Source organism: Streptomyces sp. G-G2, assembly GCF_030063135.1.
Taxonomy (GTDB): domain Bacteria; phylum Actinomycetota; class Actinomycetes; order Streptomycetales; family Streptomycetaceae; genus Streptomyces.
In genome coordinates this window covers 1-55983 of sequence record NZ_JASISO010000019.1, presented here as the reverse complement: position 1 = coordinate 55983, position 55983 = coordinate 1, and the positions used below count along the sequence as shown (strand labels likewise).

The 55983-nt window shown below is 71.4% G+C and carries 49 protein-coding genes and 1 pseudogene; 20 read left to right on the top strand and 30 right to left on the bottom strand.

The window, feature by feature from the left end:
* Positions 1–571 precede the first annotated feature (571 nt).
* Together QMF80_RS17005 and QMF80_RS17000 are read left to right on the top strand one after the other, a co-directional pair.
* Positions 572–910, top strand: a complete 339-nt coding sequence (locus QMF80_RS17005; RefSeq protein WP_283454091.1) for a MerR family transcriptional regulator — start codon at positions 572–574, stop codon at positions 908–910.
* Between the two features lie 751 nt (positions 911–1661).
* Complete coding sequence (locus QMF80_RS17000) at positions 1662–2564, top strand: helix-turn-helix domain-containing protein (protein WP_283454089.1); 903 nt, start codon at positions 1662–1664, stop codon at positions 2562–2564.
* A 371-nt stretch (positions 2565–2935) separates the two neighbouring features.
* Here the strand turns inward: QMF80_RS17000 and QMF80_RS16995 are convergent, their stop codons facing one another.
* A complete protein-coding gene (locus tag QMF80_RS16995; RefSeq protein ID WP_283454087.1) occupies positions 2936–4165 on the bottom strand; it encodes an ice-binding family protein in 1230 nt (409 codons plus the stop codon).
* Positions 4166–4848: 683 nt separating this feature from the next.
* Between QMF80_RS16995 and QMF80_RS16990 the strand changes: the two genes are divergently transcribed.
* Entirely contained in the window at positions 4849–5652 is an 804-nt protein-coding gene (locus QMF80_RS16990; protein ID WP_283454084.1) for an alpha/beta fold hydrolase, read from the top strand.
* A gap of 334 nt (positions 5653–5986) precedes the next feature.
* Here the strand turns inward: QMF80_RS16990 and QMF80_RS16985 are convergent, their stop codons facing one another.
* The 6 genes from QMF80_RS16985 to QMF80_RS16960 all read right to left on the bottom strand — a co-directional run bounded on the left by QMF80_RS16985 (position 5987) and on the right by QMF80_RS16960 (position 11666).
* Positions 5987–6475, bottom strand: coding sequence for a hypothetical protein (locus QMF80_RS16985; protein ID WP_283454082.1), 489 nt, complete (start codon positions 6473–6475; stop codon positions 5987–5989).
* A gap of 5 nt (positions 6476–6480) precedes the next feature.
* Positions 6481–7620, bottom strand: a complete 1140-nt coding sequence (locus QMF80_RS16980) for a hypothetical protein (RefSeq protein WP_283454081.1) — start codon at positions 7618–7620, stop codon at positions 6481–6483.
* On the bottom strand, positions 7620–8180 hold the full coding sequence (locus tag QMF80_RS16975; protein ID WP_283454079.1) for a WXG100 family type VII secretion target: 561 nt from the start codon (positions 8178–8180) through the stop codon (positions 7620–7622). The genes QMF80_RS16980 and QMF80_RS16975 overlap by 1 nt, the downstream gene beginning before the upstream one ends.
* Before the next feature lie 213 nt (positions 8181–8393).
* Positions 8394–9566, bottom strand: a complete 1173-nt coding sequence (locus QMF80_RS16970; RefSeq protein ID WP_283454077.1) for an HTTM domain-containing protein — start codon at positions 9564–9566, stop codon at positions 8394–8396.
* Positions 9556–10395, bottom strand: a complete 840-nt coding sequence (locus QMF80_RS16965; RefSeq protein WP_349372214.1) for a DUF5819 family protein — start codon at positions 10393–10395, stop codon at positions 9556–9558. The genes QMF80_RS16970 and QMF80_RS16965 overlap by 11 nt, the downstream gene beginning before the upstream one ends.
* A gap of 77 nt (positions 10396–10472) precedes the next feature.
* Complete coding sequence (locus QMF80_RS16960) at positions 10473–11666, bottom strand: ice-binding family protein (RefSeq protein ID WP_283454073.1); 1194 nt, start codon at positions 11664–11666, stop codon at positions 10473–10475.
* Positions 11667–12072: 406 nt separating this feature from the next.
* On the opposite strand from QMF80_RS16960, the gene QMF80_RS16955 reads away from it, so the two are divergent.
* Positions 12073–13044 (top strand): helix-turn-helix domain-containing protein, encoded by a 972-nt coding sequence (locus tag QMF80_RS16955; RefSeq protein WP_283454071.1) that lies wholly within the window; start codon positions 12073–12075, stop codon positions 13042–13044.
* An 83-nt stretch (positions 13045–13127) separates the two neighbouring features.
* Here QMF80_RS16955 and QMF80_RS16950 read toward each other — a convergent pair whose 3' ends face one another.
* On the bottom strand, positions 13128–13649 hold the full coding sequence (locus tag QMF80_RS16950; RefSeq protein WP_283454246.1) for a DUF5994 family protein: 522 nt from the start codon (positions 13647–13649) through the stop codon (positions 13128–13130).
* A 458-nt stretch (positions 13650–14107) separates the two neighbouring features.
* Here QMF80_RS16950 and QMF80_RS16945 point away from each other — a divergent pair, with 458 nt between their 5' ends.
* The 3 genes from QMF80_RS16945 to QMF80_RS16935 all read left to right on the top strand — a co-directional run bounded on the left by QMF80_RS16945 (position 14108) and on the right by QMF80_RS16935 (position 16613).
* A complete protein-coding gene (locus QMF80_RS16945; RefSeq protein WP_283454069.1) occupies positions 14108–14311 on the top strand; it encodes a cold-shock protein in 204 nt (67 codons plus the stop codon).
* Positions 14312–14614: 303 nt separating this feature from the next.
* The gene (locus tag QMF80_RS16940) at positions 14615–16165 is read left to right on the top strand and encodes a DEAD/DEAH box helicase (RefSeq protein WP_283454067.1); all 1551 of its coding nucleotides are present in this window, start codon (positions 14615–14617) and stop codon (positions 16163–16165) included.
* 46 nt (positions 16166–16211) lie between these two features.
* Positions 16212–16613 (top strand): CBS domain-containing protein, encoded by a 402-nt coding sequence (locus tag QMF80_RS16935; protein WP_283454245.1) that lies wholly within the window; start codon positions 16212–16214, stop codon positions 16611–16613.
* Between the two features lie 104 nt (positions 16614–16717).
* Here the strand turns inward: QMF80_RS16935 and QMF80_RS16930 are convergent, their stop codons facing one another.
* Positions 16718–17077, bottom strand: coding sequence for a hypothetical protein (locus QMF80_RS16930; RefSeq protein WP_283454065.1), 360 nt, complete (start codon positions 17075–17077; stop codon positions 16718–16720).
* Between the two features lie 899 nt (positions 17078–17976).
* On the opposite strand from QMF80_RS16930, the gene QMF80_RS16925 reads away from it, so the two are divergent.
* Positions 17977–18315, top strand: coding sequence for a MerR family transcriptional regulator (locus QMF80_RS16925; protein WP_283454063.1), 339 nt, complete (start codon positions 17977–17979; stop codon positions 18313–18315).
* A 143-nt stretch (positions 18316–18458) separates the two neighbouring features.
* On the opposite strand, the gene QMF80_RS16920 is transcribed toward QMF80_RS16925, so the two are convergent.
* A complete protein-coding gene (locus tag QMF80_RS16920) occupies positions 18459–19667 on the bottom strand; it encodes a PP2C family protein-serine/threonine phosphatase (protein WP_283454243.1) in 1209 nt (402 codons plus the stop codon).
* A 571-nt stretch (positions 19668–20238) separates the two neighbouring features.
* Between QMF80_RS16920 and QMF80_RS16915 the strand changes: the two genes are divergently transcribed.
* Positions 20239–20601, top strand: coding sequence for a PRC-barrel domain containing protein (locus tag QMF80_RS16915; protein ID WP_283454061.1), 363 nt, complete (start codon positions 20239–20241; stop codon positions 20599–20601).
* Between the two features lie 11 nt (positions 20602–20612).
* On the opposite strand, the gene trhA is transcribed toward QMF80_RS16915, so the two are convergent.
* The 3 genes from trhA to QMF80_RS16900 form a co-directional block, all read right to left on the bottom strand.
* Entirely contained in the window at positions 20613–21410 is a 798-nt protein-coding gene (gene trhA / locus QMF80_RS16910; RefSeq protein WP_283454059.1) for a PAQR family membrane homeostasis protein TrhA, read from the bottom strand.
* A gap of 52 nt (positions 21411–21462) precedes the next feature.
* Positions 21463–22575: a tryptophan--tRNA ligase gene (trpS, locus tag QMF80_RS16905; RefSeq protein ID WP_283454057.1), complete on the bottom strand. Its 1113-nt coding sequence runs from the start codon at positions 22573–22575 to the stop codon at positions 21463–21465.
* A gap of 277 nt (positions 22576–22852) precedes the next feature.
* Positions 22853–24106 carry a serine hydrolase domain-containing protein gene (locus QMF80_RS16900; protein ID WP_283454055.1) on the bottom strand — a complete coding sequence of 418 codons (1254 nt, stop codon included), beginning with the start codon at positions 24104–24106 and terminating at the stop codon, positions 22853–22855.
* A 302-nt stretch (positions 24107–24408) separates the two neighbouring features.
* Here QMF80_RS16900 and QMF80_RS16895 point away from each other — a divergent pair.
* Positions 24409–25584, top strand: a pseudogene (locus QMF80_RS16895) (AfsR/SARP family transcriptional regulator); the annotation flags it as partial.
* Between the two features lie 72 nt (positions 25585–25656).
* Here the strand turns inward: QMF80_RS16895 and QMF80_RS16890 are convergent.
* From QMF80_RS16890 to QMF80_RS16880, 3 genes are all read right to left on the bottom strand, one after another.
* The gene (locus tag QMF80_RS16890; RefSeq protein ID WP_283454053.1) at positions 25657–26664 is read right to left on the bottom strand and encodes a recombinase family protein; all 1008 of its coding nucleotides are present in this window, start codon (positions 26662–26664) and stop codon (positions 25657–25659) included.
* Between the two features lie 228 nt (positions 26665–26892).
* On the bottom strand, positions 26893–27492 hold the full coding sequence (locus QMF80_RS16885) for a cysteine hydrolase family protein (protein WP_283454051.1): 600 nt from the start codon (positions 27490–27492) through the stop codon (positions 26893–26895).
* Positions 27493–27736: 244 nt separating this feature from the next.
* Positions 27737–28987: an MFS transporter gene (locus QMF80_RS16880; protein WP_283454049.1), complete on the bottom strand. Its 1251-nt coding sequence runs from the start codon at positions 28985–28987 to the stop codon at positions 27737–27739.
* Positions 28988–29125: 138 nt separating this feature from the next.
* Here QMF80_RS16880 and QMF80_RS16875 point away from each other — a divergent pair, with 138 nt between their 5' ends.
* Entirely contained in the window at positions 29126–30058 is a 933-nt protein-coding gene (locus tag QMF80_RS16875; protein WP_283454047.1) for a LysR family transcriptional regulator, read from the top strand.
* Positions 30059–30366: 308 nt separating this feature from the next.
* Positions 30367–30579, top strand: coding sequence for a hypothetical protein (locus QMF80_RS16870; protein ID WP_283454045.1), 213 nt, complete (start codon positions 30367–30369; stop codon positions 30577–30579).
* A 63-nt stretch (positions 30580–30642) separates the two neighbouring features.
* Here the strand turns inward: QMF80_RS16870 and QMF80_RS16865 are convergent, their stop codons facing one another.
* The gene (locus QMF80_RS16865; protein WP_283454043.1) at positions 30643–31680 is read right to left on the bottom strand and encodes a serine hydrolase domain-containing protein; all 1038 of its coding nucleotides are present in this window, start codon (positions 31678–31680) and stop codon (positions 30643–30645) included.
* 343 nt (positions 31681–32023) lie between these two features.
* Between QMF80_RS16865 and QMF80_RS16860 the strand changes: the two genes are divergently transcribed.
* Both QMF80_RS16860 and QMF80_RS16855 read left to right on the top strand, forming a co-directional pair.
* Positions 32024–33556 carry an alkaline phosphatase gene (locus QMF80_RS16860; protein ID WP_283454041.1) on the top strand — a complete coding sequence of 511 codons (1533 nt, stop codon included), beginning with the start codon at positions 32024–32026 and terminating at the stop codon, positions 33554–33556.
* Positions 33557–33624: 68 nt separating this feature from the next.
* Positions 33625–34197: a hypothetical protein gene (locus QMF80_RS16855; RefSeq protein WP_283454039.1), complete on the top strand. Its 573-nt coding sequence runs from the start codon at positions 33625–33627 to the stop codon at positions 34195–34197.
* Here QMF80_RS16855 and QMF80_RS16850 read toward each other — a convergent pair.
* The 5 genes from QMF80_RS16850 to sigK form a co-directional block, all read right to left on the bottom strand.
* Positions 34187–35335, bottom strand: coding sequence for a hypothetical protein (locus tag QMF80_RS16850; protein WP_283454037.1), 1149 nt, complete (start codon positions 35333–35335; stop codon positions 34187–34189). The two genes, QMF80_RS16855 and QMF80_RS16850, sit on opposite strands and share 11 nt — an antisense overlap.
* A 52-nt stretch (positions 35336–35387) precedes the next feature.
* Entirely contained in the window at positions 35388–36917 is a 1530-nt protein-coding gene (locus QMF80_RS16845) for an alpha/beta hydrolase (protein ID WP_283454035.1), read from the bottom strand.
* Positions 36918–37011: 94 nt separating this feature from the next.
* A complete protein-coding gene (locus QMF80_RS16840; RefSeq protein ID WP_283454034.1) occupies positions 37012–37467 on the bottom strand; it encodes a tellurite resistance TerB family protein in 456 nt (151 codons plus the stop codon).
* A 100-nt stretch (positions 37468–37567) separates the two neighbouring features.
* The gene (locus tag QMF80_RS16835) at positions 37568–38335 is read right to left on the bottom strand and encodes an anti-sigma factor (RefSeq protein ID WP_283454032.1); all 768 of its coding nucleotides are present in this window, start codon (positions 38333–38335) and stop codon (positions 37568–37570) included.
* Positions 38332–38934 carry an ECF RNA polymerase sigma factor SigK gene (sigK, locus tag QMF80_RS16830; RefSeq protein ID WP_502962867.1) on the bottom strand — a complete coding sequence of 201 codons (603 nt, stop codon included), beginning with the start codon at positions 38932–38934 and terminating at the stop codon, positions 38332–38334. Before sigK ends, QMF80_RS16835 begins: the two co-directional genes overlap by 4 nt.
* A 308-nt stretch (positions 38935–39242) precedes the next feature.
* On the opposite strand from sigK, the gene QMF80_RS16825 reads away from it, so the two are divergent.
* The 3 genes from QMF80_RS16825 (at position 39243) to QMF80_RS16815 (ending at position 43840) form a co-directional block, all read left to right on the top strand.
* On the top strand, positions 39243–40829 hold the full coding sequence (locus QMF80_RS16825; RefSeq protein WP_283454030.1) for a molybdopterin-dependent oxidoreductase: 1587 nt from the start codon (positions 39243–39245) through the stop codon (positions 40827–40829).
* Between the two features lie 86 nt (positions 40830–40915).
* Positions 40916–41566: a fasciclin domain-containing protein gene (locus QMF80_RS16820; protein ID WP_283454027.1), complete on the top strand. Its 651-nt coding sequence runs from the start codon at positions 40916–40918 to the stop codon at positions 41564–41566.
* Between the two features lie 138 nt (positions 41567–41704).
* Positions 41705–43840, top strand: a complete 2136-nt coding sequence (locus tag QMF80_RS16815; protein ID WP_283454025.1) for a restriction endonuclease — start codon at positions 41705–41707, stop codon at positions 43838–43840.
* A gap of 116 nt (positions 43841–43956) precedes the next feature.
* Here QMF80_RS16815 and kdpC read toward each other — a convergent pair whose 3' ends face one another.
* The 6 genes from kdpC to QMF80_RS16785 are packed head-to-tail and all read right to left on the bottom strand — an operon-like array spanning position 43957 to position 50849.
* Positions 43957–44589 (bottom strand): potassium-transporting ATPase subunit KdpC, encoded by a 633-nt coding sequence (kdpC, locus tag QMF80_RS16810; RefSeq protein WP_283454238.1) that lies wholly within the window; start codon positions 44587–44589, stop codon positions 43957–43959.
* Positions 44590–44594: 5 nt separating this feature from the next.
* A complete protein-coding gene (kdpB, locus tag QMF80_RS16805) occupies positions 44595–46691 on the bottom strand; it encodes a potassium-transporting ATPase subunit KdpB (protein WP_283454023.1) in 2097 nt (698 codons plus the stop codon).
* Positions 46688–48352 carry a potassium-transporting ATPase subunit KdpA gene (gene kdpA, locus QMF80_RS16800; protein WP_283454021.1) on the bottom strand — a complete coding sequence of 555 codons (1665 nt, stop codon included), beginning with the start codon at positions 48350–48352 and terminating at the stop codon, positions 46688–46690. Before kdpA ends, kdpB begins: the two co-directional genes overlap by 4 nt.
* 6 nt (positions 48353–48358) lie before the next feature.
* Positions 48359–48448 carry a K(+)-transporting ATPase subunit F gene (gene kdpF / locus QMF80_RS16795; protein WP_283454019.1) on the bottom strand — a complete coding sequence of 30 codons (90 nt, stop codon included), beginning with the start codon at positions 48446–48448 and terminating at the stop codon, positions 48359–48361.
* Complete coding sequence (locus QMF80_RS16790; protein WP_283454017.1) at positions 48445–48618, bottom strand: hypothetical protein; 174 nt, start codon at positions 48616–48618, stop codon at positions 48445–48447. The genes kdpF and QMF80_RS16790 overlap by 4 nt, the downstream gene beginning before the upstream one ends.
* A 29-nt stretch (positions 48619–48647) precedes the next feature.
* Positions 48648–50849 (bottom strand): SpoIIE family protein phosphatase, encoded by a 2202-nt coding sequence (locus tag QMF80_RS16785; RefSeq protein WP_283454015.1) that lies wholly within the window; start codon positions 50847–50849, stop codon positions 48648–48650.
* A 174-nt stretch (positions 50850–51023) separates the two neighbouring features.
* On the opposite strand from QMF80_RS16785, the gene QMF80_RS16780 reads away from it, so the two are divergent.
* Complete coding sequence (locus tag QMF80_RS16780) at positions 51024–51872, top strand: SigB/SigF/SigG family RNA polymerase sigma factor (RefSeq protein ID WP_283454014.1); 849 nt, start codon at positions 51024–51026, stop codon at positions 51870–51872.
* 88 nt (positions 51873–51960) lie between these two features.
* On the opposite strand, the gene QMF80_RS16775 is transcribed toward QMF80_RS16780, so the two are convergent.
* Positions 51961–52545 (bottom strand): ATP-binding protein, encoded by a 585-nt coding sequence (locus QMF80_RS16775; protein ID WP_283454012.1) that lies wholly within the window; start codon positions 52543–52545, stop codon positions 51961–51963.
* Positions 52538–52945: an STAS domain-containing protein gene (locus tag QMF80_RS16770; RefSeq protein ID WP_283454011.1), complete on the bottom strand. Its 408-nt coding sequence runs from the start codon at positions 52943–52945 to the stop codon at positions 52538–52540. The genes QMF80_RS16775 and QMF80_RS16770 overlap by 8 nt, the downstream gene beginning before the upstream one ends.
* Before the next feature lie 310 nt (positions 52946–53255).
* On the opposite strand from QMF80_RS16770, the gene QMF80_RS16765 reads away from it, so the two are divergent.
* Together QMF80_RS16765 and pucL are read left to right on the top strand one after the other, a co-directional pair.
* Positions 53256–54608 carry an aspartate aminotransferase family protein gene (locus QMF80_RS16765; protein WP_283454009.1) on the top strand — a complete coding sequence of 451 codons (1353 nt, stop codon included), beginning with the start codon at positions 53256–53258 and terminating at the stop codon, positions 54606–54608.
* Positions 54609–54942: 334 nt separating this feature from the next.
* Complete coding sequence (gene pucL, locus QMF80_RS16760; RefSeq protein WP_283454006.1) at positions 54943–55860, top strand: factor-independent urate hydroxylase; 918 nt, start codon at positions 54943–54945, stop codon at positions 55858–55860.
* The last annotated feature ends 123 nt before the right edge of the window (positions 55861–55983 follow it).

Genomic DNA, 55983 nt, shown 5'->3' with positions numbered 1-55983 from the left:
TCGAAGCCAGGGCGGTTGCAGGACGGCGACGGGACTGACGACCGGACCGGGTGGCCCGCGGTGATCAGGGGCCACCACGAGCAGTAACCAGCAGCGGAGTCAGTGAGCAGCACCTTGGTGAAGGCGTCGGCTGCGGGCGCGCGCACCGGGAAGTTCGGCAGTGGGGTTCCAAGCCAGAGCAGACGCACGATGGGCGACGGGGCTGGCTGCCGAAGCGGCGCTAGGTCAGGCCGCGAGCACGACAAGCGGTGCGCAGTAGAACAGTGAGCATCACCAGCATTACGCAGTCCCCCGCTTGGTAAGTAATTGATCACCGAGGGAAGAACGGAGGAGCTTAGCGCCATCAGGATCGCCCGGGTCGGCAGGTAGAAGCCCGGGTACCGCAGGACATCGTTAGTGAGGTGGTCTCCGGTCAAGCAACCGCGATCCCCGCACCCCGATCACGTATGACCCGGGTCTGCGGACACAGAAGGCCGGCGCAGTATCAGGGCCGGCGGATGGTGTAGTAGTTCCTTCGGGGCCCTGGTGCCATAGGCACCAGGGCCCCTCCCGCGTTCCAGAAAGAGGTGCGATGACAGCGGATGATTCGTTCGGCCGTCTCGACGACGACGACTACCCCGCCTACACCATGGGCCGGGCCGCAGCCATGCTCGGAACCACCCAGGGCTTCCTCCGCGCCCTGGGCGAGGCCCGCCTCATCACCCCGCTCCGCTCCGACGGCGGGCACCGCCGCTACTCCCGCTACCAACTGCGCATCGCCGCCCGCGCCCGCGAACTCGTCGACCAGGGCACCCCCATCGAGGCCGCCTGCCGCATCGTCATCCTCGAAGACCAGCTCGAAGAAGCCCAGCGCATCAACACCGAATACCGCCGCACCGCCGAATCATCCGCTCCATCGGCCTCGGCCTGAGGTGATCGCGTCCGTCGGCATCGGCGGGCTCTCGATCTTGAAGCCTTCCCGAGGTGACGGGGGTGGGCAGGCGCCTGGCCTCTTCGGCCTCTCCTCATGCCGCCACCCTTCGGCACCGCAAGCCGGACCCGAATGCCCCCGCGGCTCCCGCCACACCGGCCCAGTGGACAACGTTCGCACCACTGCGGCCTCGTCGTCCTTCTCGCCGCAACTTGGACTCCGGACGGAGTGGTACTCGGGCGCCGAGGCTTCTGCGAGGTCCCTGGCGCGCACGCCCGGAATCCTCCGCGGACTCGGTTGCGCAGCGGGCACCGGGGCATGTGGCTGGGCAGACGCGAACGGGTGGTGCACCGAGGCACCATGCCCGGTCGCCGACGACGAGGACGAGGAGCTGTGAGCGGAGTGTGGATGTACGCGCAGGACAGCGGTCATACGTCCAGGAAATCCCTCACACATTCGACTCTCATATCCTCCGCCATTGCCTCACTGGGCACTTGAAGACCCCGACCGGGAAACCGGCCGGGCCTTCCGCGTTTCTGGTTGCAATGACCGATCCACGCCCTACGCTGCCTCGGGCCGGCGACACCGGATGGACGTGCCGACCTCCCGCGGCGGACAGCCCAGGGCGGCAGCTGCCGTCGCCCCGCTCCGAGATCACCCTGCACGACACGGGGCCAAGGCGGATCCAGCTGCTCGGGCCGTGGCAATCTGCTCGCCAGCGCAAGGTTCTTGAAGTGGAGGTACGCGCCCCGTGGGTGTCACCGTCAATCCCGCCATCAGCAGGCGCCGACTGGGGGCGGAGCTGCGTCGGCTCCGGGAGGTCAGCGGTATGACGACGCAGCAAGTGGCGGCACGCCTGCTGATCTCCCAGCCCAAGATCAGTCTGCTGGAGAACGGCCGCCGCCTCATCAAGCCGCGCGACGTACGAGATCTCTGCGAGCTGTACGGAGTCCGGGATCAGCGACGCGTTGACGATCTGATGCAGATGGCCAGGGAATCGGGTCAGCCGGGCTGGTGGAACGCCTACGGCGACATCCCGCGCGGCGCCTACATCGGCCTGGAGGCCGAAGCGGCCGCGATCCGGTTCTACGAGCCCCTGGTGGTCCCCGACCTGCTGCAGACCCCCGCCTATGCGCAGGCGATCATCGCAGGAACGATCCCTCACGCCACTGCCGAGCAGGCCGCCACCCGCCTCCAGGTGCGGATGCGGCGCCAGGACCGGCTGCGCGCCCCGGGGAACCCGCTGCGCATGTGGGCCGTGCTGGACGAATCGGCGCTGTGGCGCGTGGTGGGCAGCCGCGGGGTCATGCGCGAGCAGCTGGACCATCTGAGCCACCTCAGCGCCCAGCCGCACATCACCGTGCAGGTTCTCCCTCACGATGCGGGTGCGCATCCGGGCATCTCGGGGCAGTTCTCGCTGCTCGAGTTCGCCGACACCACCGACGTGAGCGTGGTGTATCTGGAGAGGTTCACCAGCGACCTCTATCTGGAGAAACGATCCGCCGTGGGACGCTACAGCGACATGTATGCGCGCTTGCGGGCCCAGGCGCTGAGCCCGGACGGTACCCGGCATTTCATCAAGGAAGCCATCAGGGTGTACGCCGACCCAGAATCGTGGCCAGATGCTCGCACGCTGTCCCTGCCGAGCCCGTGAGCGCCACTGAGCCCCCGGACGATGTGTCCAGGGGGTCAGCTGCCGAGCGGCGGACCGGACTGCCTATGGGGCTGATCGAGCGTCAGCCCTTGTCTGCGAAGGGCTAGTCCTGTCGGGTTGCCGCACCGTGCGTGCCGGATCCGCCTCATGGCGAAGAAGGCCGAGTTCGCGACTCATGCCAGCGCGGCTGCAGTGGCGGCCATGATGCTGACCTCGCTGCTCGAGTCGGTCGCGGCGAGGGCCGGCGTCGTTTTCTTCGACTGCAGGCCGGTGGCGGCGCCTACGGGGGTGAAGTTGACGTTCTTGTCGGTGTGCCCGGGACCGACGTGGCCCAGAGCATCGTCGAAGCCGCCTGGCAGGAAGTCGGGCCCCTAGAGTTCGCCCTGGTCGGAGCCGTCGTCGCCGTGGTCGGGCTTGCCGTGATCGTGACCGTGACCGGGCTTGCCGTGGTCATGGTCGTGGTCATGCTCGCCCTCGTCGCCCTCGTCGCCCTCGTCTCCCTCGTCGTCGTGACCGTGGTCGTGACCGTGACCGTGATCGCCCGAGTCGCCCTTTTCACCCTTGTCGCCGCGAGGCCCCTTGGGTCCGGCAGGTCCGGCAGGTCCGGCAGGTCCAGCGGGTCCGGCGGGTCCAGCGGGTCCGGGGGAGCCGACGGGTCCGGGGGAACCGACGGGGCCGGGAGCGCCGACAGGTCCGGGAGCGCCGACAGGTCCGGGGGAACCGACGGGGCCGGGAGCACCGGCAGGTCCGGGAGCGCCGGTCGGGCCAGGGGAGCCGACGGGTCCGGGGGAACCGGCAGGGCCGGGAGCACCGGCAGGGCCGGGGGAGCCCGCAGGGCCGGGGGAGCCGGTCGGGCCAGGGGCACCGGGGCTGCCGTCAGCGCCGGGAGCGCCGGTCGGGCCAGGGGCACCCGTCGGGCCAGGCGAGCCGGTCGGGCCGGTCGGGCCGGTCGGGCCAGGCGAGCCCGTCGGTCCGGGGGGCCCGGGCGGGCCAACGGCGCAGGCCGCCCTCGTGATGGTGTTGGTGTCCAGCGTGACCGCGCCATTGCGCGCCAGGGCGCGGCCTTCGATCACGGCGCCGGTGTTCAGCGTGATGGACGTCAGGGCCAGGATGTTGCCCTTGAACTGGGAGGTCGTGTCGATGGTGGCGGAGCTGCCCACCTGCCAGAACACGTTGCAGGCATTTGCCCCGTTGATGAAAGCCACGACACTCGCCGGAGCCGTGATCAGGGTCGAGGGGATCTGGAAGATGAAGACGGCATTGGGGTTGTTCTGGCCGTCGAGAGTGACTGTTCCGGTGATGTTCAGAGTCGACGAGGCCGTGTACACGCCGGGCGCCAGCGTTTGCCCGCCGATATCGGCCGAAGTGGCGGTGCCGGGTCCCCGGCTTGCCGCGTCGTTGTAGGCGACGACGAGGTCGGACTTCGCCTGAGCGGCGGCGGCGTCGGTGACGTGCTGCGTTCCGTTGACGATGCCGGGCGGGAAGCCGGTTACCGATGCGCCCGGATGGAGCCCCAGATCTCCGTTGATGATGGTGGGGCCCGTGTTGGTGACCGTCGAACCGGCCAGGACCGCGTAATTGGTGGCGGTCCCCAGTCCCACGGGGGCTTCCAGTGCGTAAGCGAGGTTCGGGACGAGGTTTGTCGCCGCCAGGATCGCTGCGGGGAGCAGGACAAGGGCTCCCCGTTTGAACAGATTGCGTCGAGGTCTTTTGTCGGGTGGACCCGACCGGATGCCAGCCAATGCCACAGCAGGACCTTTCTCGTTGCTTCGGGCCTCAGTCCTCCCGGAGGAGGTTCCCGAGCGCCCGCGACGATGACTACGCGGGGCCGCAAGCCCCTACCTGCGCCGATGCGCAGACTCCCTCTGAGCGGGGACTTCGAGAGCGGCTCCCTGCCCGACGTAGTGATACGCCGTCATGCGAGGGCAGTCACGCATATTTCACAGCAATGAGTCACAAATAAGAAAAAATGGTCTATGTGAGTGACGTAACGTCAGGAAGCCGCAGTGCCGCCGACCCGCCCGAATCCGTCGTGTCGTCGGTCAGCCCGACATTCTTGGGCGTTCACCTGCGTTCATCCGGGCGCTCGGGTCGGAAGCCTCGTAGGCGAACCAGCCCACCTGCGCCACGTCGGGCATCGAGGTTGTTGCCTGCTGCGACCTTCCTGATCCGTACGACGTGGAGCTGGACGAACTGATCTGGCCTGGTCTCCCCGTACGCCGTTGGGGCGAAGTCTCAAGTCGACGGGATTCCGGGCCCGGCCCGGAGGGAAGAGCCCAACGTTGTGACAGACCAAGTAGCAGGACAGGTAATTCCGTACGAGGTACAAGGCAGCGGGCCCGAACGGGTCCTCGCACTTCACCACTGGCTCGGTGACAGGTCGAGTTACGGTCATCTGCGGCAGCACCTGGACGGGGGCGCGTTCAGTTACGCGTTCGTGGACTGCCGTGGGTACGGCGAGGCTATGGACACCCCCGGCACTTACACGATGGAGGAGGTCGCGGCGGACGCCCTCGCCGTGGCCGACGACCTCGGCTGGGACACCTTCTCGGTCATCGGTCACTCCATGGGCGGCAAGGCGGCCCAGCGGATGTTGCTGGACGCCCCCTCGCGGATCCGCTCGATCATCGGCATCTCGCCGGTACCCGCATCCGGGTTCCCGCTCGAAGGGGAGATGTGGGAGCTGTTCGCCGGGGCGGTGGAGAAGTCCGGCAACCGCAGGACGATCTTCGACGTCACCACCGGCGGTCGGCACGACGATGCGTGGCTGGACGCCAGAGTGAGCGGCTCGGAACGCTCTTCGCGGGCGGCCCTGCGCTCGTACCTCGAATCCTGGACGCGCGGCCCCGACATCCACGAGCTGGTCAAGGGCAACACGACGCCAGTGCTTGTCGTGGCCGGTGCCAACGACCCGGCGATGGGCCCCGACACCATGCGGTCCACCTGGCTGCAGTGGTATCCGAACGCCGAGCTCCAGGTCTTCGACGACGCCGGTCACTTCGCCCCGGACGAACGTCCGGAGGCCCTGGCGACGGTGGTCGAAAGGTTCCTCGGCCGCCAGGCAGGTCAAGCCGGCCAAGCACTCTGAGCGGCGCCTACCCCCCTACGTGCCAGTCAGGTACGTGCCAGTCAGGGCGGTGAACAGCGGTCGGCAGAGGACGGTCCGGAACCCTCGGAATCACCTTCGCAAGACACATTTCGCGGGTCGCGACCCCAACGAAGCCCACGTGCCGGGTGCTCCCCACGCTTATAGCGCGGGTTCGATTCCCGTCATCCGTTCCACGACGAAGCCCCAGGTCAGCGACCTGGGGCTGTTGTGTTGCCCAGGACTTGTCCGGCCGATCAAGGGTGGCCCAGGAGGTTCCGCAGGGATGCTCTGATGCGGCACGTGCCGGATGACCCTTCCCCCGGCGGGCCCCGCCTCAGTGCAGTTGGAGGCGGAAGTCCGGGCAGGTGTCGGGGTCGTCGTCGGCGTAGACGAAGGTCCGCTTCGCGTCGATGCCGATCGACAGCAGGTCGATCGTGTCAGGAGCGGGCAGATCGGGCTTCGGCGGATCGAAGTGCAGGCGGAGCAGGGCGTGCTGGGAGCCTGCGGAGGGCTGGTCGAGTTCCCAGGTCCCGGTGGTACTGAAGGAGGCGCCCAGCTCCTTGCGGAAGGAGTCGCCGGTAGGCCAGTTCCCGACGGTCAGCGTGCCACCGCTCTCCCCGGGGCGGGTGGTCAGCGTCAATCGGGTGCCCTCGGCGGCGAGTGAGCCCGCGTAGCTGCCTTCCAGGTCGGCGGTACTCGCAGTGGTGGCGGGCGCGGGGACGCAGCGGTCGAGGGTTCCGCTGCCCAGGCCGCAGGCGGTGAGGGACCAGGAGAGGGCTGCCAGGGCCGCCCCGGCCGCCGTGATGCGTATGCGCTGGTTCATGGCGGCTACTTCGTTCCCGCAGGGATGCGCTCGGTCCAGGTGATCGTCTGGCTCACGGTGGAGAAGGTGCCGTCCTCTTTGTTGGTCTTCTTCAGCCAGTCGTAGTAGCCGACGAAATGGAGGAAGGACTCGTTGCTGGTCTTGTTGTCGAGGGTGTACTGGACGACGAGGGAGCCGTCCGGGTCCTGGCCCTTGACGTCGTACTTGAGGGAGTACGAGCCCATGAAGGCTTCGCCCAGGTGGTCCGAATCCCCGGTGACGATCGCCGGTATGTCGGTGCCGAGGAGCTTCTTCAGGGCGCCCACCTTGCCGCCGTCCGAGATGGAGTAGCTGACCTTGCCCTCGCCCTGGCCGTCCGTGTTCCACTGGGCGAGGGTGTCCGCCCGCAGCTGCTCCATGCTCACGCTGGACTTGATGAGCTCGGTCATCTCGTCGCCGTCGTGATAATCCCGGGAGCGGGGGCCCACGCCGGTCACCCAGGCGAGGCCGAGGTCGTACGGGTCGTCCTTCGGTCCGCTGGGATAGAGAGGCTGGCCGCGCATGGCGTGGTCCAGGAGCACGTAGTCCTCCTGGCTGATCTGGTTCGTCGTGTCGATGTTCGAGTGCTGCGGCTTGCCGTTGAACCACGGGCCGAGGCCGATGTCGGACATCAGGCTGAAGGCGAGGTTCTGGTCGGCGGTGATGCCGCGCCGCACGATGTCGTTGATTTCCTTCTGGGCCGCCTCGATGGCCTTCGCGTCGACGGACCCCTTCTCGACCACCGTGCACTGGCCGCCCACGACGGAGGGCGACACCTCACCCTTGCTGTCCACGTGCATGCCCTGTTCGCCGATCCGCGTCACCGCCGCCCGCAGGTCCGTCTTGGCGGACTTCAGCTCGCCGAGGGCATCGTCCAGAACGCCGAGGACGGCCGCCGCGACCTTCGTGGCGTCCTCCAGCTGACGCTGGATGTCATCGATCATCCGCCAGGCGTACGGGGCGGCCGCGCCCTCCCAGTAGCCCTTGTCGCGCAGCGGGGTGAGCATCTCGCCCTGGACCCGCTTGCCCAGGCCGCTGATGCCCGTCTGGCTGGTGCGCCACTGATCGGCCAGCTTCTGCAGCGGGCCGAGGTCGGTGTCCAGGATCTCCCGGTAGAACGAAGCCATTACAGATCCTCGATCAGCGACCGGCGCACGCGGACCCCGCGAAAGGCATCCTCGATCGCGGCGTCGGTCTTGTCGTAGTCCCGGGCCCCGGCCCGCAGGCTCTCGGCGATGTGCGCCAGCCAGCCCGCCACCGTGCCGGCCTGCTGCTCCCACTGCCGGTGCGCGGCCTGGATGGCGTACGCGGACTCCCAGCCCGCCATGGTGGTGCTCGCCGTCCTCGCCGGCGCCTCCAGCGCGGCGGCGGGCTTGGTGAACGCGGTGTGTATCTCGTCCGCGCGGTCCGCCGCCGTGTTGAGGATGGACGGCGCGATCTTGAGGCGCTGGCCCAGCCGCTGGCCGCCGGGCCCGGGTCCGGTGGGACTGACCGGCGGGCGGAGGAACGGCGACTGCGGCTGAGAGAAGGAGGGCCCGGGCTGGAGATCGCGCGGAGTGGTGGGATCGGCGTAGCTGTCGGCGGCCGGCGCCTGGTAGAAGGGCGCAAAGGGACCCAGGTTGCGCTTGCTCAGCTCATCGGGCGTCAGCGGCAGCCGTTCCGGTTCAGGCAGCAGGTCGTCGCTCACTGGATTCCCCCAAGATTGTGCCCATCTCTGCGCAGGTCAGGCTAGCCGTGCCCGCGGACACTACCGCCACGGGGCCGCACGTGGGCGCGGGACTTCCCGGCGAACTCCGGCCACGTACCTTCTTGCCCGCATCGGCGTGACGCGGGCAACGCCATGAGCCCGAGCCCTGACGCCCCACCGCGCCCCCACCATGTCCCCGCCGTGCCGGCACTGTCACGGCACCGGCCGGGAGACCGGCGCCTCGGCCGTGACGCGGGCCGACCGGGTCGCCGCCGGGAGGGTGTTCGGCCGACCGGGATGCTGCGGCGGCACAGGTACGGGCTCCTGGTCAGCCTGCCCCGGGGCCGCCGTGGGCTCCGGCCGCCGTGCCACGCGCCGCCACAACCGTCCCAGGGACCGGTAGAAGCGGTCCGGCAGGAAGACGGCGTCCGCAATGATCATCGCCCCGGAGAACAGCGGCAGTCCCAGGAGTACGGCGATCCCCAGATGCATGCCCAGCAGCACGGTCAGGACGGGGTACTTCAGCCGGCCGAACAGGACGAAGGGGAATGCCACCTGAAGCAGCACCGTCAGGTAGCCGGCGACGGCCATCGGGACCGGGTGGGCGTCGGCCATGAGGGACACGGCCGGCCAGGGGCGGAACAGATCGAGGTTCAGGACGTAGTGCAGGGCCGTCCCATTGCCCCAGGAGCCGCCCTGCACCTTGTACAGCCCGGCGGATCCGTAGAGGAAGCAGACTTGTGCGGCGATGACGAACATGCCGCAGTTGTGCAGCACCGTGGTCAGAGTCCGGCGGACGTGGGAGAAGTGCCGCGTCCGCCGGCCGGCCGGGATGCCGGCCGGCCCTCGGAGCCGTGCCCTGCGCGCGTCCAGGGACCAGTGGCGGCCGCATGCGGTGAACATGAGGTACACCGCCATGAGGAGGGTGACGTTGTCCCCTCCGTCCGTCATGAAGATCGCCCTGGCGTGGAACGAGGCGACCACGACGGCGAACAGTACGGAGACCGCTCTGGTCCGCCAGCCGGCCATGAACAGTCCCGACGTGACGAGAGCTGCCGCGTAACAGATCTCGAAGTACGCGCGGCTGTCGAACAGGGTGAGGACGCTCAGCCAGCCGGTCTGGTCGAACAACTGCCTCGCGAGGTCCGGCGTCCACGGTGCGCCCGGACCCCAGATCTCGTCCCGGTACGGGAACTCGCGCAGGAGGAAGACGAGGTAGAGGAATCCGTACCCGATGCGCAGCACGGCAGCGGCGTAGAGGGACACCGGCCGCTCGGTCAGGACGGCGCAGGACGTCCCGATCCGGTCGAGCCCTGACTGCCGCGCACCGGGGGGTGCCCCTGCGGCCGCGGTGCGATGAGCTGCGGCCGTCTGTTCAGTGCCCATGCGAGGCCACCTTCCACCAGGGCAGATATCGGGTGTCGGCGGGCCGGGGCGCGGCGACGGCCGCGGCCCGGCCGGGGGTGCCCGCCGGGACCGGCGGGCCGATGGGCACGGTGACGACCCGCAACTGGATGGAGTCGAAGGCGCCACCGCGGTGGGCGGCGACGCGATCCGCCGCGATGTTGCGCAGGTACGTCTCCATCATCAGAGCCCGTTCCGTACGCGCCTGGTCGTCGCCGCCGTGCGTCTCGAGGTACGAACTCCACGCCCGCCGCAGCATGTTCTGCGAGGTGTGGCTGGGGAACGGATTGTGCTCGACCGCGGAGCCGTCCGCGCCGGACAGATCGAACCAGTCACTCACCTGCGCGGTGCCGTCCGGGGCGGTCCGCATCGCCCTCGCCGAGATCTGCCGGTTGACGGACTCCGGATCGGGTGCGAAGAGGCGCCAGTTCTGCTCGAACAGCGGGAAGACCCATGCGTTCACCTGCCGGCTGTACTGCTGCGAGACGGCGTTCGGGGGCGCCACATGAAGAAAGACGAGGAGGACGTGGATCAGGGCCGTCGCCACGCACAGGGCCACGACAACCGAGAGTCCTGCCTTCACAAGGACGGCCGGCCGCTCTGAACCGCCCGGCCCCTCGGCGGGTTCCCCACCCCGGCACCGCGGCGCCCCCGAGGCGCCACGCTGGTCCGGTTCCCTCACATCCGCGGACTCGGCCGCGCCCAGGGCGGTCCCACCCGGCGGCCCTTCCGTACCGACTGCACTCACCTGATCTCCCGGGCTCTCACCGATGCCGGGCGGCGGCTCGACTGCCACTCCGCCGCCCGGCATCCCTCCACCTGTCGCGGCTCGGCTGCCGCTTTCAGCGAGCGCCGCACGGCAGCGGCGCCCTCATGTCGCGTCGCCGGCTACGCCGCCTTCTCGTCGGCCTGGCCGTACCCGCCGCCACCGCCCTCGTGGTCCTGGTCGTGCGGAGGCTTCTCGTGGTCATGGTCGTGGTCGTGGTCGTGGTCGCGCGGAGGCTTCTCGTGGTCGTGCGGAGGCTTCGGGGGCTTGGGGTAGCCGGGGATTCCGCCGGTCGCGCCGCCGTTGGCACCACCGGTGGTGCTGCCCGTGGTGCCCGCGATGAGACCACCGGGAAGGCCGCCGGTGACGCCACCCGTCAGGACACCACCCAGCAGGCCGCCCGAGGTACCACCGGTCGTCACCCCGCCGAGCAGGCCGCCCGCGGTACCACCGGTGCCGGTGCCACCGGTCGTGGTGCCACCCGTCCCGGTGCCGCCCGTGGTCGTGCCTGCGACCGCACCACCCGTGACCAGACCGCCCGTCGTCCCACCGGACGTGCCGGTGGCGCAGTTCCCCCGGTTGATCACGTCGTTGATCAGTGACACCTGGCCGTTACGGGCCAGCGTCCGGCCGTCGATGGTCACTGAATCATTGACGGTGATCGAGGTCAGAGCCATGATCGTGCCCACGAACTTGGAGCCGCTGCCGAGGGTGGCCGACGCTCCGATCTGCCAGTACACATTGCACGGCGAAGCGCCGTTGGTGAGAAGCACGCGGCTGGCGGAGGCCGTCGTCAGGGACTCGGGGACCTGGAACACCCACACCGCGTTGGGGTCACCCGCGGCGTCCAGGGTGAGGTCTCCGGTGAGTCCGAGACCGATCGCGGCGTGGTGGACGCCCGGAGACAGCGTGATGTTGGCGATTCCCGCCGAGAGGGCACCGTCCACGACTTGACCGGCAGCCTGGTCGTACGCCGCGACGAGGTCGTCCTTGGCCCCCTGGGCCACGACGTCCGCGCGGTGCTGGACCCCGTTGACCGTCCCCGGTTCCGAGGCCGGCGGGCGGAACCCGGTGATGGCCGACCCGGGATGCACACCGATGTCTCCGGTGACCACCGAGGGGCCGGTGTTGGTGATCGTCGACCCGGCCAGGATCGCGAAGGAGGCCGCGGTACCGAGCGGTACGGGCGTGCCAATGGCATGTGCGGTCGTCGGCGTCACCGCGACCACCGCAGCGGCGACCGCAGCCGCGAGCACCGACGCGATCAAGGCCGGTGTTCTGCGCCATTGAGGCACGTAATAGTTGTTCGGCGTCATCGAGGGGCCAACTCCTGAGTGGTGGCGTATGGGGAATCTCCCGGCGCGCGGAATCCCCGTCTCTTTCGCTGGCATATTACGCAGCAATGGACAACGGGATGTCGATTCATTCGGGTGATTTCGCACATTCGGCCATGCGGGTCGGCAAAAATATTAAGACCGAATAAATGCATCCGGCAGAACTCGTCAACAATGCGGCGACCGCGATCCGCCGCGTCAATTCCTCCATGGCACGACAGTCAGGAGGAGGCGAAACAGCAAGGGGGACATGGGGCGGCAGGCGCCTCCGTCCTGTGGAAGCGTGACGCGAATGGGCTCCCGAAACGGGGCCGGATAGGGGATCGATCCGCCTTGGACCGCGACAATCTGCTGACCAGGGCAACCCTCGAGTGGAGGTAGCAGTTCCGTGACGGCGTACGTCCATCCCACCATCAGAAGACGTCGGCTCGGAGCGGAGCTGCGCCGCCTCCGCGAAGCCAGAGGGGTGAAGATGCAACAGGCGGCCGCGCATCTGCTGGTTTCCCAGCCCAAGATCAGCCTGCTGGAGAACGGTCGCCGCCGCATCAGCCCACGCGATGTCCGTGACCTGTGCGCGCTCTACGAAATCGAGGACCGGCAGACCGTCGACTCGCTGATGGAGATGGCCAGGGAGTCCCGCCAGGAGGGCTGGTGGAACGCCTACGGCGACATCCCCCACGGCGCCTACATCGGCCTGGAGGGCGAAGCCACCTCGATCCGCTCCTACGACCCGCTCGTGATCCCCGGCTTGCTGCAGACCCCCGCCTACGCCCGGGCGCTCATCGCGGCATCCCTCCCGATCCCCACCGCCGAACAGGCGGCCGCACGCCTGCAGGTACGCCTGCGCCGTCAGGACCGGGTCGCGGACACCTCGGACCGCCCGCTGCGCTTGTGGGCCGTGCTCGACGAGTCGGTGCTGTGGCGCACCGTCGACAGCCGCGGGGTCATGCGCGCGCAGCTGGAGCATCTGACGCGGATGAGCACGCACCCTGACATCACCGTGCAACTGCTCCCTCATTCCGCGGGAGCACATCCGGGAATCTCCGGGCAGTTCTCGATGCTGGAGTTCGCCGGCGCCTCCGAGGCCGACGTGGTGTATCTGGAGAATTTCAGCAGCGACCTGTATGTGGAGAAACGTTCCGATGTACAGACCTACGGCGACATGTACGCGCGCCTTCAGGCGCAGGCGCTGAGTCCTGAGAACACCCGGGATTTCCTCATCGAGATCCTCCAGCAGTACCCGAGCACCGGTTTACGACCTGGCGCCCACGCCCCGGATCCGGCGCGATGCGTCGAGGTGATTTCCCTGGAACCCGGGCGACGGACAGGCCGGAAGGACGCCTGCGGACCGGTCTGGTAGCCGGGTCAGGCCACTCCCGCGCGTGCGACCCGCAAGGGCGGCCCCGGAGCGTGTCCACGTGCCGGGGCCGTTGGGATGCGGGGTCAGCGGAGCCGGCGACTCCGCCGCCGTGCCGCTGTCGGCTCGGCCGTTCCGGGATCACCCACGGGGGCCAGGAGGATCTGTGCGGCCTGGGTGATGTTGTCGGCGCGGACCGCCTGGGCCATCGCGGTCCGGGCGGCATCGAGCGTGGTGTCCGGCGGTACCACCAGCAGGGCGAAGTGGTCGTTGTCGCCACGGGTGAGGAGAACGGTGTCGTCGCCCACCGGGTCGGAGTCGAGGTGCACGACGCGGTCGTCGATGAGCAGACGGGTCGGCAGCACGTTCCAGGCCTCGGTGTCGAGGCCGACGCGCGTGATGGGGCCGAGGTACTCGACCAGGACCCGGATCAGGGCGGGCAGTTCGGCCGCGATGTCTTTGGAGCGCGGCCACCACGCCCCGTCGAGCAGCCCTGTCCGGGACTGCGTGGTCTCCAGCCGCAGCACGGCCGTACCCGGTCTCACCGCCTGGTGGATCGCGTCCGGAAGAAGCAGCGGGGCGGGGCGGGGGGTGTCGGAGTCGGTCATCATGGTCCGCCCGTCTCGGGAGTGCGGCCGCAGGTCTCCCCCGGGCCCCACCGATGCGGGTGCGGCCCTTGTCCGGCGCGACGCCGCCGTCGTTTCACGGTACCCCTCGGATCTGCTCGACGCCGCTGACCGGGCGCCGACCTTAATTTCGCAACGCTGCGCTCGGGGTGGATAAATATCTGTCCCGGCGGCCTGAGAGTTTAACGGACCCTGCGGGGAGAGTATTTACCGCAACGCCCAGGGGGATAATATTTAACACACCCGCGCCACTGCGGCGTGCTACTGTCGATCTCGGTTGCAGTTTTGGTACCCAAAAACTTCGAGCGCTTCCGATCGGCCTCCACGCCGCTCTGGGAGCGCTTTATATTTCCGGGTCATTATCCGGGCGGGGCATCATCGCGGCGACACGGTGTCCGCATAGTGCGGACGCTGGTGTACTGCCCCAAAGGAGATCTGACATGGCTGCTGGCACCGTGAAGTGGTTCAACGCGGCAAAGGGTTTCGGCTTCATCGAGCAGGACGGTGGCGGTGACGACGTCTTCGCCCACTTCTCGAACATCGCCGCCCAGGGCTTCCGCGAGCTGCTCGAAGGCCAGAAGGTCACCTTCGACATCGCGCAGGGCCAGAAGGGCCCGACGGCCGAGAACATCGTTCCCGCCTGACGCTGACGCACAGGGTGCAGCTGGGGCCCGCACCCCTCGGGGTGCGGGCCCCAGCTGCACGCGTTGTCCGCGGTGTTTTCACCCGCGGGAAGAAGCTTCAAGGGATGCGGCCACCAGGATCCGCACCCGAGCCGATCCATTCGGCTCTTGCGTCCTGAGGACGCCACCTCATTCCAGCGCCTGCGCCCACGCAGATTTCCTGTGGGCCATCCGCTTTCACATTCGGCTCGTTCTTGCGATTCCTTGCGCCGCTTTTCCGCTGCGGGAATTCCTTGATACGTGCCATATCAAGGAAGGTTCCACATGAACCCCACACGTAAGAACGACCGTTCCTCCCGCTCCCGCAGCCGCACCGGCGGTCCTGCTTTCGGCACGGGCGCCGGCTCGGAGCGGGGAAGCCGTTTCGGCTCGTCCGCCGCGAGCCGTTCCGGGGGCCCGAGCCGTTCCGGGGGCGCCGGCCGCTCCGGGGGCGCGAGCCGCTCGGGCGGTTACGGCCGTCGGCCCGGCGGCGTCCAGGGCGAGTTCGCCCTGCCGAAGACGATCACTCCCGCGCTGCCCGCCGTCGAAGCCTTCGCGGACCTCGCCATGCCGGCCGAGCTGCTGGCCGCTCTCGGTACGCAGGGCGTATCGGTGCCGTTCCCGATCCAGGGCGCGACGCTGCCCAACACCCTCGCCGGACGGGACGTGCTCGGCCGCGGCCGCACCGGCTCCGGCAAGACCCTGGCGTTCGGCCTGGCGATGCTGGCCCGCACCGCCGGGCAGCGCGCCGAGCCCCGCCAGCCGCTCGCTCTCGTCCTCGTCCCCACCCGCGAGCTGGCCCAGCAGGTGACCGACGCCCTCACCCCCTACGCCCGTGCCGTCAAGCTGCGCCTGGCCACCGTCGTCGGCGGTATGCCGATCGGCAGGCAGGCCGGCGCGCTGCGCGGAGGCGCGGAGGTCGTCGTGGCCACGCCCGGCCGGTTGAAGGACCTCATCGACCGTGGTGACTGCCGGTTGAACCAGGTCGCGATCACGGTCCTCGACGAGGCCGACCAGATGGCCGACATGGGCTTCATGCCGCAGGTCACCGCCCTGCTCGACCAGGTACGTCCCGAGGGCCAGCGGATGCTGTTCTCCGCCACCCTGGACCGCAACGTCGACCTGCTGGTCCGCCGCTACCTCACCGACCCGGTCGTCCACTCCGTCGACCCCTCGGCCGGCGCCGTCACCACGATGGAACACCACGTCCTGCACGTCCACGGCGCCGACAAGCAGCGGACGACCACGGAGATCGCCGCCCGCGAAGGCCGCGTGATCATGTTCCTCGACACCAAGCACGCCGTCGACCGCCTGACCGAGCACCTGCTCAGCAACGGCGTACGGGCCGCCGCGCTGCACGGCGGGAAGTCCCAGCCCCAGCGCACCCGGACCCTGACCCAGTTCAAGACCGGGCACGTCACCGTCCTGGTCGCCACCAACGTCGCCGCGCGCGGCATTCACGTCGACAGCCTCGACCTGGTCGTCAACGTGGACCCGCCGACCGATCACAAGGACTACCTCCACCGCGGCGGCCGCACCGCCCGCGCGGGCGAGTCCGGCAGCGTCGTCACCCTGGTCACCGCCAACCAGCGGCGTGACATGACCCGCCTCATGCAGGCCGCCGCGATCGTCCCGCAGACCACCCAGGTCCGCTCCGGGGAAGAGGCCCTCCACCGGATCACCGGCGCCCGGACCCCCTCCGGCATCCCCGTCACCATCACCGCACCGGTCTCGGAGCGGCCCAAGCGCACTGCCGCGTCCCGCGGGCGGCGCAGGCCCGCTGCGGCTGCCCGGCGCGTGAGCGTGCGGCAGTCCGCCTTCGACGCGGCGGCCTGACAACCACGTGATCCGGAGACTGATCCATCACTGCAGGAGGCACATGGTGACGCTGGTCCAGGCACAGCCCCGCTCGGCGAACGCCAACCCGGTGGACCGGACGGTGGACGACGCGATGGAGGCCGGTCCGCAGGTCTGCGACGACATGACGGTCGCAGTGGCCCTGGCCGTCATGGCCAGTGCGCGCGCGGATCGTCTGCTCGTCTGCGACGAGTACGGCGTGTGCGGCGGGCTGGTCACCCGGGCCCAGCTCACCGACATCCGCGACAGCGCCGCGTACACGGACCAGATCCGCCTGCGCGCCGTCCTCGGCGACCGGGGGCCGTTCACCTCGCCCATGACCACGTTGGCCGAGGCCGAGCACGCGATGCGCTACCGCAAGCTCGCCGCCCTGCCCGTCGTCGACGAGCAAGGCAGCGCCCTGGGCGTCCTCGCCCTCGCCCGCTGAACCGCCTCACCGCGGGACGACCGTCCCGCTGAGCAAGGAGGGCCCGACCGGCACGCGCCGGTCGGGCCCTCCCGCGTTCCGGGGGTTTGCGTTCCGGCGGTGCGTCAGTGGTCGGAGTAGCTGAAGTCGCCCATCGTCCAGGCGCTGACATCCGCGATCGAGACGCGGTACATCCCACCCGTCTCCGGGATCCCCACCGTGCCCTGGAGGATCCGGGCCACATGGAAGTGCAGATGGGTGGGCCGTTCCTCCACGCGTGTCGTGGCGGTGAAGAGGGCGGCGAACTCGACCAAGCGGGCCGAGTCGGTCAGGACCTCCGACACCCGCTGCCTCCACACGGCTTCGGGAGCGAGCCGGCCGGTGATGACAGCACCGCCGGCGACCACGGTCAGGGACATCTGATTGCTCTGCCCGGACTCCACCATGGTGGCAACGTCAACGAGCAGCTCGTCAGGCTTCGACATGAGAGCCGATTGTATTCACCGGCCGTCCCGCCCGCACCGGCCGTCCCGGGCCCCTGACGTGCGGTGCGGGCTGTCCCGCACATCCTGGGGCGGCAGCGATGGTCTAGCTCTCCCGGGTGAGCGTGAAAATCTGAGATGGCCGGAGTAGACATTGGCCGGTGGTGTGGTTATGGTTTCTCTCGTAGCCCAGAGAGACCGAAGGGCCTGGCAGAGACGAACTGCCGGGCAGCAGTACAAGCAGTTGCAGTACAAGCAGTACAGCTGGTTGTAGTTCGCATGACGGTGCGGTGGTGGAGTGTCGAAGCCAGGGCGGTTGCAGGACGGCGACGGGACTGACGACCGGACCGGGTGGCCCGCGGTGATCAGGGGCCGCCACAGGAAGTACCGCGGTTTACGCAGTGGCAGTACCTGAAGTAAGTGCGGTTCTCGGTACCCAGCAGTGAAGTTGAGTGGAGTGGCACCTCGGTGAAGGCGTCGGCTGCGGGCGCGCGCACCGGGAGGTTCGGCAGTGGGGTTCTAAGCCAGAGCAGACGCAGGACGGGCGACGGGGCTGGCTGCCGGAGAGTGGCGCTTTCGCAGGCCACTGAGCAGTACGCATCACCAGCAGTACGCAGTCCCCAGTATGTAAGTAGTTGATTGCCGAGGGAAGAACGGAGGAGCCGAGCGCCATCAGGATCGCCCGGGCGGATGTCTGAGCCCGGGTACCGCAGGACATCGATAGTGAGGTGGTCTCCGGTCAAGCAACCGCGATCCCCGCACTCCCGGCAGCGTCTCGGCCGGGTCAGCGGAAACAGCAGGCCGACGCAGTACTAGGGTCGGTAGATGGTGTAGTAGTTCCTTCGGGGCCCTGGTGCCGTACGGCACCAGGGCCCCTCCACGCGTTCCATGAGAGAGGTGCAATGACAGCAGACGACTCGTTCGGCCGTCTCGACGACGACGACTACCCCGCCTACACCATGGGCCGGGCCGCAGCCATGCTCGGAACCACCCAGGGCTTCCTCCGCGCCATCGGCGAGGCCCGCCTCATCACCCCGCTCCGCTCCGACGGCGGGCACCGCCGCTACTCCCGCTACCAACTGCGCATCGCCGCCCGCGCCCGCGAACTCGTCGACCAAGGCACCCCCATCGAGGCCGCCTGCCGCATCGTCATCCTCGAAGACCAGCTCGAAGAAGCCCAGCGCATCAACACCGAATACCGCCGCACCGCCGAATCATCCGCTCCGCCGGCCTCGGCCTGAGGTGAGTGTCCTGAGGTGAGTGCGCCCGTCGGTGTCGGCGGGCTCGCGCTCCCGCCCCGCACGGACTGAGGGGCGGCGTTCGCAGCGCCCCGGATGCCTCGGAGGTCCTCGTCTGCGCCGTGCCTCGGGCGCCGGACGGAGCGTTACTCGGGCGCCGATGCCTCAGTGAGGTCGGCCCCGGCGTCGGCGCTGCGCGTCGCCTGGTGGGTGCCGTGCCAGTCCAGGCACATGACCGTCGCGTCGTCCTGGAGGCGTCCGCCGTGAGCGCGCAGAACCTCCGCGACCAGGGCGCGGGAGGCCTCGCGGGGGTGGAGATCGCCCGTGCGCGCGATCAGGGAGGGCAGGTCGACCTCCACGGCGTGGCGCTCGAGCATGCCGTCGGTGAGCATCACGAGCCGGTCGCCCGGCCGCAGATCCAGCCGCTGCACCCGGTAGGTGGTGCGCAGCCGGATGCCGAAGGGGAGGTCCACCTCGGGAACCATCTCCTCAACCGTTCCGTGTCTCAGGCGCAGCGGCCAGGGATGCCCCGCGTTGACGAACTCGGTGGTCCCGTCGAGCAGGCTGACGCGCAGCAGCTGCCCGGTGACGAAGCCCCGCCTGCCGTTGTCGATGACGGCCTGGTTGGCCTCGAAGGCCTGCTCTTCGAGGTCGGCGCCGGCCCGTCTGGCCCGGCGGAGGGCGCCCACGGCCAGGGTGGCGAGGAGCGCGGCTTCCACGTCGTGGCCCATGGCATCGGTGACGGAAAGCTGCATGGTGTCGCGGTCGACGACGTAGTCGAAGGTGTCACCGCCCACGTGCGTCGCGGGCTCCAGTGCTCCGGCGACCGTGAACTGGGCCGCTTCGCATGCCAGCGAGGCGGGGAGGAGCCGGTGCTGGATCTCGGCCGCCAGGTTCAGGGGCCGCGTACGGCGGCCCCACTGGTAGACGTCGGTGAAGGACCGGTTGGCGATGACGATGTAGGCCAGGGCGTGCGCGGTCGCACCGATCTGCCGCATCACGTCCTCGTCGGGCAGACCCGTCAGGAAGAGCTCCAGCAGGCCGATCGCGTCGCCGCGGTTGGTGACGGGCGCGACGACCCTGACCAGGCTGTCGCTCTCTCGCCGGAGGGCCGGCCGCTGTGTGCGCAACACGTCCGCGTAGAGGGTGCCCGGCAGCGCGACGCGCTCGGGGGGCCCGCCGGACTCCACGCTGTCGGCCGCCCCGAGCCGCACCACGGACGACCCGGTGAAGTCGACGATCAGGAACGAGACCGCAGCGGCGTTCAAGCGGTCCCTGAGCATCCGTGCGACGACGTCGAGCGACTCGACGGGGGAGGCGGATTCCGCTGCCGCGAGCGTGACCGCGAGGCCCATCTCCGCCGGCCACTGGCCGTCGTCGCGCCCTTGACGGGTGCCTGTATCCCGCTCGTCGGTCGGGGACATGGCCGCTCCTCTTCCTGCTCCGACACCGTGGGAAGCCGGTCCCCCCGCGAGAACTGCTCCGTGACGCTCTTCCCGGACCCGCCCGGACCCGCCCGGACCCGCCCGGGGCCTCGCGCTCCGCCCCCATGGCCTCGTCGAAGGCGTCCCCTCGCGGGTCGCGGCCCGTGACCGCGTCCGGCACGGATCCCGGGAGACCGGCTGGGCCGACCGTCCCCAACCCTGCCCGAGGACCCGCGCGCCAGCTGCCCGGTGACGCCCGTACGGACCGTGCTGCCCGACCGGTTCACCCGAACAGCGCTCACCGGCCGCTCGCTCGGGGAACGTTGTCGTCATCGCCGCACGCGCGGACGGGACGCCGCCCGGCCGCCGGCATGGCGCGCGAGCCCGGATTCCGCAGCGGACTCGGTTGCGCGGCAGCCACCGGGGCATGCGGATGGGACGATACGAACCGGTGGAGCCGAGGGGCCACCGCGTCCGGTTGCCGAGGTTGAGGAGACGGTCTGTGAGCGGTGTGTGGATGTATGCGCAGGACAGCGGTTACACGCCCCGGCAGTCGCTGGTGGGGTTCGCCGTGGCGGCGGCTGACGGTGCCATCGGGCACGTGGACCGCCAGCAGGACCAGCCCGGTATGCAGCACTTGGTGGTCGACACCGGTGTGTGGGTGTTCGGCAAGAGCGTCCTGATCCCGGCCGGCGCCGTCACCGTCATCGACTCCGAAGAGCGAACGGTGACGGTCTCAGGTACGCAGGAAGAGATCAAAGCCGCACCGCAGTTCACCACCGACAGCGAGACAGCCGACCACGACTACCTGTCCGCCGTCGGCAACTACTACGTCTCGCTCCGCCGCCCGCCCGCCGCACCCTGATCCGAAGCCGGTCAGCGGGCGGCGAGGAGGATGGCGGTGTAGTGCGCGGTGAAGGCTGCCACGGTCAAGGCGTGGAACACCTCGTGGTAGCCGAACCAGCGGGGTGAGGGGTCGGGGCGCTGGAGGCCGTACACGACGGCGCCCGCGCTGTAGAGGAGCCCGCCGGTCACGATCAAGGCGAGTACGGCCGTGCCGCCGCTGTGCAGGAAGTCGGGCAGGTAGCGCACCGGCGCCCAGCCCAGGGCCAGGTAGCAGGGGGTGTACAGCCAGCGGGGAGCTCCGACCCACAGGACACGGAAGGCGATGCCCACCAGCGCGCCCGTCCACACGATCCACAGGAGGACGGACCGCTGGTCGGGGGAGAGCAGGAGCACGGCGAGCGGGGTGCAGGTGCCTGCGATGATCAGGAAGATGTTGGCGTGGTCGATGCGGCGCAGAACGGCCTCGCCGAGCGGGCCCCACGTGCCGAGGTGGTAGACCGCGCTCGTCCCGAACAGCAGCCAGGCGGTGACGGAGTACACGGTGCAGGCGAGGGCGGCCTGCGGTGTCCCGGCCAGGCAGATGAGGACGATGCCCGCGGCCAGCGACGCGGGGACCATACCGGCGTGCAGCCAGCCCCGTAGCTTCGGCTTGACCGGCGCCACCAGCTCGGCCGCTCGCTCGACCAGGCCGGCGAGCGGGTGGGAGTCCTCGTGTCCTCCGGCCGCGGGCGCGGCCGTTGGCGCGGAAGGAGGACCGCCGACTTCGGTGTCGTCTCGAAACACTGCTTCCCGTCCTGACTCGGAATGCTGGGCATCACTGGCAACCATGTGTTCATGCTAGGGAACGTCGTCGCAGGAGCCCCCACCAGCCGGCCGGTGGTCAGTACAGGGTTCCCATCGCGGTGCGGACCTCGGTCAGGGTGGCTTCGGCCAGGGCTGCCGCCCGCTCGTTGCCGGTGCGCAGGGTCTGGCGGACGTACGCCCGGTCCTGCGCGTACTGCGCGCGGCGGGCGCGCAGCGGGGCGAAGTGCTCGTTGACCGCCTCCGTGACGGTTCGCTTCAGGGCGGCCGCGCCGCCGTCGCCCGTCTCCTCCGCGACCTCGTGCGGGGCGCGGCCCTGGCACAGGGCGGCGAGCAGGACCAGGCTGGACACCTCGGGGCGGGTGGCCGGGTCGTAGGTGATGCGGCGTACGGCGTCGGTCCTGGCGCCCTTGATCAGCCGGGCCGTCTCGTCCGCCGTGTCGGAGAGGGCGATGGCGTTGCCGCGGGACTTGCTCATCTTCTTACCGTCCGTGCCCAGCAGCAGCGGCGCCGCCGACAGCAGGGCCTCGGGTTCCGGGAAGACGGCCCCGCCCTGGCCGTAGCGTTCGTTGAAGCGCCGGGCGACGGTCCGCGTGACCTCCAGGTGCGGCAGCTGGTCCTGTCCCACCGGCACCAGGTTCGCCTTGCAGAACAGGATGTCGGCGGCCTGGTGCACCGGGTACGTGAACATCAGCCCGCTGACCGAGGCCTGCCGGGAGTGCGCGATCTCGTCCTTGACCGTGGGGTTGCGGCCGAGCTCGGCCACCGAGACCAGCGACAGGAACGGCAGGAGCAGCTGGTTCAGAGCGGGGAGGGCGCTGTGCGCGAAGACCGTGGAGCGCTCGGGGTCGATGCCCGCCGCCAGGTAGTCGAGGACCAGGTCCTCCACGTGCTCGGTGAGCCGTTCGGCGACGTCCCGGTCGGTCAGCACCTGGTAGTCGGCCACCACGACGAACGTGTCCACGCCCGCGTCCTGGAGGCGGACCCGGCCCTGGAGGGTCCCGAAGTAGTGGCCCAGGTGCAGGCGCCCGGTGGGCCGGTCTCCGGTCAGTACCCGGAAGCGGTGCGGGGCCTGGCGGACCAGCCGCTCCAGCTCGGCGTCGCGCGGGGTGGCGGCGTTGTGCGTGGTGGCGGCGTTGCGCGGGGTGGCGGTGGGGGGCGTGGTGGCGGTGGGGGGCGTGGTCGTGGTCATGATTGCGGGCTCCTGCCTCAGGGGGAGGAGCCGCCGACAGTACGAGCCGGGAGTACGAGTGCGCACGCGCGCCGCGGGCCGTCCGATCGACGGCCCGGTGGTACGTACGTCAGTGTCCGTGGCCGCTCCTAGAGGGAGCGCCACCAGCGGAGACGAGACGTACGGGGAACAGACACGGCTCCAGGCTAGCCGGTGCGCGTCCGTCCCGCACGGGCCTTTGGCCGGCTGTCCCCCGGCGTGTTCCCCGGCGTGTTCCGCCCGCCGCTTCGCCCGCCGGTCAGCCCTTCAAGGCGTGCCGCGGGGTGAGGGCGGCGGTGATGCGGTGGGCGATGGTCTGGCTGGTGTTGCCCGCGGGGCTCTTGGCGCCGGTCGTGGTCGAGACGGCGATGGCCAGGTGCTCGGCGGGCAGGTAGGCCTGGACGGCGGCGTAACCGGTGAACGACGGGTTCGTGAGGATCCAGCCGTTCTCCACGATCACCCCGAGGCCGAAGTGGCGGGCCGCGCTCATCACGAGGCAGACCGTGGCGGAGCAGTCTCCGACGGCCTTGCCCAACCCCACCGTTCCCGGGTCGAGTTGCGTCGCGAAGCTCTTCGCCGGGAGGAGCTGCCCCGTGCCGATGACCTCCGCCGAACGGGCCAGGTCGCAGATGTGGGTGGTGAGGACGGCGCCGGGAGCCGTGGTCCACGAGGGGTTCCAGAAGGTGGATTCCTCGTAGGTGCCGCGCTCCGCGTCGAAGGCGTGCAGTACGGGCTCCTGGATGACCGGGGTGGTCTCGCTACGGGTGTCGGCCAGCCCCGCCGGGCCGGTGACGCGCTGCTGGAGCAGCGTGGCCAGCGGGGTGCCGCTGATCTTCTCCAGGGCGGCGCCCAGGATCACGAAGTTGGCGTGCGAGTAGCTCCAGTTGGTGCCCGGCGGGTACCAGAGCGGGTGCGCGGTGGAGATCGCCTCCAGCTGGGCGGGGGTCCACTGGCGGAAGGGGTCGGCGTAGAGCGCCGCGATGAACTTCGGGTCGGTGACGTAGTCGTGCAGCCCCGAGGTGGAGCTGCCGAGCATCCGCAGGGTGATCCGGTCCCCGTGCGGCACCCCCCGCACCCAGCGGGAGACGGGGTCGTCCAGGCCCGCCTTGCCCTCGTCGACGAGCTGGAGGAGTACGACGCCCAGGTAGACGATGGCCACCGAGCCCGCCCGGAAGTGCATGTCGGCGGTGGCGGGGACGTCCGTCATGGACTGCCCGAGGGCTCCGGTGACGACCTCGCGTCCGTCGCGGTTCACCCGGAGCACCACGGCGTTCAGGTCCAGGTCCTTCAGCGCCTGGCGCGCGATGTCGAGGATCTGCTTCGCCTCGCCGCCCGCGGGTGCGGGGGAGGCCGCGCAGGCACCCGTGCGCGGCTGCGGCGCGCGGCCCGGACCGGCGGCCCGGGCGGCGGTGGGCAGCGCTGCCCCGAGCAGGGCGGCGGCGCACACCAGGGCGGTACGGGCGCGTCCGCGGCGGGCGCGGGCCCGGGGCGGGCCGTCGGGGGTGGCGGTCATCGCGTTCTCCTGCCGGTCGGGCCGGGGCGGGGCCGATGAGGTGTGACGGGATCCGCCGGGTGCTCGCCCGAGCACCGGACAGCGCCGGGAGGCGCCCACCCCTCGATGGAACGCCCTCCCCGGCTCCCGGGCCACTCGGCCCGGGCCGGCGCCCGCCTTCGGGCCGCCGGGGGCCGGACTGCGACCGGGCGGGGCGCGGGCCGCGACCCGTCGGGGCGCCTGGGCGTGGGCGCGGCGGGGGCCGGCGATAGGCTGACGTCTCCTTGCTTACGGGCTTGTGGGCTTACGGGGGTGTACGGCAGGTGGAATTCCGGCCGCTCGGATCGGTGTCCGTCGCCACCGAGGCCGGTGATCTACCGCTCGGCCCCGTCAAACGCCGGAGCCTGCTCGCCGCCCTGCTGTTGCGCCCCAACCACCCCGTGCCGCTGCGGCAACTCGGCGCCGCGCTCTGGGACGACGAGCCGCCGGTACGGGCCCGCAGCGTCATCCAGGGGCACGTGTCCCGGCTCCGCACCCTGCTCGATACGGCGGACGCGGGGATGTACGGCGTCGAACTGGCCACGCAGGGCGCCGCGTACGTCCTGCGCATTCCGGAGTCGCTGCTCGACGCGCACCGCTTCGAGGAACTGGTCGCGCTGGCCCACGCGCAGCGTTCGGCCGGGGATTCCGTGGTCATGTACCAGGAGGCGCTCGCGCTGTGGCAGGGGCCCGCGCTGACCGGCGTACACCCCAGCCCGCCGTTGCAGGCGGCCGCGGACGCGCTGGAGGAGCGGCGGCTCGCCGCGGTGGAGCAACTGGCCGCCGGTTACGGGCTGCTCGGCGCCCACGCCCGGGCCGCCGCCGTGCTGCGCGCCGAGGCGGGTGCCCACCCCCTGCGCGAATCGCTGGCCGCTGCCCTGATCACCGCGCTCCAGCGGGCGGGCAGGCGCTCCGAGGCCCTCGACTGCTTCCACCACACCCGGCGCCTGCTCGCCGAGCAGCTCGGCGTCGATCCGGGCCGCGAGCTGCGCGACGCCTACACGGTGGCCCTGCGCGGGCAGCTCGACGCCCCCGGTCCGGAGGCCGTGCCCGACCCCGAGCCCACGGCGCCCGCGCCCGTCGCCGCTCCCGCCGCCGCGCCCGCCCGGGCCGCCCGCCGCCCGAAGACCCTCGACCTGCTCCCCCGCGCGCCCCGCGGTTTCCACGGGCGCGAGGCGGAACTGGCCGCGCTGACGCGGGCCGCCCGCTCCGACGCCACCCCCGCCCCCGTGTGCCTGGTCACCGGCCCCGCCGGGGTCGGCAAGAGCGCCCTCGCCGTCCACTGGGCGCACCTGAACCACCACCGGTTCCCGGACGGCCGCCTCCACGCCGACCTGCGCGGGTTCAGCGAGACGGGCGAACCCGAGCCGATCGACGTGCTGCGCGAGTTCCTGCCCGCGCTGGGCGTCGCGCCGCGCGCCGTCCCGGAGTCGGCGAACCGCGCCGCCGCCCTGTTCCGGCCTTGGGGCACACCGGTACAGCGGTTAACGCTAAGCCGGTGATCAAGGACTTGATGCCGGTCGAGGACGGATCTACCGCAGCTCGGCATTCGGGTGAGGCTGGGACTGGAGCCGTTCGCGCAGCTCGATCTCCTCGGTGGTGAACGGCTCTCCGGGTTGGCGGATGCGTGCGGGCTTGGGCCGCATCGGCAGGCCGTCGTCAACCGCGGCGGCTTCGGCTTCCGCGAGCCCCCGGTAGAGCGAGGCGACCGAGGGGGACTTGCCCGTGTTCTTCCCGACCTTGATGGTGAGCTTCTTCGCGATCTCGGGGACGGGGACGCCTTTGTCCTTCAGTGCGACAGCGAAGGTGAGCATGTCGTCGTCGATGACCTTCGGGCGGCCGCCGTGGTTGCCCTTGGACGCGGCGATGACCTGGCCTTCGAGGGTCTTCTCCCGGATGTAGTTGCGTTCGATCTGCCCGGCGACGGCGAGCACGGCGAAGAACATGGCGCCCATGCCGTTGGGATCGTAGATCCCGGTGAGCGGTCCGGTGAGGAGTTCGAGCTGGATGCCGCCGGCCTGGAGCTCGGCGGACAGCGTCATCAGTTCGGCCGCGTTCCTGGCCAGACGCTTGAGCTCGTGCACCGTGAGGATGACGGGCGTCTCGGGGGCGGCCTCCTTGAACTGGTGGGCCAGGGCGAGCGCCTTCTCCAGTTCGGGCCGGACCTTGACGCGGGTGCTGATCTGCTCCTTGAAGACCTTGTGGCACTCCGCGCGGTGGAGGGCTTCGAGCTGGCTCGCCAGCTCCTGCCGCGCGGTCGACGTCCTGGCGTACCCGATGCGGACCGGACGCTCGGTGCGGGGCGCGGGCACCACGGCGAGCGCCGGGCCCTGCTTCCACGCGCGGCCCGGGTGCCGGTCGGTGGGGACGAGAACTTCCAGTTCCTCGCGCAGCGCGGGAACGAGGACGAAGCGCGGGGTGTGGTACTTCGCGGCGGTCTTCCCGCCCCGGGTGCGGCAGGCGCTGCCAGCGGGCGCGTCACAGTCCGGGCAGTCGTGACGTTCTACCGCCAATGCGGCCCGATCGGGCGTGAGATCCATGCGGGAAATCTCTCAGAAGTGTCTCGCACAACGTGCAGGTTTCGAGAGGACTTTTGCGAACGGCGACCTGCGGAAACGTGATCGTTCCGAGGGCTCTCGCAGAACTCTCACAGATGACCATGTGTGAGAGCTCTGGGATGCTGCTGGGCCGGGTGCCTGGGGGGCGGGCGGCCGCCACACAGTGTGTGGGTGCGGCGGCCGTGGGTGGGATTGGCTCGGCGGTTCGAGTCAGTCGGCCCCGACCAGGGTGTGCAGTTCGGCGGTGTCGATGATGTGGGCCCGCGAGGGGAAGACGCGATGCAGCAGGATGCTGTGGACTTCGGTGTCAGGGTCGGCGACGCCGTCGGACAGGACGTAGAGCCGGTAGTCGCGGTCGGCCGCGTCGATGACGGTAGACAGGACGACGCCGCTGGTACTGAAGCCGGAGACGACCAGAGTGGTGATCTCCCGCTCGCGTAGCTGCTCGTCGAGGTCGGTGGTGGACATGCCGCCGTAGCGGATCTTGCGCACCACGATGTCGCCGTCCTGGGGCGCCAGGCGCTCGTGGACGGCGGTGGATGGGTCCTCGTGGTGCATGAGGCGGTGCTGGGCCAGCGGGGCAAAGGACTTGTTGGTGGCCGGGACCGCGTCCCAGTCGGCCTCGGTGAAGCCGACGCGGACGTAGGCGATGGTGCCGCCCGTGGCGCGGATGTCGGCGATGGCATCTTCCATGCGTGACAGCAGGGCTTCGCAGTCCCAGCCCTCGGGCAGATGGGCCAGGACCGCGGGCTGGTAGTCCATGACGAGAAGGGCGGTGCGTGTGGGGTCGAGCGCGGGGGCGGTGCTCACGCGAGTGTTCTCCTTGCTGGTGGTGCTGACGGGCGCTCATGCCGGCCAGTGGGTTTCAGTCGGAAGGTCGAGCAGGGGCAATGCCGGCAGGACGGCTGCGGCTGCGGCTGCGGCTGCGATCCGGACGTCCGGCAGTGCGGGCAGCGCACCACCGAGTTGCTCGTGGGAACTCAGTGATTGAACGGGACGCGCATCGGTGGACCGGCCACAGCCTGCTTTCGGACGGGTGGCGAGTTGCGGTGTGTCACGTCGTGCTCCGGATCAGATCTCCCTCGTGCTGCGGCGCGTGGTCCTGCCGGGGAAGCAGGAAAGGGGTGAGCAGCATGAGAAGACCGGCGATGGCGATCGCGGTGCGGGGGCCGGTGATGCCGGCCATCAGGCCCCATAACCCGGTCATGGCCGCGACAGTCAGCTTGCTGGTGACCGACCACGCTGACAGGGTCCGGGCGATCCGGCCCGTCTCCATGTGAGCGAACCGGTAGGTGGCGAACACCGGGTTGAACACGCCCATGCAGGTGATCAGTCCGAACTCGACCGCGATGACGAGCACGAGCCCGGCCGCTCCAGGGCAGATGAAGGCCAGCCCGAGCGACCAGCACGCGCGCAGCGTCCCGACTGTGAGCATGACCTTGTGCCGTCCGAACCGTGAGACGAATCGGTGGGCCAGCCGTGAGCCGATGATGCCGCCGACGCAGGGCAGGCCGAACGCCAGGCCGTACTGCCAGGGGGCGAACCCGAGGTCGCCGAGCATGAGGACGGCGAGCAGCGGCGAGGTTGCCAGGATCAGGCCGTTGACCAGGACCGTGTTGAAGAACAGAGGGCGCAGGGCCGGGTGGGTCAGGATGTACCGCCACCCTTCGGCCTGGGCGCGGGGCGGGTGCGGGGGCCGGTGCGCACCCGTGCGCACCGGACGCGGCTCACTGCCGCCGATCGCACGGATCCCTGCGGCTGAGATCAGATAGCTGACCGCATTGGCCACCACGGTCATCGCCGGGCCGAACAGCCCGATCGCGGCCGTGCCGACCGGCGGTCCGAGCACGGTGGCGGTCCAGGTCGTGGACTCGAATCGCCCGTTAGCGACGAGCAGGTCCTCCGGCCGCACGAGCGCCTTCAGATACGCGCCACTGGCCGCGTTGAAGGCGATGTCGGCCGCACCGACGACGACGGACACGACCAGGAGCTGGACGACACTGAGCAAACCGAGTGCGTACGCGGCGGGGACACTCATCAGTGCCACGAACCGGGTCAGATCCATCGCGACCATCACCGGCCGCTTGCGACGAAACTCCACCCACGGCCCGAGCGGCACCGCGACCACCGCCCCCACCGCCAGCCCCGCGGCCGCCAGCACCGACACCTCGGCCGGCCCGGCCTGCAGCACGAGGATCGCGATCAGGGAGAACGCGTCGAAGGCGAGCCACGTGCCGAACGTGCTGACCCCATACGCCGCCCACAGCCACCCGAACTGCCGGCCCAACCGTCGCCTGTCCACCATGCTCAGCGCACCCCTTGACGTCCCACTCGAACAAACCGACGTTGACCAGTGAGATCAAAGCCAGCAGCGCAGCAGCAGGTCAAACAACCAATCTGCCAGCGACTCACAACCAAACGTTGTGCACTAAGGTGGGTCGGCATGGACATCGACACCGTCCGGACTTTCGTCGCCGCCGCCGATGGGGGGCAGTTCCAGGAGGCCGCCGCCGAGCTGGCGGTCACCCAGCAGGCCGTCTCCAAGCGCATCGCCACGCTGGAGCGCAACCTCAGCGTGCAGCTGTTCACCCGCACCGCGCGCGGTGCCGAGCTCACCATCGACGGGCAGGCGTTCCTGCCCCACGCGCGCGAGTTGCTACGCGTCGCCGAGCGCGCGATCACGTCCGTGCGCACCGGCCGCCGCCCGCTGCGCGTCGACGTGATCAACTCGCGCGGCGCGGCGTCGGGCCTGATGCGCGGCTTCCACCGAGGTCACGCCGAGATCGACCTCGACGTGCTGATGCTGTTCGACATCGAGACGGCCGTCGCCGCCCTTCGGTCGGGTGCGATCGACGCGTCCTTCCGCGCCGTCGCCGCGCCCGGCCGGCCTCTTCCCGCGGACATCGAGTCCGTCCGGGTACTCGACGAGCCACTCCAGCTCCTCACCGGCCCCGCCCACGCACTGGCGGGCGCCCGGTCGGTGACCGTCGCTCAGCTCGCCGGGCACCGGATCTGGATGCCCGGCATCGTCCCCGGTACCGAGTGGGCCGCCTACTACGACGACCTCGTCGCCGAGTTCGGCCTCACCATCGAGGCGACCGGCCCCAACTTCGGCTCCGATGCGCTCCTCGACACCATCGCCGACACCCCGGCCCTGGCCACCTTCATGGGCGAGCAGACCCGCCTCGTCTGGCCCGCCGACCACGGCCTGCGCCGCATCCCGGTGACCGGCCCGACGCCCGTCTACCCGCACTCACTGATCTGGCGCCGCGACAACCCACACCCCGCACTGACCACACTCCGCAACTACCTCGGCTCCGCACAGCCCGACCGCCCTGACAGCGGGACTTGGACACCCACATGGACACAGCGGTAGGCAGCACCGCGTCAACCATCGGCAACGACCTCGTGAGCCGCAACAGCTAGTCCTCCGTCCCCTCGTCGTGATCGTCGAGTTCGACCGCGTCCGGGTCGCGCAACGAGGGCATCCGCCGCCTGGACGAGGCGGCGCGCGAGGCCGAGACCTCGGGCTACGACGACGGCGCGGCCCTCGGCCACGGACGGCCAGAGCCCCGGCGCCTTCACCCCGGCGAAGGCGGGAACCGCGGGTGCGGCGGGCGGCAAGGGCGGCGCGGACGGCAAGGGTGCGGGCGACACCACCGGCGAAGCGCCCCGGCGTACCCGGTGAAGCCCGGCGCCACCGCGTACGCCGCCGTGAACCTGGACCCCTCGGGCGCCACCGGCCCCGTCGCCGACGAGATCAACGTCCTGGCGGACCCCGCGCACATGCCGAACGCGGAGGGCGCCAGCCTCCCGCTGGCCAAGCCGGGCAGCGTCGTCAAGCCGAAGGCGGGCCTGTACCGCGCCACCGCCGCCGAGTCGCTCAACACCCTCTGAGCCCGCCGGGTCCGCCGGGTCCGCAGAGCCGCAGATCCCGCGGAGCCCGCCGAGCCCGCCGGGTCAGCGTGCGGCGAGCGCCTTGAGGGCGCGCTCACGCAGCGGGGCGAGGCGGGCGCGGCCGGCGGCGCCGTTGTGGACGGCGTTGGTGGCGATGACCAGGTAGCGGCCGGTGCCGGGGGTGAAGCAGAGGCTCGTCCCGGTGAAACCGTGGTGGTACGCCGTCCCGTCCCCGGACACGATCCAGCCCAGCCCCCGCCGCAGCCCGGGCTCGATCTCGGCCACCGGTTCGAGGCTGTCCCGGACCCACTCGCCGAGCGGGCCGCGCGGCCCCGCCAGCAGGATCTCGGCGTAGCGGGCGAGGTCGGCGGCCGGGGCGAACACCCCGGCGTGCCCGGCGACATCGCCCATGACGGCCGCGCTCCCGTCGTGGACCGCGCCCCACAGCCGGTCGTGGCCGTCGCGGTGCTCGGTGGGCGCGACCAGCGGGGTCTGCGCGACCGGGCCGTAGCGGGTACCGCCCATGCCCAGCTCCGCCCACAGGTCGCCGGCGAGCCGGTCCAGCGACCTGCCGTGGACCCGGGCCAGGGCGAGGCCGAGCAGGATGTAGCCCCGGTTGATGTAGCGGTGGGTGCCGGGAAGGGTCTCCAGGGGCTCTCGGCAGATCAGCTCGTGCAGGGGGCGCTCGGCCAGGTCGTACAGGTCGAGGCGGGTGGCCACGCGCAGGCCCGCGGTGTGCGAGAGCAGCCGGCGCACGGTGGCCGCGGCCCCGGGCCAGTGGCCGTCGGCCTCCATGGGCGGCAGGAACTCCCGCACCGGCGCGTCCAGTTCGAGCAGCCCCGCGGCCACGGCCCGGCCGACGAGCGGCCAGGTGGCGGTGACCTTGGTGAGGGACGCGATGTCGTACAGCGTGTGCTCGTCGGGGGCCTTCGGGTGGGTGAAGGGGGACACCACCCCGGCCGACAGGACCGTACGCTCCCCCGCCGCCGTACCGCAGACGACGACCCCGCCCGGGGTCGCGCCGTCGGCGACGACCTCGCGCAGTACGTCGTGCAGCGCGTGGGCGTCGGCGGTCGGGAACGCTGCGGCCTGGCTGGTCATCTGTGCCTCCGGTGCGGTGGGGGGTCTGCGCCCCACCCAGCCTGACCACCGCGCCCGGCCCCGCCCCGCAGCCGCGCCGGGGCGGCGCCGACCGGGCGTCCCGGACCGGGCGGAGACGGCCTGGAACGTGCGGAGACGGCCTGGAGCGTGCGTCAAAACGAGCGCGGGGCGCCCGGGGGCCGGGCCGGGCGGGACCTCGCAAGGGTCTGCCATCGGCCACAAGGGCTGTTTTCGGCCCGGCGCTGTTCGACTCCACGTCACCCGGGGAAACCGCCGTGTTCATGTCGCGCTCTTAGCGTCGGTCCGCCAGCGCCATTCCTTTCCGAGGGGGACCTCCCGCATCATGCGACGCAGACCTGCCAAGACCTTGACCGTTCTGGCCCTGACGGGCGCCCTGGCCGCCGCTACCGCGGCCACCGCCAATTCGGCTCCCCAGCACGGCGACCAGGGGAGGGAGATCCGCAATGTCATCTACCTGCTCGGTGACGGAATGGGCCGCACCCACGTCACGGCCGCGCGCGACCGGTTCTACGGCGCGTCCGGCAAGCTGAACATGGAGACCCTGCCCTACACCGGCGCCGTCGCCACCTACGCCGTCGAGAAGGGCAGCGCCAAGCCCGCGCTGGTCACCGACTCCGCCAGCTCGGCCACCGCCTGGTCGACCGGCGTCAAGACGTACAACGCCGCGCTCAGCGTGGACTCGTACGAGAAGCGCGTCACCACGCTGATGGAGCAGGCCAAGAAGGCCGGCTTCGCCACGGGCAACGTCTCCACCGCCGAGATCACCGACGCCACCCCGGCGGCCCAGTTCAGCCACGCGCTGCTGCGCGGCTGCCAGGGCCCGGTGTACTCCGACGCCGCCTGCCTCCCCAAGAAGGAGGACGGTACGTACGAGACCGCGCCCGCCGACAAGACGCTGGTCACGCCGATCGCCGAGCAGATCGCGCGCAACGGCACCGCCGACGTCATCCTCGGCGGCGGCCTCGCCCGCTTCGAGCCGGACGACCAGAAGGCCCTCCAGGCCCAGGGCTACCAGGTGCTCGGCAGCTTCGGCGACGCCAAGCTCCCCGCTCAGACAGCCGCCAGCCAGAAGGTCGCCACCAAGAACGACCTGGCCAAGGCCAACGGCAAGAAGGTCGTCGGTCTCTTCAACCGCGGCAACCTCACCGTCGAGCAGGCCAAGGCCGGGCTGCCCGCGGACGCCGCGCAGAAGCAGGAGCCGACGCTCGCCGAGATGACGCGCAAGTCGATCTCGCTGCTCGGTGAGCGCGGTGGGTACGACCGGAACAAGAAGGGCTTCTTCCTCCAGATCGAGGGCGCCCAGATCGACAAGCGCTCGCACGCCAACGACGCCGCGCAGACCCTCGGCGAGATCAAGGCGTTCGACGACGCGGTCAAGGCGGCCACCGACTTCGCGAAGAAGGACGGCCACACCCTCGTGGTCGTCACCGCGGACCACGAGTGCGCGGGCTTCAACATCATCGAGAAGGGCACCTACACCAACTCCGAGGCGGTCGCTCCCCCGGCCAACACGGACGCGGGCAACAGCGCGAACAACAGCACGACCTCGCGCCCCACTTCGGGTGCCAAGGACCCGGTGCGCTCCACCGGCATCGTCAACGGAGCGGGCGCGGGTGACGCGAAGAACTTCGCCCCCGCCACCTTCCGTACGCCGAACGACCCGGCGGACGTCAAGGACGGCAGCCCGGACGCCAGCCTCTGGCTGACCTACCTGTCCGGCAACCACACCGGCGCCGACGTGCCGATCTTCGCCTACGGCCCGAACGGCAGCGCCTTCGCGGCGAGCCAGAACAACACCGAGCTGTACGGGAAGCTGTACCGCTCGCTGTTCGGCAAGGCGCCCCAGCAGCACTGACCCACCGAGCGGAACCGGGGCCGGGAGGACATGGTCCTCCCGGCCCCGGCCACTTCAGGAGCGTTCCGATGAGACACCTCACCCGCCGCACCGCGGGCGCGCTGGCCGCCGCGGCCGCCGTCCTCGCCCTCGCCTCGGGCTGCTCCGGCGCCCCGCGGGCCGACGGCGCCGACTCCGCCGACTCCGCCGGGGATCCGGCCGGTTCCGTCGCCCCCGTGGCGCTGCCCGCGCCGCGCGGCGCGCCCGAGCCCGCCGCCGTACTGGCGTCCCCCGCCGCGGCGGGCGAGGTCCGCGTCGAGGAGGGCCCCTTCACCGACCGGGTGAAGCTGACCTCCCTCAAGCTCACCTCCCTCAAGCCCACCGGCAAGGCCGCCGTCGCCGGGCACCTGGCGATCACCTCCGACGTCAGCGACGTCCTGGCGCTCGAGGTGCGCGCCGCGTACTACGACGCGAGCGGGCACCTGCTGGGCACGGGCACGTTCCAGTACCAGGAGGAGGGCGAGGACGCGAAGGGCGGCGACCACCACGACGGGCCGCGGGCGGCGGCCGACGGCATCGACTTCACGGTGGCGGCCGACGGGCAGTTCGCCCAGGCCCCAACGAGCGCGGTGCTGTCCGTGCCGGTCCTGGTCAACGAATAGCGTCCCGGGGCCCCTCGGCGCCGTCGCGGCGCAGCAGGCCGTAGGCCCAGCGCTCGTTCAGACCGGCGAGGAAGCCGACGCCGCCCCAGAAGAAGAAGGCCTTGATCAGGGCCTGGTGGTCGGCCGGGGAGAGCGGCCCGGTGCCGCACACGCCCTCCGGGACGGCGGGCGGGGCGAACAGGCTCAGGATCCCACCGTTGATGACGACGAAGAGGGATACGGCCAGGAACCAGCCGACGACCACCCGGTACCAGCCCTCCTGCCGCATCAGGCGGACCAGTTGGGCCGGGTCCGGGGGCATGCCGTCGGTGCCCGCCGGATCGTCCGCGACGTCCGCCGCTGTCGGCCGGGTCAGCTGGTAGGCGTCCCGCAGCCGGACGATCACACTGAAGACCGCGCCCAGCGCGCCGCCGGAGAAGCAGGCCAGGGCATGCGTGAGGGCGAGCTGCTCCGGGCAGCCGATGGCCGCGCCGAACAGGGGCGGCAGCACCCGGGCCACGGTGAGGGCCAGCACCAGGGCGACCGGGCTGAGGAGCACGCCGAAGGCGAGGCCCGTGTTCAGTCCGCGCCCGCCCGCGAGGGCCGCGTCGGCCATGAGCGCCCGCGCGGCGGCATCGGACGCGGGGCGGAGCGGGTCGTAGGTGCTGCCGGTGGCGGGATCGGGGCCGGGGCTGACATCGGAGCCGGGGCCGGGATCGGGGCCGGGGCCGGGACGGGCGTCGGGGCCGGCGTCGGGGCCGGGATCGGGGCTGGGGCCGGGACGGGCGTCGGGGCCGGCGTCGGGGCCGGGATCGGGGCTGGGGCCGGCGCCGGGATCGGCCTCCGGTGCCGCGTGGGCGCCGTGCACCTCGCTCGCCTCCCGCGCCTCCCGCGCCTCCCGCAGCGCCCCGTGGACCGCGTGTTCCAGGTCCCGGCACACCTCCACCCGGGTGCGGTGGGCGAAGGCCCGCTGCGCCGCCCGGTGCAGCCGCTCGATCCGGGCGTACCGCTGCGGACCCGCCTGCCGCAGGCGACGTAGCCCCGGGTCCTCCTCCGGCAGGCCGAGCGCGGCGGCCAGCGGCCTCGGCTCGACCGGGGGAGCCCCCAGCAGCCAGGTGCCCGTACCGCTCCTCCGCCGACCGCCACCGTCGTCGCCCACGCCGACCCGCCCCCCGTGCTGCTCCGGCCCGGCCGCCGCTCCGGCCCGGCCGCTACTCCGGCGCGCCACAGTACGCGTCGCGCGCCGGGCGGTGGCCGGTGGTGAGGAATTCGGTGACCGCGCGGTCCCCGCAGGCGTTGCCGTTGCCCAGGTAGACCCCGTGGCCGCCGTGGTCGACGCTCACCAGCCGGGCCCGGTCGCCGAGCGCCGCGCGCATCCTGAGGGCGCCGAAGTACGGGGTGGCGGGGTCGCGCAGGTTCTGGACCATCAGGATGTTCGACGGACCCGCGCCGGTGATCCGGGTCGGCTCCTCCGTCGGCGCGTCCTTCCAGAACGCGCAGGCCGGGATCGACGCGGGCATGCCCGCCGTGAGCGGGTGCGCGGCGCGGTCGGCGGCCGAGGAACGCTCGTACGACGCCACGTCGGTCGGCCACTTCACGTCGTTGCAGACCACCGCGAGGGCGAGGGCCGCGTCCTCGTCGCGCAGCGGCTGGGCCAGCTCGGGCGGCAGGACCGGGGTGGCGGCCGGGTCCTGGGCCTGGCCGATCAGCCGGGCCAGGCCGGGGAAGGCGGCGTCGGCGTACAGGGCGTTCTGCATCGCCTGGCGCAGCAGGTTCCCGGTGAGCGGCACGCCCTCGGTGGTGGACGGCCTGGGCGCGCGGTCGAGCCGCTCCGCCAGGGCCAGGAACAACGGGCGTACGTCGTCCGGGTGTTCGCCGACCCGCAGGCCTTCGGCCGCCCTGGCCGGGTCGGCCGCCCAGGCCGCGAAGTCGGGGAAGCGCTCGTCGGCGGCCGGCGACATGTTCGCCAGCCAGCCGCGCTCCACCCGCGCCGGATCGGGGTCGCCGGTGCTGTCCAGGACGACACGGTCGGTGCGCTGCGGGAACTTCTGCGCGTATACGGCGGCCACGTAGGTGCCGTACGAGGTTCCCCAGGCCGACAGCTTCCGCTCGCCCAGCGCCTCGCGCAGCCGGTCCAGGTCCCGGGCCTGGTTGGCGGTGGTGAAGCTGCGCAGCAGTTCGCCGCCGTTGGCCGCGCAGGCCGCGGCCTGCCGCTCGGCCCGGGCCACGTTGGCCGCGAAGCCACCCTCCTGCGGTGTCAGCGGCCAGTTCCGCAGGGTGACCAGCCGCCGGTCCTGCGGGTCCAGCGCGCAGCTCGCCGTCGTGCTGGCGCCCACGCCGCGCGGATCGAAGGCGACCAGGTCGTAGCCGCCGGCCAGTTCCCTGCCCAGCGCCGCGCCCTTCTGGGTGAGGCGCTGGACCCCGGATCCGCCGGGGCCACCGGGCAGCACCACGAGGGTGCCGCGCCGTCGGCCCGGGTCCTCGGAGCGGATCCGGGAGACGGCGAGGGAGACCTTCCGCCCGCTCGGGGCCGCGTAGTCGAGGGGGACGGAGAGCGCGGCGCACTCCTGGCCCGCGGGTCCGCCGGACTGCGCACAGGACCGCCAGACCAGAGCCGGCGTCCCGGCCTGGCCCGAACGCACCTGCGCGGCCTCTGCGTGCGGGGCGAAGGCCGCGGTCAGGGCGGCGGCGGTCACCGCCGAGAGGGCGAGAGCCGCGGTCTTGTGCGTGTAAGTGGTCATGCCACAAGACTGGTTGACGGCGGCCCGCGCTCCCATCCGGCAGGCGGGACACCCGGCGGTGGGGCTAACCCCCGGTCGTGCGCCTGCGGCTCCGTCAGAGATCGAACTCGTGCGGGGCCAGATCCAGCGCGAAGCAGGCCTCGCGGACGACGGCCTGCTCGGTCTTGTCGAAGTCGCCGTCGGCGCCGCCGATGATGATGCCGATCTGGATGACCGCGCGGGCCTCGGCGGGCTTCTTCTTCGCCTTGGCAATCTCCTGCATGACGCTGACCTTGCCGAAGTCGAAGTCGGCGGTCAGCTTGTCGAGGTTCTCGTCGAAGCGGCGGCGCAGCTCGTCCGCCGGGAAGTTCTGCAGCACCTCGTTCGTCCCGATCAGCTGCGCCACGCGCTGCCGTTCGGCGGCGTCGATCGTCCCGTCGGCCGCGGCCACGAGCGCGCACATCGCCATGCTGGAGTCCCTGAACGCCCCGCTCTTGAGGTCGTTGCGCTTCGCCACCAGCTGCGTCTGCATCGTCGCGGCGGAATCCTTGATGCGGTCCCACAGGGCCATGTCTGTCTCCTTATGTCATAGATCGGCACCCGGACAACGCTCGGGACGCCCCGAGCGTGCCCGGCCGCCGATCTCTTCGCTCCCTCCCGAAGGAGTCGGCCTAGACCGGGAGCGCCATGACCAGGAGCGGGCTGCTGGTGGGCCGCGCCGAGCCGCCCGCCGGTTCGACGGTGAGGCCGATCGCCGTGGCGTCCCGTACGGCCCCTTCCAGCAGCAGCGCGTGCCCGCCGCCCAGCAGCCCGGCCGGGCGCATCGAGCCGTGCTCCGAGTACCAGAGCTGGTACGTCTTCCCGGCGGGTGTCGGCGGCAGTCCCGCGGCCAGCACCACCGACCGGTCGCGGGACGCGGAGGTCACCACGGTGACCCTGGCGCCCGAAGCGGTCCGCGCCGTGGCGGTACGGGCGTCCGGCGCGGCCAGCACCGCGGCCAGCGCCTCGCCGCGCGCTCCGGCCCGGTCGGCGTCCTGCTGCGCGGACCGGCCCGCCCGCTCGGCGAGCTGCGCCCGGTCGTGCTGGCCCAGGGCGATCGCGCCGAAGGCGGCGGCCGCGGCGAGGCTGGCGGCGACCACGAAGACCCCGCCGCGCCGCCGCAGCCGGGTGACGAGCACGGCGTACCGCCCCGGCGCCGGCACCCGGGGCGGGAGTTGGCGCACGATGTCGATGCGTTCCAGTACCAGTGCCTTCAGCTCGGGGGGCGCGGCCGTGGCCGCGGCCGACGCCAGCCGGGCCGCGGTCGCGGCGAACTCCCGCACTTCCTGGGCACAGGAGGGGCAGTGGTCCAGGTGCCGGGTGAAGGCGTGGTGCTCGTCGGGGCCAAGGGCGTCGAGCGCGTACGCGCCGGTGAGGGTGTGCAGGTCGTCGGTCTTCACGTGGTCACCCCCATGCAGTCGCGCAGCCGGATCAGCCCGTCGCGCATTCGGGTCTTGATGGTGGGGAGCGGGGTCCCCAGGGTCTCCGCGACCTCGCGGTAGGTCAGCCCCTGGTAGTAGGCGAGGGTGACGGTCTCCCGCTGGAGGTCGGTCAGGCGGCGCAGGCAGCGCCTCACCTGCTCGCTCTCCAGCCGGGTCTCGACCTGCTCGCTGACCTCGTCGAACGGGCGGACCTGGGCGCCGACCGCGTCGTTGTGGTCCCGGTGGGCGGCGGCCTGGGCGGAGCGCACCCGGTCCACGGCGCGGCGGTGCGCCAGGGTGGCCGTCCAGGTCATGACGGACCCCTGCGCGGGCTGGTAGCGGGCGGCCCCGCGCCAGATCTCGATCATCACTTCCTGGGTCACCTCCTCGGACTGCGCACGGTCCCGCAGGACCTTGAGAACGATGCCGAACACGGGTCCGGCGATCACGTCGTACAGGGCGGCGAAGGCGTCCTGGTCGCCCTGCGCGACCCGGGCCATCAGCTCCGGCGGGCCGGGTGGGGCGCTCTGTTCGCGGCGGTCGCCCTCGCCGTCGCCGATCCTGAGGGGCTGCCTCACCGGGCCGCCCTCCCCCAGCGTCGGCGCGTACTCCGTGGCGGCGGCGGGGCGTCGGGGCACGGGGGGAACATTCGATGGATCGCTTGCATGGGCAGTCCTTCGCGCCGCGCGGCTCGGGTGGGGTCACCCCGGTACACCTCTGCTTCGGTGCCGAAGCACCCGCGGATTGGCCCGCGCCCCGTCGGATCGGCGGGGGCACCGGTTCCGGCGGGTGCCCAGGCCCGTCAACCAGCGCGTCCGGTCTCGCTCCACGGGGTGATCCCGCGATGGGGACCAATCCGGGGACCCGGGGGCGCCGAATGGCAGACATGACCACCAACCGATCAGCCTCCCGGCGACAGACCCTCCAGCGCGGCGCGTCCGCCGCGCTGAGCGGCCTGCTGTCGGGCTACACGGCGCTGGCGGTCGCGGAACTGGTGGCCTCCTTCGTACGCCCCCAGGCCGGTCCGGTCACCGCTGTCGGAGGTGCGGCCATCGACCGCACCCCGGCGGCGGTGAAGGACTTCGCGATCCGCCACTTCGGCACCAACGACAAGCTCGTCCTCCAGCTCGGCATCGTCGCCACCCTGGGTCTCCTCGCCGTGCTGCTCGGGCTGTTCGCGCTGCGGCGGCGCCGTACCGGCGCCGCCGGAGTGCTCGGCTTCGGGGTGCTCGGCGCGGCGGCGGCGCTGTCCCGGCCCGATGCCTCCGGGGTCGCCGACGCGCTGCCCTCGCTGGTCGGCGCGGTCGCGGGCGCCGTCGTCCTGTACGTCCTGATCGGGCGGCTGACCCGGCCGCGTCCCGGGTCGGAGCGGGCCGTGGGCCTGGACCGGCGCGGGTTCCTGCTCGCCGCCGGGGCCACCGCGCTCCTCTCCACCGGCGCGGGCGCGCTGGGGCGGAGCCTGACGGGGCGGCTCGGGCAGGGCGCGGTGGCCTCGCGGAAGGCCGTACGGCTGCCCGCGCCCGCTTCTCCGGCCGCCGCGGTACCGGCGCGGGCGAGCCTGCGGGTGCCGGGAATCAGCGCCTTCACCACCTCGAACAGCGACTTCTACCGGGTCGACACGGCCCTGGTCGTACCGAAGGTGGACGCGGACGGCTGGCGGCTGCGGCTGCACGGCAAGGGCGTCACCCGGCCCCGTACGTACTCCTACCAGGAGCTGCTGAGCCGGGACCTGATCGAGCGCGACGTGACGCTGACCTGCGTCTCCAATGAGGTCGGCGGCCCGTACGTCGGCAACGCGCGCTGGCTCGGCGTCCGGCTGGCCGACCTGCTGCGGGAGGTGGGCGTCCGGCCCCCCTCCCGGGGCGGCCCGGCCGACCAGCTGGTGGCCCGCTCGGTGGACGGCATGACCCTGGGCAGCCCGGTCGAGGACGTCATGGACGGCCGCGACGCGATGCTCGCGGTCGGCATGAACGGGGAGCCGCTCCCCTTCGAGCACGGTTTCCCCGTCCGCATGCTCGTCCCCGGCCTGTACGGGTACGTCTCGGCGTGCAAGTGGATCGAGGACATCGAGCTGACCACCTTCGCCGCGTACGACCCGTACTGGGTCAAGCGCAAGTGGGCCCCGCGCGGGCCCATCAAGACCCAGGCCCGGATCGACACCCCCAAGCCGTTCGCCCGCCCCCCGGCGGACACGACGGTCATGGTCGCCGGGGTCGCCTGGGCCCAGCACCGCGGCATCAGCGGGGTGGAGATCCGGATCGACGACGGTCCGTGGCAGCGGGCCGACCTCGCGGAGCAGGACACCGTCGACACCTGGCGGCAGTGGTCCTTCCCGTGGAAGGCCACCTCCGGCAGCCACACGCTCACCGTCCGCGCCACCGACGGCGCCGGCCAACTGCAGACCGACCGGCGCGCCCAGACCATTCCCGACGGAGCCAGCGGCTGGCACAGCGTCTTCGTCACCCCCGGGTGACCCGCACTCCGACCCCCGGACCCCCCGTTTCTCATTCCTTGTCCCTCACCACCGTCCCAGTGACCGATCACCTCATGGAGAACCAGATGACCACCACGCTCCGCTTCCGTCGTACCGCCCTCGCCGTGGCCACGGCGGCCGTCCTGCCCTTCGCACTGGCCGCCTGCTCCGACTCCACCAAGGACAGTGCCTCGGGATCCACCGCCGACTCCGCGAGCGCGGCGCCGTCCGCGGCGGCGTCGACGGACGACTCGATGTCCATGGACAAGCCGTTCGGCGCGGGCTGTGCGGGCGTACCGGCCTCGGGCGCGGGCAGCTTCGACGGCATGGCCAAGGACCCGGTCGCCACGGCCGCTTCCAACAACCCGGCGCTGTCCACCCTGGTCGCCGCCGTCAAGCAGGCCGGTCTGGTCGACACCCTGAACAACGCGAAGGACCTCACCGTCTTCGCTCCGACCAACGACGCCTTCGCGAAGATCCCGAAGGCCGACCTGGACAAGGTGCTCGCCGACAAGGCCACCCTCACCAAGATCCTCACGTACCACGTGGTGGGCCAGCAGATCACGCCCAAGCAGCTGGAGAACGGCTCCTTCGACACCCTGGAGAAGGGCAAGCTCACCACCACCGGCTCCGGCACCTCCTACCAGGTCAACGGCACGTCCAACGTGGTCTGCGGCAACGTGAAGACCGCGAACGCGACGGTCTACATCGTCGACACCGTCCTGATGCCGAAGTAGCGGCCGGGGGACGTTCCCCGCAGGAATCCGAGCGCTGTCGCGGGCCGGTCACCATCCGTGGTGACCGGCCCTCCGGCATGCCCGTCACCCGATAGGGTTTCGGCGGGTATCGCACGGGGTCGGGGAGGGCCGGGGCGGATGAGTCGTCGTTCCAGTGGACTGGTCGGGATCTGGGCCGAGGCCCAGCGCCAGCAGCAACGCTCGCAGGCTCTTCAGCAGCGTGAACGCGAGCGCTCGCAGCGGGCCCACGAGCGGGAGGCGGCCCGTGGGCTGCGCGAGCAGAAGGCGGCCTACCGGCAGTACCGCGAGGCCGAGGCCCGCAGGCTGACCGAGCGGCTGGAACAGCAGGCCGCCGATCTCCAGGGACTGCTCGGCCGGGGCTGCGCCGCGCCCGTCTTCCGCGCCGCGGGACTGCGCCGGGCCGAGGAGATCGAAGCCTTCGACCCGGGCCCGCTGGGGCATCCCGTGCCCATGCCGGAGCCGCACCAGTTCCCCGTACAGAGCGGCGGCTGGGGCATCGGGGCGGGCCGCCGGGCCCAGGCGGAGGCCGACGCGCACGCCCGCTACACCCAGGCCTGGCACGCGGCGAACGCCGCCGAGGCCGAGCGGCAGCGGCAACTCGCGGCGTACCGCGCCCAGTACGACCGGTGGGCGGGCGAGCGGCTCGGTGAGATCCGCGCGCACAACACCGGGATCGCGGATCTGGGCGCCTCGCTGGGTTCCGGGGATCCCGAAGCCGTCGTCGAGTACTTCTCCGCCGCCCTGTACGCGTCCTCGGCCTGGCCCGAGGAGCTGCCGCGCGCGCTGAGCGCCGCCTACGATCCCGGCGCCCGCCAACTGGTCCTGGACTGGGAGCTGCCGGGCTTCGAGGTGGTGCCGACGGCGAAGTCGGTGCGGTACATGCCGAGCGTGGACCAGGACAAGGAGTCCCCGCTGCCGGTGGGCCAGCGGCGGGCGGTGTACCGCGACCTGCTCGCGCAGTGCGCCCTGCTGGTGCTGCGGGACCTGTTCGCGGCGGACGAGTTCGGGGCCCTGGAGTCGGTGGCCCTGAACGGGTACGTCGACGACCACGATCCGGCCACCGGCCGCCCCGCCCGGATCGTGCTGGCCACGGCGATGGCGGACCGTACCGCGTTCGAGGCCCTGCACCTGGCCCAGGTGAACGCGGTGGACTGCCTGACCGGTGCGCTGCGCGGCCAGTTGTCGGCCCGGCCGGACCTGTTGACGGCGGTCCGTGCGGCCCGCACGCCCGAGGACGTCGGTTCGGACGTGGTCACCCACGGGACGACGAGCGACACCGGGCCGGACGAGCCCGACCTGTTCGCGATGGACCCCATCGAGTTCGAGGGCCTCGTCGCCGAACTCTTCCGGGCCATGGGGATGCGGGCCGTGATGACGCAGCGCTCCAATGACGGCGGAGTGGACGTCGACGCGACGGACCCCGCCCCGATCCGCGGCGGCACGATCGTGGTGCAGGTCAAGCGGTACCGCAACACCGTGCCGCCGACCGCCGTGCGCGACCTCTACGGCACGGTGCAGGACGCGGGCGCCAACAAGGGCGTCCTGGTCACCACCTCGGGCTTCGGTCCCGGCTCGCACAACTTCGCGCGCGGCAAGCCGCTGGAGCTGGTGTCCGGGCCGGAACTGGTGGACCTGCTGCACCGCCACGGCCTGCGCGGGCGCCTAGGCGACGGTGCCCGCCCCGGCGCCGCGACAGCCCCCGCGCCGCCCGCTGCCGCGGTCCCGGCCCAGCGCGCCGCTTCCCCCGTCCCCGCCGCCGGTCCGGCCGCGGAGCACAACATCCTCGGCATGACCTGGTCGGGCGGGGTCACGCTCGACGTGTGCGCACTGGTCTGCGCGGGCACACGGGTGCTCGACGACGAACACTTCGTGTTCTTCAACAACCCCGGCACCCCGGACGGTTCGGTACGCAGCCGCGCCCACACCCCGCCCGACCGGGCCGCGATCGAGGTGGACTTCGACGCGCTCCCCGCCCGCGCCGACCGGCTGGTACTGGTCGCGGCGGTGGACCCGGAGGCCCATCCGCACGCCGACCTGACCGGTTTCACCGACGCCCGGATCCGGCTACTGGCCGCCGACGGGGCGGAGATCGACCAGTTGGAGGTGTCCGACGGCCGACCCGGGGAGACCGCCCTGGTCCTGGGTTCCTTCCGGCGGCGCGCGAGCGGTGACTGGACCTTCGTGGCGGGCGGCAAGGGCTACCCGGGCGGTCTGGCGGCGCTGGTCCACGACTTCGGCATCGCGACCACCTGAACTGCCCTCGCGCGGTGCGTGGTTTCACGTGAAACGTCGTCGTTTCACGTGAAACCACGCGTGTTTCACGTGAAACAACGCACCGCGCGGGCCCGAACCCATGGGGATCGGGCCGCCTACTGCGCCAGGTCCTTGAGCGCGGTGTTCAGGGCCAGGACGTTGACCCTCGGGTCGCCCATGAAGCCGAGGGTGCGGCCCTGCGTGTGCGCGGCGACGAGTTGCTCGACACGGGCCGTCGGGAGGTGGTGCCGCGCGGCTACCCGGGGGATCTGGAGGGCCGCGTACGCCGGGGAGATCGAGGGATCCAGGCCGGAGGCCGAGGAGGTCACGGCGTCGGCGGGGATCTGCGAGATCCGGGGGGTGAAGCCGGGGACGGTGTTGGCCTCGATCACCTTCTGCTGGGCCTCGTGGACCGCCTTGACCAGCTCGGGGTTGTCGGCTGCCTTGTTGGAGGCGCCGGACACCAGCAGCCCGTACTGCGTGTTGACGGTGTTCTGGCCCAGCCCGGCCGACGGGCGGGGCTGGAACCAGCGCGGGTCGTCGCCGTAGCCCTGGCCGATGAGGGCGGAGCCGACGACCCGGCCGCTGCTGTCCTTGACCTCAGAACCGTTGGCCTTCTCACTGAAGGCGACCTGGGCGACGCCGGTGACCGCGAGCGGGTAGAGGACCCCGCAGACGACGGTCAGGACGAGGAGGGCGCGCAGGCCCGCGCCGATCAGCCGAAGGGTGTTGCTGACGGAGTTGTTCATCATGGTCAGCCGATTCCGGGGATGAGGGTGATGAGCAGGTCGATGAGCTTGATGCCGATGAACGGGGCGATGAGCCCGCCCAGTCCGTAGATGCCGAGGTTGCGGCGGAGCATCCGGTCCGCGCTGGTGGGCCGGTAGCGGACGCCCTTCAGGGCGAGCGGGACCAGCGCGATGATGATCAGCGCGTTGAAGATGACGGCGGAGAGGATCGCCGACTCGGGCGAGTGCAGGCCCATGACGTTGAGTGTGTCCAGGCCGGGGTAGACCACCGCGAACATCGCCGGGATGATCGCGAAGTACTTCGCCACGTCGTTGGCGATGGAGAAGGTCGTCAGCGCGCCGCGGGTGATCAGGAGCTGCTTGCCGATCTCGACGATCTCGATCAGCTTGGTGGGGTCGGAGTCCAGGTCCACCATGTTCCCGGCCTCCTTGGCGGCCGAGGTCCCGGTGTTCATGGCCACGCCCACATCGGCCTGGGCCAGCGCGGGGGCGTCGTTGGTGCCGTCGCCGGTCATCGCGACGAGCTTGCCGCCCGCCTGCTCCCGCTTGATGAGGGCCATCTTGTCCTCGGGGGTGGCCTCGGCGAGGAAGTCGTCGACACCGGCCTCCTCCGCGATGGCCTTGGCGGTGAGCGGGTTGTCACCGGTGATCATGATGGTCTTGATGCCCATCCGGCGCAGTTCGTCGAACCGCTCCCGCATGCCCTCCTTGACCACGTCCTTGAGGTGGATGACGCCCAGGACCCGCGCACCCGTCTCGTCCTCGACCGCGACGAGCAACGGGGTGCCGCCCGCCCCGGAGATCGCGTCCACCTTCGCGCGGGCGTCGGGGGCGACCGTACCGCCCCGTTCGGCCACCCAGGCCAGGACCGAACCGGCCGCGCCCTTGCGGGTCTTGCGGCCGTCCGCGTCGACACCCGACATCCGGGTCTGGGCGGTGAAGGCGATCCATTCGGCGTGCGCGAGTTCACCCTGGTGGCGTTCGCGGAGCCCGTACGCCGTCTTCGCCAGCACGACGATCGAACGGCCCTCGGGGGTCTCGTCCGCCAGCGACGACAGCTGGGCGGCGTCAGCCAGTTCGGCCTCGGTGACGCCCTCCACGGGTACGAACTCGCTGGCCTGACGGTTGCCGAGGGTGATGGTGCCCGTCTTGTCCAGCAGCAGCGTCGAGACGTCACCCGCCGCTTCCACCGCGCGCCCCGACATGGCCAGCACGTTGCGCTGGACGAGTCGGTCCATGCCCGCGATGCCGATCGCGGAGAGCAGCGCTCCGATGGTGGTCGGGATCAGGCAGACCAGCAGCGCGGCCAGCACGATCATCGACTGCTCGGCGCCCGCGTAGATCGCGAAGGGCTGGAGGGTGACGACCGCGAGGAGGAAGACGACCGTGAGGGAGGCGAGCAGGATGTTGAGGGCGATCTCATTGGGCGTCTTCTGCCGGGAGGCCCCCTCGACCAGGCTGATCATCCGGTCGATGAACGTCTCGCCCGGCTTGGTGGTGATCTGGATGACGACCCGGTCGGAGAGCACCTTCGTACCGCCCGTGACCGCCGAGCGGTCACCGCCCGACTCCCGGATGACGGGCGCCGATTCACCGGTGATCGCCGATTCGTCGACGGAGGCGACGCCCTCGACGACGTCACCGTCGCCCGGGATGACGTCCCCGGCCTCGCACACCACCAGGTCGCCGATCCGGAGGTCCGTGCCCTGCACCCGCTCCTCTCGCGCGCCGTTCAGGCGGCGCGCGACGGTGTCGGTCTTGGCCTTGCGCAGGGTTTCGGCCTGGGCCTTGCCCCGGCCCTCCGCGACCGCCTCGGCGAGGTTGGCGAAGACGGTGGTGAGCCAGAGCCAGCCGGTGATGGCCCAGCCGAACCAGTCGCCCGGGTCCTGGAGGGCGAGGACGGTGGTGACCACCGACCCGACCAGGACCACGAACATGACGGGCGACTTCACCATCACCCGCGGGTCGAGCTTCCTGACCGCGTCGGGGAAGGACTTCAGCATCGCCTTCGGGTCGAACAGGCCCGCGCCGACGCGCCCGGCCGGCACGGGTCCGGCGGGAAGGTCCTCGTGCGGAGCGCGGGTGGGCGTGATGGTGCTCATGAGGCGAGCCCTTCGGCGAGCGGGCCCAGCGCCAGGGCCGGGAAGTAGGTGAGGCCGGTGATGATGACGATCGTGCCGACGAGCAGGCCCGCGTAGAGCGGCTTGTCGGTGCGCAGGGTGCCCGCGGTGGCCGGTACCGGGTTCTGCTCGGCGAGCGACCCGGCCAGCGCCAGGACGAACACCATCGGCAGGAACCGGCCCAGCAGCATCACGAGCCCGATGGTCGTGTTGAACCAGGGGGTGTCCGCGCTCAGCCCCGCGAAGGCGGAGCCGTTGTTGTTCGCGCCCGAGGTGTAGGCGTAGAGGATCTCGGAGAAGCCGTGCGCCCCCGGATTGGCCATGGACCCGCGCGGCCCGTCGAGCGCCATCGCCGCGGCGGTGAAGCACAGGACCAGGGCCGGGGTGATCAGGATGTAGCAGGCGGCGAGCTTGATCTGGCGGGTGCCGATCTTCTTGCCGAGGTACTCGGGCGTCCGGCCGACCATCAGGCCGGCGAGGAACACCGCGATGACCGCCATGATCAGCATGCCGTAGAGCCCGGACCCGACCCCGCCGGGCGCGATCTCGCCCAACTGCATGCCCAGCAGCTGGATCCCGCCGCCCAGGCCCGTATAGGAGGAGTGGAAGGAATTGACCGCGCCGGTCGAGGTGAGGGTGGTGGCCACCGAGAAGATCGCCGAGCCCGCTATGCCGAAGCGGGTCTCCTTGCCCTCCATCGCGCCGCCCGCCGCCTGCAACGCGGGGCCGTGGTGCGCGAATTCGGTCCACATCATCAGCGCGGTGAAGCCGAGCCAGATGGTCGCCATCGTCGCCAGGAGCGCGTAGCCCTGCCGGACCGAACCGACCATCCGACCGAAGGTCCGCGTCATCGCGAACGGGATGAGCAGGATCAGGAAGACCTCGAAGAGGTTCGAGAAGGGCGTCGGGTTCTCGAAGGGGTGGGCCGAGTTCGCGTTGAAGTAACCGCCCCCGTTGGTGCCCAGCTCCTTGATGACCTCCTGGGAGGCGACCGCGCCGCCGTTCCACTGCTGCGTCCCGCCCAGGAACTGACCCACCTGGTGGATGCCGGAGAAGTTCTGGAGCACCCCGCAGGCGACCAGGACCAGCGCGCCGATCACGGACAGCGGCAGCAGGATCCGTACGGTGCCGCGCACCAGGTCCGCCCAGAAGTTGCCCAGCTCGCCGGTACGGGACCGGGCGAAGCCGCGCACCAGCGCCACCGCGACGGCCATGCCGACCGCCGCCGAGACGAAGTTCTGCACCGCCAGGCCGCCGGTCTGCACGACGTGGCCCATCGCCTGCTCACCGGAGTACGACTGCCAGTTGGTGTTGGCCACGAAGGAGGCGGCGGTGTTGAAGGCCTGGTCCGGCTTGACCGCCGAGAAGCCGAGCGAGCCGGGCAGTACGCCCTGGAGGCGCTGGAGGCCGTAGAGGAACAGGACGCCCGCCACGGAGAAGGCGAGGACTCCGCGCAGATAGGCGGGCCAGCGCATGTCCGCGGACGGGTTCGCGCCGATCGCCCGGTAGATCCACCGCTCCGGCTTGTAGTGCTTCTCCGAGGAGTAGACCCGGGCCATGTGGTCGCCGAGCGGGCGGTACGCGAGGGCCAGTGCCGCGACCAGCGCGAGCAGCTGGAGGACCCCGGAAAGGACGGGACTCATCGAGGCTCAGAACCTCTCCGGGAACACGAGGGCGACGACGAGGTAGCCCAGCAGGGAGACGGCGACCAGCAGGCCCACCACGTTTTCGATGGTCACAGCTTGGCCACCCCCTTGGCGACGAAGGCCACCAGCGCGAAGAGCGCGATCGTGGTGACGACGAAGGCCAGATCGGCCATCGTGAGCTCCTGAGGTTCCGGGACGACATGCGGACACCTCAGAGTGGAACCCCTGTTTGGGCCGCCACAGCCTCCCTTGACGGGGCCCATACGCCCCCGATCACGGCTTTTACGACTCCCTAACGCCCCGCGCCCCAGCCCGTCCCTTCCGGAGGGACGCCCGCGCGCGGCACCCGCACCACCACGAGGCTCGTGTCGTCGTCCGTGTCCCCGGTGACCGCCGACAACAGCTCGTCGGCCATCGCCTCCACCGGGCCGGCGCCCACCCGTTGGGCCGCGCGCCGCAGCGCGGCGAGGCTCTGGTCCATGCTCACGTGCCGCCGTTCCACGAACCCGTCCGTGTACAGCAGCAGGGTGTCCCCCGGGAGCAGGTCCAGCGACGCCTCCTCGTACGCGACGCCCGGCACCGCCCCCAACAGGATGTTGTGCGGCGCGTCCAGGATCCGGGCCCGCCCCTCGCGCAGCAGCAGGAGCGGCGGATGGCCCGCGCTGCTCCACCGCAGTGCCCCCGTCACCGGGTCGTACACCGCGCACACCGCCGTGGCGGTGGGGCCGCCCCGGGTGCCCAGGGTGACCTCGTTGAGCCAGCCCATCAGCCCGCCGGGCTCCGCGCCGGTCACCGCCAGCCCGCGCAGGGCGTTGCGCAGGACGACCATGCTGGTCGCCGCGTCGATGCCGTGGCCGGCGATGTCCCCGACCGCGACCAGCACCCGGCCGTCCGGCAGGACCATCACGTCGTACCAGTCGCCGCCGACCAGATAGTCCTCGGCGGCGGGCCGGTAGCGGGCCGCGATGCCCAGGCCGCCCGCCGCTTCCGCGGTCGAGGGCGCCTCCGGGACGATCGCCCGCTGGAGCTGGAGCACGAACCGGGTCCGCGTCACCGCGTCCTCCTGCGCCGCCGACAGGGCGATCTCGGTGTGGTGCTGCGCGGAAACGTCCTGGTAGACCCCGGTGAGCCCGGTCAGGGCCGCCCCCGACAGGAGCGGTTCGGCCGCGATCCGCACGTGCCGGATCCCGCCGTCCGCCCGCACCGCGCGGACCAGCGCCCGGTCCCCGCGGTGCGCCTCCACCAGCGAGGCAAGCAGCGCCTCCAGCAGCGGTACGTCCTGCGGGTGCAGCCGGGGGCCGAGCCGGGCCAGCGGCACCGGTGGGGCCTCGCGGTCCATCCCGAACAGGGTGTACGTCTCCTGACTCCAGCACGTGGCACCGGTCAGCAGGTCCTCCTGGAAGGAGCCGACCCGCTCCAACCGCCCCAGTACCCGGGTCAGGGCCTCGCCGCGCCGGTCCGCCGCCTCCCACAGCACGGCGGTCCGCCCCCGGCCCAGCGGCAGGACGCGTACGTCGTCCATCCCGCCCACCTGCCCCAGGCGGCGCGGCCCCGGCCGGTCCCGGGCCGCCGCCAGCGCGCTCCAGGCGTACGGGAACACCTCGGCCCCGGACCGGCCCGCGGGGCCGCGCACCGCCCCCAGGGCCGTGCGGGCGGCGGGGTTGACGTACTCCAGCACCCCGTCCGCCCCCAGCAGCACCGCGGGGCCGGTGGCCAGCTCCAGCAGTGCGGTCTCCGCGGCCCGGATCCCGGGCGGCTCCGCGTCGCCGAGGAGCGCCCCGCAGGGCTCGCAGAGCAGCTCGGTGATCCGCCGGACCCGGTCGTCGGGCTCCTCGGCGGGGTTGTCCCGCACGGCCAGGGCCACCCCGACGATCTGGCCGTGCCTGCGCAGCGGCAGCACGGCCCGGGTCCCGCTCCCGCCCGGCAGCCAGTCGTCCACGCCCCACCAGGGCGCCCCCTCCCACAGCACCCGGTGCAACGCGGTGTCCGGCGGCACCCACTGCCAGTGCCGCGCCTCCTCGGGGCCGGCCCCGGCCTGCCCGACCAGCTCCAGGCAGTCGGTGCCGGTCCGGCGCCACAGGTAGAGCGTGCGCACCCCGATCCGGCGCAGGCCGCCGTCCAGCAGGGTGACGGCGGCCTCGCCCGCGGTGTCGTTCGCGAGGACGGCGGCCGTGGCCCGGCGGATCCGGCGGGCGTCGGCGGGCACCTCGGCGACCAGGTCCCCCGCGGCGGCGTTCAGGATGTCGGCGGCCAGGTCACCGGCGCTGAGCCCGGTACTGACGGCCAGCTCCAGCAGATGGTCCGCGGCCTCGGCCGGGGTCACCCGGAGCTGGTCGACGAGGACCCCCGTGGCGAGGTCGAGCAGCCTGCGCCGGGCCCGGTCGTCGTGCAGTTCGGCGACCTCGGCGGTCAGCGAGGAAACGGCGGCGGCCAGGGCCTCCCGCGTGCCCGCGGCGATCTCCACGCCCACTCCCCGGCTCGTGTCCCGGCTCATGTCCCGGCTCCCCGTCTCAAGGATCTTCCAGTGTGCTCCCTCGGGCCTCCGAGCTGTGCCTCCCATCACTCTTACGGGTAATTCCAGCGGCGACCGGGTATACCGGAGGGGTCAGCTCGCACGACGGCCGTGCCCGAAATCAGGGGGTGCGACCACCCGTCGGAGGAGCCTTACATGCTTCGAACAGATGACCGATACCAGCTCATGGAGGGCATACCGGAGGAACCGCTCAAGGTGAGCACCGCCGACGCCAGGGCCCTTTCGGTGACCCTGTTCACCCGCCTGCGGGCCCTGGAAGAGGGCACCGCGGATTACTCGTACGTCCGCAACACGCTCGTCGAACTGAACCTCAGCCTGGTCAAGTACGCCGCCCGCCGCTTCCGCGGCCGCAGCGAACCGGTGGAGGACATCATCCAGGTCGGCACAGTCGGGCTGATCAAGGCGATCAACCGCTTCGACCCCGCGCGCGGAGCGGAATTCACCACCTTCGCCATGCCCACGATCACCGGCGAGATCAAGCGGTTCTTCCGCGACACCAGCTGGGCCGTCAAGGTCCCGCGCAGGCTCCAGGAACTGCGGCTGGGCACCGCCAAGGCGCAGGACGCCATGGAGCAGGACCTGGGCCGCAGCCCTACCGAGGCGGAACTGGCCGAACGGCTGGACGTGACCACGGACGAGCTGGCCGAGGGCCGCAAGGCCGCCGTGGCCTACTCCGCGCGCTCCCTGGACGCGCCCGTACAGGGCGACGGCGAGGGGGAGGCCTTCGACACCCAGCCGTCGCTGGGCGCGGACGAGGAGGCCTACGACCGCATCGAGTGCCTGGAATCCCTCAAGCCGCTGCTGTCGGTGCTGCCCGAACGCGAGCGGGCGCTGCTCGCGCTGCGTTTCGGCGAGGAGCTGACCCAGTCCGAGATCGGCGCCCGGATGGGCCTGTCCCAGATGCACGTCTCCCGGCTGCTCACCCGCACCCTGGCCCGCCTCCGCACGGGCCTGCTGGACGACGCCCCCGACGAGGCCGCGTAGGACCGTCTCCTCGGGCCGGGTGGGCCGTCTCTCTCCGGATCATGGAGAGGGCCGAGAGGGCTGCTCTGGCGTCACCGAGAGGGCCGCTCTAGCGTCTGCGAGCCGTCCCGGGCGGGGCGAAGGGCGAGGCCACCTCGACCCACACCGTCTTTCCGCCCGGCGGCTCGTGCCGTTCCCAGCCCCATGAGCGGGAGAGCCGCTCCAGGACCACCAGTCCGTGTCCGCCCGGCAGGCCGGGGCGGCCCGGCGAACGGCGGCGGGGGCGCTCGGGGCTCCCGTCGCTGACCTCCACCCGCAACCGGTCGGGGGCGTTCCGCAGGACCAGCTCACCGGGCCCGCCCGCGTGCATGCAGGCATTGGTCACCATCTCGGAGACCATCAGCAGGACATCCTCGGCGGCTTCCTCCACCTCGGAGACCGCGGAGACGGCGAAGGTCTCGGAGACCGTGAAGGCCCTGGGGACCGCGAGGGCCCCGTAGGCGCCGGGGGCCGCGAAGTCGTCGTGGCTCCCGGGAGCGCCGGGCTCCCGGAGCCAGCTCCAGTCGGTGAGGGCCCGGCGGGTGAAGTCCCGGCACCGGGTGACCGTGCCGGGCACCGGCCCGCCCAGGATCAGCCGTCGCGTCTGCTCGGGTCCCGGACGTCCGGGCCATGGATGCTCGGGGGATTCAGCCACCGGAGCCGCCGCCCCGCCCCGCGGGGCCGACGCCGCTGCCGGCTCCCGCGCCCGGCGGCACACCCAGGGCCGCGGCGCGGTCCTCGTGAACCAGGAACACCCCGTCCGCGCCGGTCGTACGGAACATCCTCGCCACCGGCTGCCGCAGCCCGGCCAGCTCCAGCCGGGTCCCGCTCTCGCGCGCGGCCAGCCGGGCCCGCAGGAGCGTGTTCAGCCCGGTGGAGTCGCAGAAGCCCAGTCCCGCGCAGTCGACGAGGACCCGGTGGCCGCCGTCCCCGGCCAGCGCCACTTCCAGGGCCCCCCGCAGGGGACCCGCCGTGTCGTGGTCGAGTTCGCCGGACAGCGCGAGGACGGTCACACCCTCCTCGACGGTCACGTCGACCGAGAATCGCTCCGCCATCACCCGGCCCTCCTCCCGTCGCCCCACCGCCTACCCGTGTGCCCGGCCCTCAACCAGCCATGGCCCCCCGGCATATCCAGCTGAGGCGGAACTTCCGTACAACGGAAAATAGATTCCACCAGACGGTAAGTTAGCGAGATGTCGCGGAGGCGACGCTCTACCTGGTGAACGCCGCCTGCACCACGGGCGACGTCCTGACGGTCGACGGCGGCCGCCACCTCGTCTGACCCTGTGACCAGCGCCCGCCCCACCGTGCGCGGGTGTCCGCCGCCCCCCGCGCATCCACATCGTGGACAACTACGCTCGATGTATGAACGCTGAATCCGCCCACGCGCTTGCCGCCGTGAAAGAAGCCGACCGCAAGCATGTCTTCCACTCCTGGTCGGCCCAGGAGCTGATCGACCCGCTCGCCGTGGCCGGGGCGGACGGTGCGTACTTCTGGGACTACGAGGGGAACCGCTTCCTCGACTTCTCCAGTTCCCTCGTCTTCACCAACATCGGCTACCAGCACCCCAAGGTCGTCGCCGCGATCCAGGAGCAGGCCGCCAAGCTGTGCACCCTCGCCCCCGGCTTCGCCGTGGACGTCCGCTCCGAGGCCGCCCGGCTCATCGCCGAGCGGACCCCCGGCGACCTCGACAAGATCTTCTTCACCAACGGCGGCGCCGAGGCCGTCGAGAACGCCGTCCGGATGGCCCGCGTGCACACCGGCCGCGCCAAGGTCCTGAGCACCTACCGCTCGTACCACGGCGCCACCTCCACCGCGATCAACCTGACCGGCGACGCCCGCCGCTTCGGCAACGACACCGCGACCGCGGGCGTCGTGCACTTCTGGGGCCCCTACCTCTACCGGTCGCCCTTCCACGCCGAGACGCCGGAGCAGGAGTGCGCGCGCGCCCTGCGCCACCTTGAGGACACCATCGTCTTCGAGGGCCCGCAGTCGATCGCCGCGATCATCCTGGAGAGCGTCGGCGGCGCCCCGGGCGTGCTCGTGCCCCCCGCCGGTTACCTGACGGGCGTGCGCGAGCTGTGCGACCGCTACGGCATCGTCTTCATCCTGGACGAGGTCATGGTCGGCTTCGGCCGGACCGGCGCGTGGTTCGCCGCCGACCACTGGGAGGTCACCCCCGACCTCCTCTGCTTCGCCAAGGGCGTCAACAGCGGCTACGTACCGCTCGGCGGCGTGGCGATCTCCGGCGCGATCGCCGAGACCTTCGCCCGGCGCCCCTACCCGGGCGGGCTGACCTACTCCGGGCACGTGCTGGCCTGCGCCGCCGCCGTGGCCACCCTCACCACCATGGCCGAGGAGGGCGTCGTCGAGCAGTCCGCCCGCACCGGGGCGGAGCTGCTGGGTCCGGGTCTGCGGGAGCTCGCCGGGCGGCACGCCTCGGTCGGTGAGGTCCGGGGCCTCGGCACCTTCTGGGCGCTGGAGCTCGTACGCGACCGGGAGACCCGGGAGCCACTGGTCCCGTACGCCGCCTCGGGCGCGGACAACGCCCCCATGGGCGCCTTCGCGGAGGCCTGCAAGAAGGGCGGCCTGTGGCCGCTGGTCGCGGGCAACCGCCTCCACGTCGCCCCGCCCTGCAACATCGGCGCGGCCGACGTGGCCAAGGGCCTGGCGATCCTCGACGAGGCCCTGTCGGTGGCGGACGCGCACATGGCGTAGCCCCGGCCGCACGGCGGCCGTACGGGACGCGTACCGGCCGGTGCCGTGCGGTCGCCCAACGGCCCGTGCTGTGCGGTCGCCCAAAGCGGGGGTGCCGGTTCTCGGATGATCCGTCCGGTTCGGAACCGGTCTCCCGCGTGCTGCAATCCCCTCAGTACGAATCAGTACCGAAACAAGCACCTACGGACCGGGATGCACATCAGTCCCGGGGCGGCCGTCGCGGCCGAACGGCGGGGGGCGGCACGTCCAGCACATCCGGGCGGACGCTGGACGCCGGGCGTACGGGATCCAGAACAACGGACTCCGTGTTCCCGAACAGCCGAAGGAAAACAGCATGAGCAAGCACGTCCTGGGCCACAACCAGTACGGCAAGGCCGAGAACCGCATCGTCAAGGTCACCCGCAAGGGCAGCGACGGTTCCTGGCACGAGATCCGGGACCTGAACGTCTCGGTCGCGCTCCGCGGTGACTTCCGCGACGTCCACCTGAGCGGCGACAACGCCAACTGCCTGCCGACCGACACCACCAAGAACACGGTGTACGCCTTCGGCAAGGAGCACGGCATCGACTCCCCCGAGGCCTTCGGGGTCCTGCTGGCCAAGCATTTCGTCTCCTCGCAGGAGGCGATCCGCGAGGCGCAGATCCGCATCGAGGAGTTCGTCTGGGAGCGGATCCCGGTCCCGACGCGCAAGGAGCAGCACTCCTTCGTCCTCAAGGGCCAGGAAGTGCGCACCGCGCAGATCACCTACAGCGAGACCACCGGTCTCCAGGTCATCTCGGGTCTGAAGGACCTGACGGTGATGAACTCGACCAACTCCGAGTTCCACGGCTACGTCAAGGACAAGTACACGACCCTCCAGGAGGCGTACGACCGCATCCTGGCGACCAAGGTCACCTCGCGCTGGGCGCATTCGGCGCTGGCCGCCGACGATCCGGAGCACGACTGGGACCGGTCGTACAAGAAGGTCCGCAAGCACCTGCTGGACGCGTTCGCGGAGACGTACTCGTACTCGCTCCAGCAGACCCTGAACCAGATGGCCGAGCGTGTGCTCGACCACTGCCCGCGGGTCAACGAGGTCCGCCTCAACCTCCCCAACAAGCACCACTTCCTCGTCGACCTGGAGCCGTTCGGCCTCAAGAACGACAACGAGGTCTACTTCGCCGCGGACCGCCCGTACGGGCTGATCGAGGGCACCATCCACCGCGAGGGCGTCCAGCCGGTGATCGCCACCAGCGACTGGATCGTCGCCTAGATGAATGAGTCCAAGGGGTGTCGTTGCGGTCAGTGGTCGTAGGCGATCAGTGACCGCTTGACCGGCTGCCCAGTCTTGTCGTTGTGCCAGATCGCCGCCGTGAGTGCGAGGATCCGGCACAGG

What these genes read in the sequence shown, in the direction of transcription:
- QMF80_RS16920 (WP_283454243.1), bottom strand. Translation starts at nt 19,667, where the DNA reads ATGGGCCTCGCGGTCACGCTCGCGGCAGCGGAATCCGCCTCCCCCGTC.
- kdpB (WP_283454023.1), bottom strand. Translation starts at nt 46,691, where the DNA reads ATGAGCACCATCACGCCCACCCGCGCTCCGCACGAGGACCTTCCCGCC.
- QMF80_RS16875 (WP_283454047.1), top strand. Translation starts at nt 29,126, where the DNA reads ATGGACATCGACACCGTCCGGACTTTCGTCGCCGCCGCCGATGGGGGG.
- QMF80_RS16945 (WP_283454069.1), top strand. Translation starts at nt 14,108, where the DNA reads ATGGCTGCTGGCACCGTGAAGTGGTTCAACGCGGCAAAGGGTTTCGGC.
- QMF80_RS16865 (WP_283454043.1), bottom strand. Translation starts at nt 31,680, where the DNA reads ATGACCAGCCAGGCCGCAGCGTTCCCGACCGCCGACGCCCACGCGCTG.
- QMF80_RS16815 (WP_283454025.1), top strand. Translation starts at nt 41,705, where the DNA reads ATGAGTCGTCGTTCCAGTGGACTGGTCGGGATCTGGGCCGAGGCCCAG.
- QMF80_RS16890 (WP_283454053.1), bottom strand. Translation starts at nt 26,664, where the DNA reads ATGGATCTCACGCCCGATCGGGCCGCATTGGCGGTAGAACGTCACGAC.
- QMF80_RS16985 (WP_283454082.1), bottom strand. Translation starts at nt 6,475, where the DNA reads ATGAACCAGCGCATACGCATCACGGCGGCCGGGGCGGCCCTGGCAGCC.
- QMF80_RS16980 (WP_283454081.1), bottom strand. Translation starts at nt 7,620, where the DNA reads ATGGCTTCGTTCTACCGGGAGATCCTGGACACCGACCTCGGCCCGCTG.
- QMF80_RS16845 (WP_283454035.1), bottom strand. Translation starts at nt 36,917, where the DNA reads ATGACCACTTACACGCACAAGACCGCGGCTCTCGCCCTCTCGGCGGTG.
- QMF80_RS16820 (WP_283454027.1), top strand. Translation starts at nt 40,916, where the DNA reads ATGACCACCACGCTCCGCTTCCGTCGTACCGCCCTCGCCGTGGCCACG.
- QMF80_RS16940 (WP_283454067.1), top strand. Translation starts at nt 14,615, where the DNA reads ATGAACCCCACACGTAAGAACGACCGTTCCTCCCGCTCCCGCAGCCGC.
- kdpA (WP_283454021.1), bottom strand. Translation starts at nt 48,352, where the DNA reads ATGAGTCCCGTCCTTTCCGGGGTCCTCCAGCTGCTCGCGCTGGTCGCG.
- QMF80_RS16960 (WP_283454073.1), bottom strand. Translation starts at nt 11,666, where the DNA reads ATGACGCCGAACAACTATTACGTGCCTCAATGGCGCAGAACACCGGCC.
- QMF80_RS16900 (WP_283454055.1), bottom strand. Translation starts at nt 24,106, where the DNA reads ATGACCGCCACCCCCGACGGCCCGCCCCGGGCCCGCGCCCGCCGCGGA.
- QMF80_RS16970 (WP_283454077.1), bottom strand. Translation starts at nt 9,566, where the DNA reads ATGGGCACTGAACAGACGGCCGCAGCTCATCGCACCGCGGCCGCAGGG.
- QMF80_RS16925 (WP_283454063.1), top strand. Translation starts at nt 17,977, where the DNA reads ATGACAGCAGACGACTCGTTCGGCCGTCTCGACGACGACGACTACCCC.
- QMF80_RS16790 (WP_283454017.1), bottom strand. Translation starts at nt 48,618, where the DNA reads ATGGGCCCCGTCAAGGGAGGCTGTGGCGGCCCAAACAGGGGTTCCACT.
- trpS (WP_283454057.1), bottom strand. Translation starts at nt 22,575, where the DNA reads ATGACCACGACCACGCCCCCCACCGCCACCACGCCCCCCACCGCCACC.
- QMF80_RS16780 (WP_283454014.1), top strand. Translation starts at nt 51,024, where the DNA reads ATGCTTCGAACAGATGACCGATACCAGCTCATGGAGGGCATACCGGAG.
- QMF80_RS16770 (WP_283454011.1), bottom strand. Translation starts at nt 52,945, where the DNA reads ATGGCGGAGCGATTCTCGGTCGACGTGACCGTCGAGGAGGGTGTGACC.
- kdpC (WP_283454238.1), bottom strand. Translation starts at nt 44,589, where the DNA reads ATGAACAACTCCGTCAGCAACACCCTTCGGCTGATCGGCGCGGGCCTG.
- QMF80_RS16765 (WP_283454009.1), top strand. Translation starts at nt 53,256, where the DNA reads ATGAACGCTGAATCCGCCCACGCGCTTGCCGCCGTGAAAGAAGCCGAC.
- QMF80_RS16860 (WP_283454041.1), top strand. Translation starts at nt 32,024, where the DNA reads ATGCGACGCAGACCTGCCAAGACCTTGACCGTTCTGGCCCTGACGGGC.
- QMF80_RS16880 (WP_283454049.1), bottom strand. Translation starts at nt 28,987, where the DNA reads ATGGTGGACAGGCGACGGTTGGGCCGGCAGTTCGGGTGGCTGTGGGCG.
- QMF80_RS16930 (WP_283454065.1), bottom strand. Translation starts at nt 17,077, where the DNA reads ATGTCGAAGCCTGACGAGCTGCTCGTTGACGTTGCCACCATGGTGGAG.
- pucL (WP_283454006.1), top strand. Translation starts at nt 54,943, where the DNA reads ATGAGCAAGCACGTCCTGGGCCACAACCAGTACGGCAAGGCCGAGAAC.
- QMF80_RS16855 (WP_283454039.1), top strand. Translation starts at nt 33,625, where the DNA reads ATGAGACACCTCACCCGCCGCACCGCGGGCGCGCTGGCCGCCGCGGCC.
- QMF80_RS16840 (WP_283454034.1), bottom strand. Translation starts at nt 37,467, where the DNA reads ATGGCCCTGTGGGACCGCATCAAGGATTCCGCCGCGACGATGCAGACG.
- QMF80_RS16825 (WP_283454030.1), top strand. Translation starts at nt 39,243, where the DNA reads ATGACCACCAACCGATCAGCCTCCCGGCGACAGACCCTCCAGCGCGGC.
- QMF80_RS16950 (WP_283454246.1), bottom strand. Translation starts at nt 13,649, where the DNA reads ATGACCGACTCCGACACCCCCCGCCCCGCCCCGCTGCTTCTTCCGGAC.
- trhA (WP_283454059.1), bottom strand. Translation starts at nt 21,410, where the DNA reads ATGGTTGCCAGTGATGCCCAGCATTCCGAGTCAGGACGGGAAGCAGTG.
- QMF80_RS16785 (WP_283454015.1), bottom strand. Translation starts at nt 50,849, where the DNA reads ATGAGCCGGGACACGAGCCGGGGAGTGGGCGTGGAGATCGCCGCGGGC.
- QMF80_RS16965 (WP_349372214.1), bottom strand. Translation starts at nt 10,395, where the DNA reads ATGCCGGGCGGCGGAGTGGCAGTCGAGCCGCCGCCCGGCATCGGTGAG.
- QMF80_RS17005 (WP_283454091.1), top strand. Translation starts at nt 572, where the DNA reads ATGACAGCGGATGATTCGTTCGGCCGTCTCGACGACGACGACTACCCC.